Origin of the sequence: Pseudoalteromonas sp. NZS127 (assembly GCF_015864805.1) — a bacterium.
Lineage (GTDB): Bacteria > Pseudomonadota > Gammaproteobacteria > Enterobacterales > Alteromonadaceae > Pseudoalteromonas > Pseudoalteromonas nigrifaciens.
Map to the genome: position 1 here is coordinate 1 of NZ_JADYWN010000011.1, position 57,671 is coordinate 57,671.

A 57,671-nucleotide genomic window follows, 5' to 3' on the forward strand; every position below is an offset into this window, starting at 1 on the left:
CTAAACAGCAAGGTTTGCTAGTTAGTTATCAGAGCGGGGCATTAGCTCAGTTGGTAGAGCAGTTGACTTTTAATCAATTGGTCGATGGTTCAAATCCATCATGCCCCACCATTCTTTATATACTTAAGAATGGCTGGAATCGGCGGATTTACGTAAGCTTAATTAAATTAAGTGCATAGAGCGGGGCATTAGCTCAGTTGGTAGAGCAGTTGACTTTTAATCAATTGGTCGATGGTTCAAATCCATCATGCCCCACCNTAGCTCAGTTGGTAGAGCAGTTGACTTTTAATCAATTGGTCGATGGTTCAAATCCATCATGCCCCACCATTCTATGAGCAGTGAAAGTAAAGTATTAGTCGGCGGATTTACGCAATCAACTAACTAGCAGCCTTGCTAATTAGTTATCAAAGGGGGGCATTAGCTCAGTTGGTAGAGCAGTTGACTTTTAATCAATTGGTCGATGGTTCAAATCCATCATGCCCCACCATTTTTAGACAATCCCTTCTTAATAGCGTCTTTTTAAAACTTCAACTTTTTATTTATAAACACCTTGAGCAGATAGCTGTTATTTAGCTTTATATTCTCGTATAATTCATCGTAATTAATGCAATATAGATGAAGTGGTCGAGAACATGAGTCTAGCTCAAACTATTATGCCTGAAGGCTATATTTTCCCTCCTAAGCCAGCACCGTTAACACAAAACGAACAAGGCGAATACAAAGCACGTATAAAGCAACTACTGCAAGAAAAAAATGCCGTATTAGTTGCCCATTACTATACTGATCCTGAAATACAAGCACTAGCCGAAGAAACCGGCGGCTGCGTTGCCGACTCGCTAGAAATGGCGCGTTTTGGTACACGCCACGATGCCGACATGATCATTGTAGCGGGTGTGCGTTTTATGGGTGAAACCGCAAAAATATTAACGCCTAACAAAACCGTGGTTATGCCAACGCTCGAAGCAACTTGTTCGTTAGACATAGGTTGCCCGGTAGATGAATTCTCAGCGTTTTGCGATCAGCACCCCGACCGCACAGTAGTAGTGTATGCAAATACTTCTACCGCAGTAAAAGCGCGTGCAGATTGGATTGTAACCTCATCGTGTGCACTGGAAATTGTTGAGCACTTAGACGAACTAGGTGAAAAAATAATTTGGGGCCCAGACAAGCACCTAGGTAGCTATATTCAAAAGAATACCGGCGCTGATATGATCATGTGGAATGGTGCATGTATCGTTCATGACGAGTTTAAAACTAAAGCTCTAAAAGACATGAAAGCGCTGCACCCAGATGCGGGCGTACTCGTACACCCAGAGTCGCCAGAGGAAATTGTTGCCCTTGCTGATGCAGTTGGTTCAACCAGCCAGTTAATAAAAGCAGCGCAAACAATGAGCAACAAAAAGTTTATTGTAGCAACTGACCGCGGTATTTTTTATAAAATGCAGCAACTATGCCCAGACAAAGAATTCTTCGCTGCTCCAACAGCCGGTGAAGGCGCTTCATGTAAAACATGTGCGCATTGCCCTTGGATGGCAATGAACGGCTTAAAAGCGATTGAAGAAGCTCTGATAGACCCCAAAGGTAAAGAAGTGTTTGTTGACATGGACTTACGCGAAGGCGCACTTAAATCACTTAACCGCATGCTTGATTTTACCGCCACAATGGCAAAGTAAAATTAACGAATATAAAAACGCACGTTAAGTTAACGCTTAAAAAACGGTTATGCCACCCGCATAGCCGTTTTTTGTGCACAGCATAAAAAATATGAATGATAAGTGAGCAGTTAAAAGCTCAAAACTAAAAATGCCTTGCACCTATGGCGGCTATTTCATACTATAGCGCGCCTGTTGCACTACCTAGTATGTAGCAACGCCGTGGAGGGATGGCTGAGTGGCTGAAGGCGCACGCCTGGAAAGTGTGTTTAGGTTAATCCCTAACGAGGGTTCGAATCCCTCTCCCTCCACCATTATTCAATATCAGGACGTCTCATGACGTCCTTTTTTGTGCCTGCAACAAAGTAAAATCAATGACTTAGTGTTTCACTTCGTCCCATGCTGTTTCACCCAAGCTAAGGTTTTTAGTATACCTGATAGTATACCCAGAGAAATGATCCACGCTCAGGTATACCAAAAAAAGAATTAATACAGCACACAGGCTTGGCTTAGAGTTGCAATAATAATTTATTTTGATACTTTGTAAGTAGGAATCTTCAGCTAAGGAAAAGCATGAGCCTGCAACTAAGCTACGACGTCGTTCAACGTTTTTATTTCATAGAACTTATTATTTTTTGGGAAGGGCGGCTGACCACTAATCACCTGCAACAGCATTTTAATATTAGTCGTTCAAGTGCATCTAAATATATTCAAGATTACCTTCAATGTTACCCTCATTCATTAGTTTATAACGCTTCCAAAAAAGGGTATGAGCAAACCGCGAAGTTTACACCCACTCAGGGGTTAAGTGACTTAGGCAGCTATTTAAATATCACAGCACAAAGTATGCAAAGCCACGCATTAAACCATTTTACCAGCATGGCATCGCCACTCGTGCCAGTGCAGCCCAGCAAAGTAATGGGAATTTTACAGGCGCTAAAGTATAAACAACGCATTGATGTAGGGTATGTGTCGTTATCGAGCCCCGAGTTTGAGTCGCGCATAATTAGCCCGCATAACCTTGTTTTTGACGGCAGCCGCTGGCATGTGCGCGCCTATTGTGAAAAAAATCGCGACTTTCGCGATTTTGTATTAACCCGTTTTAATGGCGATTGTGAGATTGAAGGCGATGCATTATTTGCTCAACATCACGACACATTATGGCAAACAGTACTCAATGTGAGTATAGAGCCCGACCCACGGTTAACTCCAAATAAAGCGCATATTATTGCTCTCGATCACCAAATGACTTTACAACCTAATGGACTCTATAAACGTACCTTGCAAGTACGTGCCGCCTTATTACTTTATCTTTTAAAACAACTACGTGTAGATAGTTATCAAGCAAACCCAGCTGCGCAACAAATAATATTAAGTCCAGATTGCTTAGCCGAATTAAACCCATATATGCCATAACTTTAAAGGACAAACTAACGGTTTAAGTTATTAAAAAACCTGCCTAAAAATACGACAGGTGATAAACGTACAGTGTTGCTCAAAAACTTAGCAAGCAGTAGGGTAAACAAAAATAAATAACAAAGAAGGGAAACATGGACGACTTTAGCCCCAGCGATTTAAAAGCCATCTTGCACTCTAAACGTGCCAATATGTTTTACCTAGAGTATTGCCGCGTGATGCAAAAAGATGGTCGAGTTTTGTATCTTACAGAGGCGATCTCTAATAAAAGCAAAGAAAACCAATACTTTAATATCCCTATTGCTAATACAACAGTTCTAATGTTGGGTAATGGCACATCTATAACCCAAGCCGCCATGCGTATGCTTGCTCAAGCGGGAGTGTTAGTCGGTTTTTGTGGTGGTGGAGCTACACCGCTATATATGGCCTGTGAAGTAGAATGGTTAACCCCACAAAGTGAATACCGACCAACCGAATATTTACATGGCTGGCTACAATTTTGGTTTGTAGACAAAAATCGTTTACTAGCAGCAAAAACAATACAACAAGCACGTATTAGCTACTTACAAAAAGTGTGGAGTAAAGATCGCGACTTAAAAAATGAAGGCTTTGATTTTAATAGCGAGCAAATACAAAAAGCATTAACTACCTTTGAAGCTCGAACAGCCGCGGCCACTAAACAATCAGAGCTACTACTTACCGAAGCTCAATTAACCAAATTACTTTATAAATACGCCTCAAATAACACTGGGGCAACAGCATTTAAACGCCAACATCAAAGTACTGATAAAGCCAACGACTTTTTGAATCACGGTAATTACTTAGCCTACGGACTAGCCGCTAGTTGTTTATGGGTGTTGGGTATTCCGCACGGTTTTGCTGTAATGCACGGGAAAACGCGTCGCGGGGCTTTAGTGTTCGACGTAGCCGACTTAATAAAAGATGCGCTGGTATTGCCTTGGGCATTTATATGCGCCAAAGAAAACGCCACCGAGCAAGAATTTCGGCAACAAGTATTACAAGCTTTTACCGATCATAAAGCTCTAGATTTCATGTTTGAGACTGTAAAACAGGTCGCGTTACAAGATTACAGCGCAGAACAAATAGCAGAGCAGCAACTATGATGGTCACATTTGTTTCGCAATGCGAAAAGAATGCCTTAAAGAAGACGCGCCGAGTACTCGACGCTTTCGCTAACCGTATAGGCGACAACACCTGGCAAACCTTGATCACCGAAGATGGCTTGCTCACGGTTAAAAAAATGCTACGTAAAACTGCCAGCCGAAGCACCGCAGTCAGTTGTCATTGGATCAGAAGCCGCTCACGCAGCCAACTATTGTGGGTAGTTGGAAGTAGAGCCAAATTTAATGAACAGGGCGTCGTGCCTGTGAATACTACAGAAAAAGAGGTTTTTATGGACGTCATTACCGACAAACCAAAAACAGGTGTACTCTACGCTAATACAAAATTACAGCCCTTATCAGAACACTTATTTGCAGTTGGATACTTTGCTGAGCAATTACATAAAAAGTTATTTCCAGAAGGTACACAATTTTCAATCGTAAATTTTATCGCTGGTTGTCTACATGATTTAGGCAAAATAGACCCTGCATTTCAAAAGTGGGTCACTAACCCCAAAAAGAAAAACTTTATTGTAGAGGATGGACAACACATCGATGATGCAAAATTTAGTTTTGAAAAGCACCCCAGGCATAATGAAGTATCGCTATTGCTTTATCACTTTTTAGATAGCGCAGAATTGAAAACAATCAACCCAAGTAATAAAGAATCTATAAAACATGCTATCTATTGGCATCATGCTAAACCATACCGCAAAGATAAAAACAGTTTTACGACCTATAAAGACATTGGTAAAAAGCTAATAGCTAACCAAAAAGGTGTTTTACTGCATGATATTTTAGGCCAAGCATATGTCTTACTAAACCAAGTGGTGGGGATTGACAAAAAGTATCGCTCAGCAACAAGCTCATTTTTGAGCAAAACTGTTAATAATGAAGCTGTTGCAGAACAAGAATTTATCATTTCAAGTTCATTACATACACCAAGTTATAAAGAATATGAGCTAGAAGAGTCTGTTTCAGCAAATTGCAGTAACGTAAAAATAAACGCGTTAAATAATATTGTACGAGCATGCGTTATCACTGCCGACAGAATCATTTCAGCCTTGAGCGCGGGAGAATTGCATGAAGCTATAGTGAAGCGTACCCTTGATAAAAAAGTGAGTGAGCTACTAGAAGTTGAATCTACTCTTACTTCAAACATTGAAGCTTGCCTTAGTGCGTTTTATCCCAACAGTGAGCGCAGTATTAAACAAAGCGATATTGCTAAGCGGCTAACCAACGCTGTGGATGTCGCAGTATTAGCAGGTGCCGCAGGTTGTGGTAAGACCAAAATAGCGTTGGAGTGGGCAAAGCTACAAGGCGCAAAACGCATTATTTGGGTCTGCCCACGAGTACAAGTCTGCCAAGGCTTGTTTTATGAATTAACCTCACAACAATATCTACCTAATAGTACGATTGAAATAAACACCGGCGAGTTTAAATTTCACAACCAATGGGATAATCAGATTCCAGAAGGTGAAAACTTTTCTGGTGATGTTGTGATTACCACGATAGATCAAATTTTGGGTTCCGTGATCAGCCACACAAATGCCAATACACTCATCGATTTTTTAAATAATCATGTTGTTTTTGATGAATTCCATGAGTATGTAAACATGCCAGCGTTTAACTTGCTTTTTGCGGAGTTGATCGCGGCTAAAAAAATCAAAGAACAGCAAGCTAATACTCTGTTGGTGTCAGCAACCCCACATTATGTATGTGTTGAAGAGTTACTTGGGATTCATCCCGATGACATCATAGAAATGCCATCGTTTAACCAAAGTCAGTACCAACTCGATTTTAAAATTTTTGATGATACCAAGCTTGATAATACTAACCCATTATTTACCCCGCAAAGTGACAGCACTTTTGTTATTAGCAACATGGCACTCACCGCACAGAATGGTTTTATCACCAATCAACATAATGAAAATGCGGTATTACTGCATTCTAAATTTATCAAAAGTGACAAGCAAAGATGGTTCGCTGAAGTCTTTGAATCATATAAGCGAGGCGGCACACGCAAATTTGAAGTGCTACGAAGCGGCCCTATTGTCCAAGCATCACTGAATATCAGTTGTGATTATATGGTCGCAGAAATAACCAATGCTGAAGATTGTCTTCAACGTTTAGGGCGACTAGATCGATTTGGCGAAAACGAAAAGATCAATATTTACACCTTAGCAGTGCCAGAATCCATCGCAGCACCAAAAGGCAATAGTCCAGCATCACGTTTTTTATCTAAATTATACGTCCTTAAATCTGTGCGTGAATGGTATCAGTTTTTATTAAACTCATTAGAGGGGAAGCCTTTCAATTTACCTGAAATTTATGCGCTTTATAAAGACTTTCACCATTTAGAAAATACAAAACAATATATCAAAAGTGATTTAGTGGCTGCACTCAAAGCAAGTGTTACAAAAATCAATGCAAAGGTGATTGACCCTATTGTTGTGCCACCTAAAAAGAGCAAAGAGAAGAAACGCAGTAAAATCAGCAAAGGATCATTACGCGGAGATAACCGTTTCGTGCAAATGGCAGTAGTTGACCTCAGCCAATCAGAGTATCAATACCTTGAACAATATGCTTACACAATACCGCTCGATGATGTCAGCGATATTGATAACTTGACCTATTCCACTAATGCAATTCGAGGCTTTGAGCAAAGCGATAAAGACTTGCTTTCGCACATGTTCAAAAAACACCACAACATTATGGGGGGCACCAAGTCATATAACGATAATGCGTTATTAAATGAAGCCCGTGATCCAGAATCACCCATTTATTTAAGTTATACCACCAACGATTTGCTAACGGTTGGTGGTGAAAGTGCACGTCATCCACATGCTATTTATTATGCCGTCTGTGATAAACAACCTATAGGCGCAATGTCAATTAAACAAATTAATCAAACAACAGAAGATGAGGAATAAATCATGGAAAAAGTAACAGGTATTAAAAGCGTTGATTTCAAAATTAAAGCGCTAGGCCATGGAGTTGTTAATTGGAATGGACCAACTACATTAACAGGCGATAGTGGAAAAACCGTTGATAATCATACAATGCCAAAATTAAGAGGTTATTCAAATTTAACTGGTAAAATAAAAGACGAAACTGGTTATAAATATAAAAAAGAGGCGACCGATATCGATTTTAAAAAAACGCCTTTATATATTAGCCAAAATTGTATTCGTCATCATTTGTTCAAAGAACAATCATTCGATCTGCATTTTGCCGGAGAGAGAAACTTAGAAAAAGTACTTGCTTCTATTACAGGATTGATTCGAGGTTATGTTGTACCTTCAAGCCAATGTAAGAGAACCAGCCCATTATTAATCGAAGACTTCGTAGACCAGCTAGGAAATGGTAATTTTGAGCAGTTTGGGCAGGCAGGTGAACGCGATAGTTCATCATTTTTTTCTAAAACCACTTTTGGCGATACTGAATATTTGTCATATGGCTCAATCAGTGTGGAGCAATTACAGTTTATTTCGCTAGATAAAAAGTTTGATCGCGCTAGTATGATAATAAAAGAGGGTCAAGGCGAAGAAGTTGCAGCGACCGTGCGATGTTTTATCAAAGAATTAAACCCATCATTGAATCCTATCGCGACTTTTCATAGTAATTACGTCCGTAAAGGTACTATTTTCGAAGAAGGTGAGTGCGGAATTTTACTAAACGACGATGCGATACAGGCAATTATTGAATATACATTATCCCGCATTACTGATTTAAGTATTCGCCAAGCCAAAGGGTATATGTATGTTGATGAAATCACAGTCGATTATAACGATAGCCATAAAATGATGCGTATTAAGCGTGATGAATCCGAAATTGTTACCGAGCCACAATCGCAATATGCCCAATATTTTTACGCAAAATAGGTGGTAATATGAAAATAACAATTGATTATGATTCTTGCTGGCGTAACTCTTTTTTAGGTGGCTCTAATAATGAGCCACTGCCTAAAAAAGGGAGAGAGTTTTTAGGCTCGATGACTAACCTTAAAAAACAGGGAAACTTTAAAGTTTGTGAAAATACATTAGATACCGTAATGGGTTTATTAAATCGATTAATTGGCGATCAACGAAAACTGTATCAAGCACGCAGCAAGGCGTATGAAGGTTCTTATTATTTTGAAGATATAGAAAGTAAAATCTCTTTTGTAGATAGGCCTCAATTCACAAATGAAATGACGTTTATCCGCAATATGAACGGCAGTACAGATCAAAATTCATTTACTGGAATGATTAAGGTGACAGATCCAGTTTTTACGTCTGAGTATTCTTCTCTATTTTGGAGTGTACTAGGTGTAGACCTTTCAACACTATGCAGCTTTATAGTTGATGACGTTAAAGTTGAAGAAAACATACAACTTGATCCGCTTAGTATTATTAGTCGCCTAGAATTCTTGAATAAGGAGAAACCTCAGGAAAATGTAGGTGGGGTTGAAAAGACTGTTGATTTTCTTAGAACGGTTTTTCCTGACACAGAGTACTTTACTAAAAAAGGGCAAGTAATGACGCTCAGTCTCTATTGTTCTGCGCTGTATTTACAATTAGCGCGATTAGAAGAGAAATATGATATGTCTTCTGCAAAAACTAAAGCGGGTGGGATTAGTGGTATCTCAAAACGAGGTTTTACTAAAAAAGACTTCATGGATCGTTATACAACAGGGCCAAAAAAAACCATTTGGGGCAATCCTTTTATTAAAAAGGAAAAAATAAAAGGGCAGGGGGAGGTAACCTCCATGATGACTAAAGCCAGTGGCCAACTTGAAATTATTATTGACGTTGATCGCGAGAAAGGACTCGAAATTAAAAAACTTATTGAAAGTGCCGGGGTATCGAGTTTTTACTTAGGTAAAAAGGGCCTTGCCTATGTTTCAAATATTCGAGTTTAGGAGGGAGTATGGATTCTTACATTGAACTACGTCTAAAACCTGATGCTGAAATGAGTGAAGCGGAACTTAGCAGTAAGGTTTTCACCAAATTTCATAAAGCGTTAGTAAAGCTAAACACGAATCAAATTGGTGTTAGTTTTCCGCAAGTGCATTTAAAACTTGGCAGGGTATTTCGTATTCACGGTGAAGTAAGTTTGCTTAATGACTTTCAAGGTTTAAATTGGCTAGGGCCATTAAGTGGTTATTGTCAACAAAGTGATATTTTACCTGTGCCAGAAAATACTCAATACCGTGTTGTTGCAGAAAGAAGAAGTAATTTGAGTAAGGCAAAACTAAGGCGCTTAATTGCCAGGGGTAATATCGATAAAGAAGGTGAAAAGCGATACAAGGTGAAAATGTTAAGTCAAGGTTTTGATAATCCTTACTTAGATTTGTTTAGTAGCTCAACAGAGCAAGTGCATCGCAAATTCTTTGAGTTTAGTGATGACAAAGCTGAACCTATTGATGGTACGTTTGATTCTTATGGGTTAAGTAAAACAGCTACCGTACCTTGGTTTTAACCCTTTACTTTTGCTCTTTAAAAATATGATATAAAAACAGCAGGTTACAGCAGGTTGTTATTTAGATGGTTAAACTATCATTTTTAATTTAACTACCTGTTGTAACTTATTTTTATGTTGATATTCTATTGTTCACTGCCGCACAGGCAGCTTAGAAAGCAAAGATAGTGAGCGAATCGCTGTGGTGGTAGTTCACTGCCGCACAGGCAGCTTAGAAAACTTGGTCGAGTCGCCCACGCAGTTCATAAGCGTTCACTGCCGCACAGGCAGCTTAGAAATGCATACAGCGCTTTGCTTTAGCTTCAAACTGGTTCACTGCCGCACAGGCAGCTTAGAAATAATACATCTTGCTGCATTGGCACAACTTCATGTTCACTGCCGCACAGGCAGCTTAGAAATAACCGGCCTAGCTGTTACCGACTACCCAGCAGTTCACTGCCGCACAGGCAGCTTAGAAATTACAGTATTGATGAGTATGTGAGCACGCTAAGTTCACTGCCGCACAGGCAGCTTAGAAATGCAATTGCCTTGGCGATTGGTAGCGTTGCTGGTTCACTGCCGCACAGGCAGCTTAGAAATGTGAACTTCGAGAACTTGATTTATTCATTTAGTTCACTGCCGCACAGGCAGCTTAGAAAGTACTCGTTAACACCGTCCGAAATTTTTGCAAGTTCACTGCCGCACAGGCAGCTTAGAAATTCTGTTTCGCTATCAATTCGCAAACGCATATGTTCACTGCCGCACAGGCAGCTTAGAAATCCCACATGCGCCACATCAATCATTTTAGTAAGTTCACTGCCGCACAGGCAGCTTAGAAAAAACGCCATAATCACCTGCTTTTGAGGAAACCGTTCACTGCCGCACAGGCAGCTTAGAAAGTTAACCATTACAGAGTTGCAGCGCGCAAAGCGTTCACTGCCGCACAGGCAGCTTAGAAATTGAATAGTCATGAACTGTGCTAACATAGATCGTTCACTGCCGCACAGGCAGCTTAGAAACTGGGCTAAACCGCTTAACAGCACTGGCTATCGTTCACTGCCGCACAGGTAGCTTAGAAATCGCGCCCTTTAACTCGCTGGCCGTCAAACGCGTTCACTGCCGCACAGGCAGCTTAGAAACAGCATTTATGGCCGCGCAACAAGTGCACATAGTTCACTGCCGCACAGGCAGCTTAGAAATTTTGCTGCTGAGCACGTAAGAAGTCTGACTTGTTCACTGCCGCACAGGCAGCTTAGAAATGTTTTGTCATTGCCCGGAAGTTATTCGGGGTGTTCACTGCCGCACAGGCAGCTTAGAAAATGTTAAAAACCGATGGGGGCGCGGGCGCATTGTTCACTGCCGCACAGGCAGCTTAGAAATATCAAACAACTTTGTATGAGATTGGAGAGCTGTTCACTGCCGCACAGGCAGCTTAGAAATCGCTGCTTTTTGTAGCTGCCTTTTACGGTAGGTTCACTGCCGCACAGGCAGCTTAGAAAAGAATCAGACGAACGCGACTTTTTAATGTTGTGTTCACTGCCGCACAGGCAGCTTAGAAAGCTTATGTGATATTGAACGCGAAACGTTTTAGGTTCACTGCCGCACAGGCAGCTTAGAAATTTGTTATTTGGCGACGAGCTAGGCGCAGTAAGTTCACTGCCGCACAGGCAGCTTAGAAAACATACGAAAACGCTGAGCCTATGGCGTTAACGTTCACTGCCGCACAGGCAGCTTAGAAAAAATTAAGAAAGCTGCTAGATAAAAATCAAACGTTCACTGCCGCACAGGCAGCTTAGAAAGTTATCACCCTGCATAACTGAGCCGATATTTTGTTCACTGCCGCACAGGCAGCTTAGAAAGCAATTAAGCGGCTGTGTTTTAACTACCTGTCGTTCACTGCCGCACAGGCAGCTTAGAAAACTATCAAGGCGATAGACAAACCCATCTTCACGTTCACTGCCGCACAGGCAGCTTAGAAATTACCGAGCATTTCCCACTCTTGATCGTTAAAGTTCACTGCCGCACAGGCAGCTTAGAAATCTCATACATGGAATACAATTGCCCGTTGTTAGTTCACTGCCGCACAGGCAGCTTAGAAATGACTAACTACTACAGAACAGTGGTGTCAGGTGTTCACTGCCGCACAGGCAGCTTAGAAAGCTTGTAACTTCACGACCATAATAAATATTTTGTTCACTGCCGCACAGGCAGCTTAGAAAACCGTCTAACAAGTGGTGTGCTTCGTCTAGCAGTTCACTGCCGCACAGGCAGCTTAGAAATTCTAGCGCTTTGAGCTGCATTTTGATAAGACGTTCACTGCCGCACAGGCAGCTTAGAAATGATAAAAAGATGTAATCCCCAGCGACAAATTGTTCACTGCCGCACAGGCAGCTTAGAAATTTATCTTCAATGATATAAGTGTATCTATACCGTTCACTGCCGCACAGGCAGCTTAGAAATTGAAGTTGATTATGTGCAAATTACCGAGCCGGTTCACTGCCGCACAGGCAGCTTAGAAATAAGCGCCAATATATCATCTAGCGCCTGATTCGTTCACTGCCGCACAGGCAGCTTAGAAAATTTGATTGGCGCACAATCGGGCGACTAGTCAGTTCACTGCCGCACAGGCAGCTTAGATGATAAGTGACTGAAACGAAGTTTCGCAGCACGAAGAAGTGAGGTCATGGATGACCGATGTAACCCAGCTCCAGGGATGGATTAAAGACTCAGAAGTTAGTGTAACCACAAGTTCACTGCCGCACAGGCAGCTTAGATGATAAGTGACTGAAACGAAGTTTCGCAGCACGAAGAAGTGAGGTCATGGATGACCGATGTAACCCAGCTCCAGGGATGGATTAAAGACTCAGAAGTTAGTGTAACCACAAGTTCACTGCCGCACAGGCAGTTTAGGTGATAAGTGACCGAAATGACTTTCGTTTATGAATATGCAGCGCGAAGAAGTGAGGTCATGGCTGAACGCTGTAACCCAGGTTATAAGTCAACTAAATACCCAGCAGCTAGTTGTAAGTCAAATTTTTTGGCAATATTAAAAAGCCAGTGGGTTAATCCAACTGGCTTTTTGGTTTTATTATCTAACCGTGGTTAATACTATTAACGGCGTACGTCTTTTGGTGCGCCGCCTTCAGGCCAGTCGTTTGCTTTAGCGGCAAATGCTGGGCGTGCTAGGTGGCTAAAGTAAAATGCAATATCAACGGCTTCTTGGTCAGTTAAAATACCTTCTTGGCCAAGTGGCATGTTGCCTTTTATAAATGCAGCGGCGGTATAAGTACGTGCCATACCTGCGCCGTCGTTAAATGAGTTACCGCCTGCTACTGCCGGGAACATGTAAGTGCCGTTAGGGTATAAGCCTTTGGCGTCCATTTGATGGCAGCTTGCACAGTGCTGCGCATACAGTGTTTTACCATTTTCTGCGTTTGGCTCTAGGTCTTTGTTAATTGCTATAAAACCATTATTACTTTTTAAGTCATCTTTTGTTTTTATGTCTTGCGATAAAAAGTTCATATAGCTGACCATAGCTTGCATTTGTGTAGAGTCGGTTATTAATGGTTGGCCGTTCATTGAGCGTTGAAAACAGCCATTAATACGATCTTCAATAGTGTTTATTTTAGCATTACGGCTACGAAACTTAGGATAAACCACGTTCATACCTACATAAGGGGCTGCGTTAGCTACGCGGCCTTCGTTTAGGTGGCAAGAACTACAGTTTAGTTTGTTATTAACGTTTTCGGGTAATTGGCGGTAGGTATCGATAACTAATAAACGCCCGTAACGAATTAAATCAGATTCAGGGCTATTATCTAAATCGTTAATGTTTGGCGTTGATAAGGTGTTTGGGTGGCTTGCTGATAGGTTAGTAATTACTGGCGCATTGCTTAGCGCTTTTTGTATATCTGATTGTGGTTCGGCCGTTGCTTTTGTAGTAATGCTAGTTGCATTTTGGCTGGTTGCTTTTTCAACAGCAGTGGTTTTAGCGGTTGTTTGTTTAGCTGGTTCAGGTACTGGCTCAGAGCAAGCAAATAGCGCTAAGATAGCGCTTAAAATAGTAATGTGACGGAGTGTAAACATAATTTGACCCTAGGGTATAAAAGTGTGTGGATTATACGCCTGAAAAACCATTTTCCTATTGCTTTAAATCGGTTTGCCGACGTTATTTGGCTAAAAGTTAGCGATTAAAAAAACCATAATTTATTGTATTTAAAAATATAGTTAATAATTATTTAAAATGTATATTTTATTTTAATATTTAGGGCGTGTTGGTCATTAATAGTTACAATATTATGCTATTTAGCGGGCGATTTAATTGGACGGAAATTTATAGCTTAGTAATATAAAGCGAGGATTTAATAAGGGCCGCAATTGTAAAGGGGCTGTATAAAACAGTAAAACCATTATTTGAGCATGGCTTTACTGTTTTGAGGGAAAGTGCTTAATACTTTTTCTTTGGCATTTTTAATTGTGTATCAAACTCATCCGGAAACAGTATAGTGCCGTCGTCGTCTTCGGTTGGAAAAACGGCAATAAGTAAGTCGTCGTCTTCTAAGCCGGGTGTCCAGCGGTTTATCCAATCTTGTGTGGGAATAGCTTTAGACGTACAACCTTCCCATTCGCCAGTGGCCCATGCTTGTGCAAACTCGCGAGTTGGCCATACGGGTACGCAGTCGTCATCTTCGTTGGTGAGCATAACGCAGCCATCGTCATCGTTTAAAATCCATACTTGTTTAAATTGCTGTGTGGTTTCAAACATAAAAGCGAGTCGTTTTTTGGCACCAAGGCCTAAAATTACGTCGTGTTGTTCTGTGTTATTTGCTGTTGTCATAATTTGCTTACTCTAAGTTTATGGCTTGGTATTAAGTGTAAGTATATCGAGTTATATGACAGTGTGGTGAAAAGTTATTATTTAATTTACCCTATATAGATCTAATTTACGGCTCTGTAAGTATAAGTTTTATTATTAATTTGAGCGTTCATTCAAAAATACCCTTGAATGTTTACCAAATGGCCGCATTTACACACCATACTTGCTATATAGGTTGAGCATTTAGTGCTTAGCCATTCCCACACAAAGGATCCACAATGTCGATTGATTTACTTGCCCCGTATAAATTAAACAGCACAATTGAGCTTAAAAACCGCGTATTAATGGCGCCGTTAACGCGCAGTATGGCTGATGATAACCTAGTGCCAACTCAAGCTATGGTTGACTACTACGCACGTCGTGCAGATACAGGGTTAATTATTAGCGAAGCGACAATTATTCGCCCAGACGCGCAAGGCTATCCTAATACGCCGGGTTTATTTACTAGTGAGCAAATTCAGGGCTGGAAAAAAGTAACCGACGCAGTACATACCAATGGGGGCAAAATATTTGCCCAGCTTTGGCATGTTGGCCGTGTTGCTCACCCACACTTTTTTGATGGCGATGTACTTGCGCCATCAGCAATTGGTGTAGAAGGGACAGTTCCGCGCATGCGTGAGCTTACTTACATTACGCCAAAAGCGGCAACCACAGATGATATTAAAAGCTTAGTAGCCGATTACGCAAAAGCAGCTGAAAACGCAATAGAAGCAGGCTTCGACGGCATAGAAATTCACGGTGCTAACGGTTATTTAATTGATCAGTTTTTACATTATGCAGCAAATGAGCGCAATGATGAATACGGCCAAACGCCTGAGAACATGGCGCGTTTTGCGCTTGAAGTAACCGACGCAGTTATTGCTGTCGTTGGAAACGAACGTACCGCTATTCGTGTAACGCCGGGTGCTTATTTTAATATGACCGAGGATAGCCGCGACAAAGCCGTATTTGATTATTTGTTAGCTGAATTAGACACAAAAGATCTTGCTTACTTACATGGTGGAATTTTTGACGACAGCATGCGTTTTGACTCGCTTGAAGGCAAAAACACCTCTGAGTTTTTACGCGCAGGCTACAAAGGTACGTTAGTAGGTGTGGGTAGCTATAGTTTTGAGACAGCAAAAGAGGCGATTAACGACGCTAAGTTTGACTTAATTGCCATTGGTCGCCCACTTATTGCAAACCCAGACTACATAAGCAAAATTAGTAATAATCAACCGCTGGTAGAATACAATGCCGATATGCTTAGCGAGCTGGTGTAACTATTAGTTTTATAATTATTTAAAACGATTTTTAAGACAACCCATAAGCTTACTTTTGGGTTGTCTTTTTTTGTACATATTCCTGCCATAAATTTCCCATATTTGTTTAATTTTTATGTAAATAAAGTTCATCCCCGTTGTCATATTTAAAACTCATACTGCTCCCGTTTTCATAATAATTAATTTTTAATAATTAAAACTAAACGGGACAACAATGTACGCTTTAAAAAACAAATCGCTTTTGAGCATGGCTATAGCCATGGCTGTATCAACATCTGTTTATGCAAACGACAAAACTATAGAAGAAATAACCGTAGTCGCTAAGCCTACCAGCTACGCTAACAACGTTATTGAGCCTGCAATGCTTGAGCAACAAAGTTCGGTAGCAAGTATATTGTCGGTGATTGATAATTTACCGGGTATTAGCATAAACGAAGGTGATGCATTTGGTGGTGACGACTGGTCTACCACAATTACAATGCGTGGTTTTAGTATTGACGGTAACCAACAGCAATTAGGGATGACAGTAGATGGCATACCCAATGGTGGCTCTAATTACGGTGGCGGCGCTAAAGCAAACCGTTACCTAGACAGCGAAAACCTGGCTACAGTTGAAGTCGGCCAAGGTACGTCTGATATTAAATCGGCATCGCTGGAAGCGCTAGGCGGTACATTTAATTTTGTAAGTAAAGACCCCAGCCTCGAAAAGGGCACTACGTTTGCCTATACATCGGGCAGCCACGACGCCTCGCGTTATTATATTAAGCACGAAACAGGCACTGTTTTTGATAATACCCAAGCATACGTAAGCTACTCGCAAACCGACACCAGCCGTTGGATTGGCTCGGGAAGTAATGGCGGTAAAGACAATCAACATGCTGAGCTTAAGTTTGTATCTAATTTTAACGATTTAACCCTAACCGGACGTTTATCTTACGACGATGTAAGCGAAACTAACTACAACAGCGTGAGTATTGAACAATTTGAGCAAACACCTAATTGGGATCAATTAACGTGGAACTGGACAGGGGTTCCGCATTTTGATCAAATGTTTGCCGAAGGTTGGGGGACGCTACGTGAAAATACCTTAGGTTATTTAAAGTTTGAATATGCAATTTCGCCCACATCACTATTAACGATCAGCCCTTATTATCATAAAAACTCGGGGCGTGGTGACTGGATCCCACCATATTTAACAACCCCAGTTGATGAAAACGGCGAGCCAACAACACAAGGCGGTACTAATGCTGGCTCTTATGGCTTTGCTGATAGCGAGGGTAACCCGCTTGCACCTAACTCAGGTTGTACAGCAAGCTTAAGTTGGCCGTGGGAGTCGGGGCCTGGTTTAAATCCGGCGTGTTACGACGATACAGCAACGCCCGTTATGTCTTATCGTCATACCCATTACAAAAAAGATCGTTTAGGCGTAACTGCTAACTACCAAGCAACGTTTGGTGATCACGATATTGAGGCTGGTTTTTGGTATGAGCAAAGCGAGCGAGAAGAGTCGCGTGATTGGCACAAAGTAATTGATGCGCGTATTTTTCATCATTTTGAAAACACCCCTTACTGGACTCAGTACAAAAATACCTTTGATACAGATACGTTCAAATGGTACATCCAAGACTCTATTAACTTAGGTGATTTAACCTTAAATATTGGCGCTAAACAGTATTTAGTTGAGTTACAAAAGTACGACCACTTTGCTAACGAAAGCTCAGATAAAGTAGACAGCGACTCTGATGTTTTATTTAGTGGTGGTGCGCTGTACCAGTTAAATAACGATACCGAACTATTTGCAAGTTACAGCGAAAACTTTGCTGCAATTAAAGACGGGGTGCTAGAGCGCGACAGTTCAACACTGACTGAAATAGAGCCAGAAACAGCAAAAAACATTGATTTTGGTGTACGCTACCAAGCCGATAGATTAACGCTAAGCGCAACGGCCTACAGCGTTAAGTTTGATAACCGTATTACCTTTATTGCACCTGGCAGTGATTCAGGCGGAATTGACTACACTATTGGCACTAATGGTTCATACATAAATGTAGGGGGCATCGATTCTAAGGGGTTAGAGCTCTCTGCAAGCTATATGCTCACACCAAGCTGGAGTGTTTATTCGTCGTATACCAATAGCAGCTCTGAATATTCGTCTGATGATCCAAATGCATATGACTCACAAGGCGTATTACTACAAGATAAAGATGGCAACACTGCAGCGCCAAGCTTTAAAAAAGGCGATAGCTTAATAGATACATCGGAAGATTTATTGGTTGTATCTACCGATTACTTTAGTGACGGCTTTCGTGTTGGTTTGTCGGCTAAATACACAGGTGAGCGTTTAGGTGCATGGCAAGACGAAGGCACGCGAGCACGCAATAAAGTAGACGGCTACACGGTACTCGACTTTAATGCCGGTTACTCAACCGATGTAGACGCAGGGCCATTTAAAGCCATTGATCTCTCGTTTGTTGTTTATAACATAACCGATAAAAGCTACTTAGCAGGTGGCACAGGTAATGGGACTACTTACTTTATTGGTGCGCCTCGTACTGCTGCGGTTACCTTTACTGCAGATTTTTAAGTCGTAATATAAATTATTTTAAGCCCATTACTAATGGGCTTTTTGTTATAAAAATAGGCCGATAACAATATGAAAACGATTTTAAAAGTAAGTGCATTTAGTTTAATTGCCCTAGCAAGCGACTTTGCAGCGGCAGTACAAAATACGACACAAAATGTCGTGTTGGTAACGCTTGACGGTGTGCGCTGGCAAGAGGTGTTTAGTGGTGCAGATAAAAACCTTATTAATAATTCCGATTTTGTTAAAAAACCAGAGCAGCTAAATACAGAGTTTTGGCATAACAGCCCTGCAAAACGCCAACAACTGCTGATGCCGTTTATTACCCAGATTGTGGCTAAGCAAGGGATAATAATGGGTAATAGAGAGCAAGGCTCTAATATGTCGGTAAGTAACCCGTGGTATTTTTCGTATCCCGGTTATAACGAAATACTTAGCGGTGAGGTAGATGAAGGTATTAATAGTAACAATAAAATTCCTAACCCAAATCACACTATATTAGAGCGTTTGGAGCGCCAACCCGCATTTAAAAATAACACCGCTTTATTTGGTAGCTGGGATGTATTTCCTTCAATACTTAATACAGAGCGCAGTAAGGTATATGTTAACGCCGGATTTATGCCAATTGAGGAGGATTTATTTGAAAATGCGCCACTTTTAAATGCCATGCAAAATGAAATTCCGAGCCCTTGGAGTAATGTACGATTAGACAGTTTTACCTATCGGTTTGCTAAGGCGTATATGTTAGCTAAAAAGCCAAAATTATTAGTAATAAGTTTAGGGGAGACCGATGACTTTGCCCACGATGGTGACTATCACGCGTATTTAAAATCGGCAAAACAAAGTGATGCCTTTATAGCTGATTTATGGAATACCATTCAAGCAACACCTGGGTATAAAAATAACACCACCCTAATCATTACCACAGATCATGGCCGTGGTAGTAACGCAAGCGACTGGCAACATCACAGTTCAAAACGCGCCTTAGCAGCACTGCATTTAGGCGAAAATAAGTTTCCCGAGGGAATTGTAGGCTCCGAACATATTTGGCTTGCCGCTATTGGCCCTGCCATAAAAGGCCAAGGCTTAGTTAAAACAGCTACTGAGCTTAAACAAACGCAAATTGCCGCAACAGTGTTAAAGGCGCTTGGGCAAAACCCAAAGCAAATAAATGCCAATATGGCACCGGCTATTAATGAGATTTTAAAATGAAAATAATAGCCGCGGTAGTATTAACCAACTTACTTGTTAGCTTTAGTGCTTTGAGTGCTCCCTCTAAAATATTATTTGGCTCGTGCGGGCATCAAGATAAAAGCATTCCTATATTCGATGCCATAAACAAAGAGCAGAGCGATTTATTTATATTTTTAGGCGACAATATTTATGGCGATACCAATAATATGAGCGTACTTGCCGATAAATATCAGCGCTTAGGGGCAAAGCCCGGTTTTAAAACACTAAAAGCGCAAACGCCTATTATAGCTATGTGGGATGACCACGATTATGGCCAAAACGATGCCGGTAAAGAGTATCCGCATAAAGAAGAGTCGCGGCAAATTATGCTCGATTTTTGGCAAGAACCTGCAAACTCACCACGACGCACTCGCCCCGATGGTATTTATACCTCGTATACGTATGGTGAAGGTGAGCAAACTGTGCAGGTGATTATGCCAGATTTGCGCTGGAACCGAGATGCGTTAAACGCAGTAAGTAAGTTGGAGTACGACACTAAGCGCAAACTAAATAATCAAGGCCCGTATAGCCCAAGTCATGTTAAAGGCGCGTCAATGCTTGGTGAGGCGCAGTGGCAATGGCTTGAACAAGAGCTTAAAAAGCCCGCGGCTATAAAGCTAATTGCCTCAAGCTTACAGCTACTTCCCGATTTTACAGGGTGGGAGTCGTGGGCTAATTTCCCCGACGATCGAAAGCGTTTATTTACACTGATCAAAAAGCATAAAGTAAACGGCGTAGTTATTATTAGCGGCGATACCCACTGGGGCGAAATTTCACAGTATAAGCACAACCTTGACTACCCACTAATAGAAATGACCAGTTCTGGCCTAACCGAAAAATGGAAAAATGTAAGCCCTAACACACACCGAATAGGGGACTTTACCCACCAGGTTAATTACGGCGATTTAAGCATAGACTGGCAACAAGCCGACCCGTCAATTTTATTACAGCTCAAAGATATTGATGGTAAAGCAATAATGCAAAGTCAGTTTAAACTCTCAAGCATTAGCCCTTATTAATAATTGCCCTTATAAAACGCACAGTAGATAGCATCACTACTGTGCGTATAAAATTTAACTAACCCGCTGATTTATTTAAGCCAATTTGCGCTAATCGCTACCCCTGTAATTGAAAATATCTTACACTCGTTTTATCTCAAGCAAGGACAGGTAAGTATGCTCAATATTATTCAATCAAACCGTATGGAAGCACTGCAAGCGCAGTTTCATCAGTTATTAAAAACCAACCCATTAGCAAGCCCATTCGACAAAGAAGTGGTACTGGTGCAGTCTCCGGGTATGTCGCAGTGGTTAAAAATTGGTTTGAGCGAAAACTTAGGTGTAGCGGCGCAGGTGGATTTTCCGCTGCCTTCGAGCTTTATTTGGCAGTTGTATCAGCAACTTTTACCAAATGTACCTAAAGAGTCGGCGTTTAATAAACCCAACCTTGCATGGAAACTGTTTGCTATTTTACCAAGCTGTATTGATGAGCCACTGTATTTACCGCTAAAAACCTATTTAGAGGGCGATATTGACGGCCAAAAAACCTTTGCCTTGTGTGAAAAAATAGCCGACGTGTACGACCAATATTTAATGTACCGCCCGCATTGGATTGCCACATGGGATAGCGGTACAGATGAACTTGATGATGTTGATGTAACCATAGCCCCGTGGCAACCTGATTTATGGCGACGCATTGTACAGTTAAGCCTAGAGCTTGGGCAAAGTCAGTTTCATCGCGCGAATATGCAAGGACAACTGCTGGCAGCGCTTGAGACAATGGACAACAGCTTATTACCACAACGCATTAGTTTATTTGGTATATCGGCCATTGCCAGCTCGCAGCTTGAAGTATTTACAGCGCTGAGTGAAAAAACCGAGGTGTTTTTATTCTTTTTTAATCCCAGTGAGCATTATTGGGGCGATATTATTGATGAAAAAACCGCCGCTAAAATAAGTGCAAAATACGCCAAAATGCCGCTGGTGGAAGCGCAGCAAAAAAAGCAAACTAATCCCGATGAAGAATACTACTTTATAGGCAACCCTCTGTTATCCTCGTGGGGTAAATTAGGTCGCGACTACTTTGAGCAGCTAGTACAGCTAGATGCCCGTTGGGTTGATGGCTTTATTGATGTGTTTGATGACACCTTACTTGGGCAAATACAAAGTGAAATTTATCAGTTGGCGTTTAAAGGTGAGTCACTGACCGATAACAAAGAGTGGTTTATAAACGACGAAGGTAAATTGCCTATAAGTGCAACCGACACCAGCATTACGCTAAGCGATTGCCATACACCGCTTCGAGAAGTTGAGCGTCTGCACGACTACTTACTTAATTTATTTAATCAAAACCCTGCGCTTACTCCCAAAGACATAATAGTAATGATGCCCGATGTAGGCACTTACAGCCCGTACATTGAAGCCGTTTTTGGTGGTGCACAAGGTAGCCGCTTTATTCCTTACGCATTGGCCGATTTAGCCATAGAGCAAGAAAAACCCGTACTTAGCTCGTTTGCGAGTTTAGCTAATTTACCGTTTTCGCGCTTTGGCGTGTCGGATATTCTCGATTTATTACAAGTGACGCAAATAGCCGAAAAATTTGGCCTTGAGGCACACGAGTACGAGCAAATTCAATATTGGCTGGAACGTGTTGGCGTAAAATGGGGCATAAATGCCGAGCATAAAAGCAGCTTTGATTTACCCGCTATCGATTTAAACACCTGGCAACACGGGCTTAACCGTTTATTACTAGGTATTGCCATGCGCGACGAGCAATGCCCGTTTAACGGCATTTATAGCGCCGATGAAGTAGAAGGCATGGCGCTTGATACGCTTAATAAGCTAGTGCACTTTATTGATGTGCTACAAAGCTTTAAAGAGCAATTAACGCCCGACGATACGCTTACCAACAAAGCGCATGTTTTAAGCGAGTTGCTTAGTGCAATTTACGAGAGCGAAAGCGACGACAGCTGGGATTTATTGGTGCTGCAAAACGTGCTCGAAGAGTTACAAAAGCATCATAATAATGGTGATTACAGCAAAGCGGTGTCGCAGCGTATTGTTAGTTACTTAATTAAACAAGGCATTCAAGAAAAAGGCGTAGGGCAGCGCTTTTTAGTGGGGCAAGTTAACTTTTGTACCCTAATGCCAATGCGCGCCGTGCCATTTAAAGTGGTGTGTATGCTGGGTTTGAATGATGCCGACTACCCGCGTAACGTACAGCCGATTGGTTTTGACTTAGTGCCTTATTCTAAAAAACAAAAAGGTGACCGATCACGTAAATTAGATGATCGTTACTTATTTTTAGAAGCGCTACTCAGTGCCCGCGATAACTTATACATGAGTTACATTGGTCGCTCGTGTTTTGACAACCAACCGCGCATGCCATCAACCCTTGTGAGCGAGTTGCTAGAATATATTGGGCGTAGCTTTGCATTAAGCGACGACAGCGAAAAAACACTGCCAGAGTGTTTAATTAGCCAGCAGCATTTACAGCCCTTTAATAGCCATTATTATTTAGCCAATGAGCAAGCAAACACTGTGCTGAGCAACCACAGCTATAATCCAATTTGGCTGCCAAGTGAGTCAATAACCCCACAAGTCGTGAGCGCGCTTAATGCAACACCGCCTGAGCAGTTAGAGCTCGATGTGTTTATTCGCAGTGTTTGCAACGCCCAAGAAAGCTTTTATCAACAAAGTTTAGGATTGCGATTACCGCAATTTAACGAAGTAGTAAAAGACGAAGAGCCCTTTAGCCTAGACGCATTGCGCCGCTATTTTTACCTTGATGAAATACTCGAAGCCAACATTAACGAGCTGCCACTTAGTACAGAACAAATATTGCAACGCGGCGAACTACCACAAGCCAACGTAGGTAGCTTAATATTTGAGAGCATGCAGCACCGAGTAGACGCATTGGCAGGGCAAGTGAAAGAGCAAATTAAAGGGGGCAAAAGCGACCCTATAGAGGTAGCCCTCGAACTAGAAAACACTAAAATAGAAGGCTGGTTAAACCATATTTATTTGCAAAAACAAGTGTTTTATCGCAGCGCTAGTATAAAAGCGAAAGATTTAATTAAAGGCTTTATTTATCACCTAGTAGCGCAAAGTATGGAGCAACAAGTAGAAACGCTAATACTTGGGCTTGATAAACAAGCTACCTTTGCGCCAATAAGTAAAACCGATGCCGATGCATTGTTACTTGATTGGTTTGAGTTATACAAAGCACTGCGCAACGAGCCCGTGGCGTTTTTTCCGGTAAGTGGCTACGAGTACGTAAAAAGCGGCGGCGATATAGCAAAAGCCATGAGTAAATTTAGCCCGCAATACATAGGGCGAGGCGAGGGCGAAAACCCCTATATTCGCTTAACGGTACAATCGCTTAACGATTGCCAAGACGAGTTTATACAGTGGAGCGATAAATTACTCGCCCCGTTATTTGCACACGCTAAGGAGAGTGACCATGCAAGCGCTTAATCCACTTACTATGCCACTAACAGGGCAAAGCTTAATTGAAGCCAGTGCCGGTACGGGTAAAACGTATACAATTACTGGCCTATATTTACGTTACTTATTGGGAATGCAAATAGCCGATGATGCAAACTCGCTATTAAATAAGCCGCTAAGCGTTGAGCAAATACTGGTGGTAACTTTTACCGATGCTGCCACGCAAGAAATTAAAGACCGCGTGCGTAATCGTATCATCACCGCGCGCGATGCACTTCTTGGGCAAGACCCAAAAGATGAGCTTATAGCAGGAGTTATAGCTGCCGTTGATGATAAACACCGCGCCTTTGATTTACTCGATGCAGCGGCTAAATCGATGGACGAAGCGGCTATTTTTACCATTCATGGCTTTTGTCAGCGCATGTTAAAACAACACGCGTTTGAGTCGGGTGTGGCGTTTAACTTAGAGTTTATTTTGGATGAGCGCGACATATTGCTCGAAACCATTAAAGATTTTTGGCGCGCCTTTGTATATCCACTCAATAAAGAAAAAACCGATGCTATTTTAGGCGTGTTTGCCGCGCCAGAAGCTTTATTTGGCAAAGTGTCGAGTATTTTAAATAAAGCGAATGCGCAAATAACCCCGCAAGTAAACTTAGATGATGTATGGCAAGCGCGTGACGAGTACATAATCCGTGTACCTGCATTTAAAAAAGCGGTATTAGAGCAAGAGTTTATAGCTGCGATTAAAGGCTCGGGCTTAAGTGGTTCTAAAACGCCAGGGCGCAAAGGCAGCCTTGCAGCACTTGAAGCCTTTTGTTTAGGCGGCGATTTGTTTTTTGAATTTGGTACTAGCAAGTATTCGTTTGAGGTATGGAGCAGTGAAAACTTAAGCGATATAAGTAACTATAAAAAAAATCAGCCGCTATTTACACATCCGCTATTAACTGAATTTGACCAACTGGCAGCACTTAATAACACCATAAACCAAGGGCTAGCAATTGCTGTAGTGCAGCATGCGGCAAAGTGGGTAAAAGCAGCCGTAATAAAGCGCAAGCAAGAGCAAAGCGTGATCACCCCAGATGATTTACTTAGCAATTTACACAGTGCATTAAATAACGAGCAAGGCAATGTACTGGCGCAAAAAATTGCTCAGTTGTTTCCGGTGGCTATGATAGATGAGTTTCAAGATACCGATCCGATTCAGTATGGTATTTTTAGTAAAATTTACCAGCAAGAGCACACTACACTGGCGATGATTGGCGATCCTAAACAAGCTATTTATGGTTTTAGGGGCGCAGACATTTTTACCTATATTGGTGCCAAGGAAGCGGTGCAAAAACAGCAGCAATTTACGCTAGGCACTAACTTTCGATCTAGCAGCGATGTAGTAAGCAGCGTAAACAGCTTATTTGGTAAGCACGCTAACAGTTTTATTTATAACGATGCCATACCGTTTAATGCAGTAGCAGCTAAAGGTAAAAAAGCTGACGAGTCGTTTTTGATTGACGGACAAGCAGCCACTGCGTTTGAATTTTGTGTATTTAGCGACACCGCCGCAGATGAAAAAAACAAGCCGACAGGCAAAGCCATTGGGCAGCAGCACTTAGCCACCTTTTTTGCCAATAAAATAGTCACTTTACTAACGCAGGCCGAGCAAGGGCGAGCCTGTATTGGTGAACAGCCAGTAAGCGCTGCAGATATTTGTATATTAGTGCGTGACCGTGTTGAGGCGCAAATAATGAAAAAGGCCTTAAGCAACGCTAAAATTGCCAGCGTGTATTTATCGCGCGAGAGTGTGTTTAGCCAAGAGCTTAGCCATCACTTACTTAATTTTTTAACTGCGTTGCATGGCCAGTATGATGAGTCGCTATTACGTGGGGTGTTAGCAGGGCCGTTATTTTGTTTAAGCTATAACGAAATATATGCACTGGCAGATGACGAGGCACAATGGCAAGAGCACTTAAACTTTTTTGCGCAACTTAACCATATTTGGAACAAGCAAGGCGCTATGGCAATGCTTGAGCGCTTAATGAGCCACAATCAACTTAGTGCTAAATGGCAAGGCTTAGGCTACAACGTTGAGCGCTGGCTTACCGACTTTAGGCACCTTGGCGAAATACTACAGCAAAAACAAATTGAGCTTGAGGGCACACTGCGTTTACTGCGCTGGTTTGCACAAAAGGTAAGCCAGCAAGATGGCGAAACAGTGCAAGTACGCCTAGAGAGTGACGCTAATTTAGTTAAAATAGTGACTATGCACGCCTCAAAAGGGCTTGAGTATCCGCTGGTATTTATGCCCTTTGCTAGTGGCTATCGTGAAACAAAAGAAGCGCTGTATCATAATAATGGCACACTAATTTACGATTTAAGTAAAGGGGATGACGCACTGCAAAAAGCAGAGCAAGAGCGCCTTGCCGAAGATTTACGCTTACTGTATGTAGCACTCACTCGCGCGGTACACTTTTGTGCTATTGGCATGTATAACATTGGCCAGGGGCAAAGTAGCCGTTTGGCAATACAAAGCAGCGCCCTGGGGCATGTGTTATTTGCAGGGCTTGAAATTACGAGCAGTCAAATTTGGCGTAACCATTTAGCCGATTTTTGCAGCGAGCATACAGGTATGGATTATCAGCAATTCACCTCAGAGGATTTATTAGCTCAAGGTACTTTAAGCTTTAATAATAACGTTGATGCTCAGCAAACATTGAGTATAAATAATGTAACAGCCAATATTGAGCGTAATTGGCGAGCAACTAGCTTTAGTGCGCTGAGCTTTAAAAAGCATATCGACCACCTAGCGCCTGGGCGCAGTGATGAGGATCATGAAAAAGATGAATTTGCCGTACAAGAAGACGAAGCACCTTCTGCGTATAGCTTTCCTAAAGGGGCAAAACCGGGGAGTTGTTTACACGAAATTTTTGAGCAAATAGATTTTACTAGCCCAATAGAGCACCCAGTTAATAAAGAGCACAATTTAGCAGACGTTATTAAACGCAGCCTAGAGAAGTACCATATTAGTGAACACTGGCAAGATGTTACTCAGCAGTGGATATTAGACGTTCTTGCTTGCCCGCTTAATGGCGATAGCAATGTTAATGCTGATGCCTCAGGTAATAGTACCTCAGGTAATAATATCTCAGGTAACAGCTCTTTAGTTAATAGTAATGGCCTGAGCTTAAGCCAACTAGCGCCAAGCGATTGCCTAGTAGAAATGGAGTTTAACTTACCGCTTAAAAGTTTAAGTGCGCCGCAGCTTAATGAAATTCTTATAAAACATTTTGGTTTTGAGCACAGTAAGCTCGAATTTAGCCACGTAAAAGGGCTGTTAAAAGGTTTTATCGATTTAATATTTTGCCACCAAGGTAAATATTATATTTTAGATTATAAATCTAATTACTTAGGTAGTAACGCTGCTGATTACGAGCACGATATGCTTGAGCAAGCCATGAGTAGCCACCAGTACCATTTACAGTATTTAATTTACACCGTAGCGCTGCATCGTTTGCTAAAACAGCGTATAGCTGATTACTCAGTTGAAACTCATTTAGGCGGCGTGTATTACACCTTTTTACGTGGCATGCCAGCTGGGCAAGGTGTGTACTTTAAAAAGCTTACCACTGAGCAAGTGACTATTTTAGATGGCTTGTTTAGCCAAGGAGCCATGTTATGAGTGAACTAAATAATCAACCGGGCCTTTTTGATCAAGAGTTTGATCAAGAGTTTGATCAAGGGTTAGAGCAGGAGCTTGAGCTAAATGAGCAAAACCCTACTTTAAGCACAGCAGTACCTTTACTTACTTATTTACTTAGCGAAAACCGCATTCGCATTGTGGATGTAAAGTTAGCTGAAATGCTCAGTAAAAGTAACAGCGATAGCGAAAACATGCACAATGAAATGTTTTACCTGGTGCTATTACTGTGTTTATCGCAGCAAAGCCAGCATAGTTGTTTAACCTTAAACGAGGTTGATTGGAGTAACCCTTTTAATTTACGCCGCAGCGACTTTAGTAAAGCACAAGGGAGCGTGCCAGATAAGCTAAGCCCGTTTAGTGAAGGGTTTAATTATGAGCAGGTGCTTAGCTATTTACAAAACCATACAAGCGTTGGAGACAACAAACCACTGCAACTGTTTAATCAACGCCTTTATTTTGCGCGCCTTGCCGGATACGAGCAAACATTAGCGAGCCGTTTACTAACAATGAGCGAGCGTAAACTTAATATAAATAATGAGTTATTAGCTGCGCTACTTAATGAATATTTTACACCCGATGCAAACATTACCACCGATTGGCAAAAAGTAGCCTGTGCTATTGCAGCCACCAAAGGTTTTAGCGTTATTACTGGCGGCCCAGGTACTGGTAAAACGACCACAGTGACTAAGTTGCTCGCCATTTTACAGTCGCTTTACAAAACCGCACCGCTGAGTATTAAGCTGGTGGCACCCACAGGTAAAGCCGCAGCGCGCTTAAGCGGATCAATTTTAGGCGCTAAAGATAAGCTCACTAATATACCCGCTGATATTAAAACGTTAATCCCCGAAAGTGCGCAAACTATTCACCGGTTATTAGGGGTAAAACCCTTTACCAATAAGTTTAGGCACAACAAAGCGAATCCACTGCATTTAGATGTGTTGATTATAGATGAAGCCTCAATGGTCGACTTATCGCTGATGGCAAAACTAATTGAGGCATTACCTGCACATGCACGGTTAATACTCTTAGGTGATAAAGATCAGCTGGCCTCGGTAGACACCGGCAGCGTAATGAGCGACTTATGCCAAGGGTTAGCACTGGGGCAAACACCTGGTTATTCACCTGCACGATGCGATGAGCTAAATAATTTATGCTTTAACGGCGAGGCTAAGTTAATAGCGCAAAGTAATAGCGCGTTTAAACTTGCCGATTGCATTGCATTTTTACAACACAGCTACCGCTTTGATGCACAAAGTGGTATTGGTCAACTTGCGTTAGCGGTAAATACCAATAACACAGGTGTTTTAAATTACGTTGAGCAAGAAAGTGTTGAGGGGCGTTTTAAGGATGTGATTTTAGATTACGACTTTATAGCTAAACCTATCGAAAAATTGGTTAAAAGCGCTGCAAGTAAATACACACATTACCTTAGTTTAATTGCTCAAGGTGCAAGCGTTGCAGAGGTGCATAAAGCCTTTGCAAGTTATCAGTTACTGGCCGCGGTGCGTGAAGGTGATTACGGAGTTAATAGTTTAAATCAGCGTATTGAGCGCGTTTTGCAACAACAAGGACTTATTACCCTAAGCCCGAATCAGCGCCATTATACCGGTATGCCAATAATGGTAAGCCAAAACGATTATCAGCTTAAGTTGTTTAATGGCGACATTGGTATTTTAATGCCCGATGAAAGCGGCCAGCTTAAAGCACTATTTATAGACGAGCAGGGGAATCAACGGGCGTTTTCGGCAGCACGCTTACCTGCGCACGACAAAGTATATGTAATGACTATACATAAATCACAAGGATCAGAGTTTAGCTACACCGCCATGGTATTGCCGCCGCTAAAACAAGCCCGCATGGGGATAAATAGGCAGTTAGTGTATACCGGCATAACGCGTGCTAAAAATACCTTTGAGCTGGTGGCAGATAAAAAAGTATTGTTACTGGCAATGAATAAAAGTGTGTCTAGGGCATCTGGTTTATATGAGCGTTTAAAGCTTGAATGATTAAGCTTTTAGGTGGGGGTAATAAAAAGGGGTTGCCATGGCAAACCCTTTTTATATATAACCTTTAAGTTAGCTCAGATTAATAGTAACCACTTCTGTGCTGGCATCTTCATCTTGTAAGCTATTAATTGGCACTTTTGGAATATCTGGTTTGTCTAGGGCAATATCGCCACCATCAATTACTTCGCCAGTTTGCAAATTAGTAAAATCAAATAACTGGTTATCTGCTAAATGCGACGGTACAACGTTCTGTATAGCGGTAAAAATACTTTCTATACGACCTGGGTGCTCAGCGTCCCACTTAGCTAACATATCTTTTGTGTGTTTACGCTGTAGGTTTTCTTGCGAGCCACATAAGTTACACGGAATAATAGGGTAGCCCTGTACAAACGCATATTGGCTAATATCGCTTTCTTTACAGTATGCAAGTGGGCGAATAACCATATGTTCACCGTTATCGCTCATTAGCTTAGCTGGCATACTTTTAAGTTTGCCGCCGTAAAACATATTTAAAAATAGGGTTTCTATCATGTCATCGCGATGATGGCCAAGCGCAATTTTAGTTGCACCTAACTCTTTAGCAGTACGGTATAAAATACCCCGGCGCAGGCGCGAACAAAGTGAACAAGTCGTTTTACCTTCAGGAATAATATCGGTCACTATGCTGTAGGTGTCTTCTTCTACAATTTTGTATTCAACATTTAGTTTATCTAGATACTGGGGTAAAACGTGCTCAGGAAAGCCAGGTTGCTTTTGATCTAAGTTAACAACAAATAGCTCAAACTTAATCGGTGCTACACGTTTTAAGTGTTGCAGCATGTCGAGCATAGTGTAGCTATCTTTGCCACCAGATAAGCACACCATAATGCGGTCGCCTTCTTCAATCATGTTAAAGTCCATGACGGCTTGACCTGTTTGGCGGCGTAAACGCTTTTGAAGCTTGGTTAAGTTAAATTGAGCTTTAGCTTGATCTGAATGAGACAATTACGCCCCCTTATTAAACAATACGGCAAAGTTATTTGCTAAAAATAAAGGGGCGCATTATATACTTAAAATGCCCGGTAACAAAATTTAATCTTTTGCGAGTGGGCTTATATAACCATCGGGTTTGAGTGCCAATACATCGCAATCTAGGCTATCAATTACATGCTCTGCAGTATTGCCTACTAAGGCCGCGCTTAAACCAGTACGCCCTACAGTGCCAATAACCACCAACTCGCTGTTTAAACGTTTTGCTACATCGGGAATAACGTCCTCAGGCAAACCCTCTTCAATAAAGCACTGCTCAGGGGGTAAATTAAACTCATCAGCCAGTGCATTAGTAGATTGATGATGATGTTTTTTAACCGACTCGTTATAAATGCCAGGGTTAAATTCAGGTATTTCTATGGCAATATTAATTGGTGTAGCAGGATAGGCGTTCACCAAGTTTAGTTGGGCGTTGGCCAGTTCTGCTAAAAATTGTGCGTCTTTAATAATACGTTTATTAAGCGCTAAGTGTTGCTCGTTTTCGCTCACTGCATTAACAGCCGCTAAAATGTTGCCATTTGCAGGCCATGCCATTTGTTTTACAAATAAAACCGGAGATGGACATTTTCGTACTAAATGCCAGTCGGTTGGGGTGAAAATAACGGCTTTAAGTGTACTGTGTTGATGAGTGCCTTTAATAACAAGGTCAAATTTTTGCTCAATAACGGTATTAATAATGGCTTCGTAAGGGCGATTGTGCCAAACAACTTGTGTATCAATATTAACATTTTGATAAGGCGATACTAAATCTTTTAACCAAAGCTCGCGGTCGTTTAACACGGCTTTGCGCATAGCTTCGCGCTCTTCGCCAGAGAGCATTGTAGTCATTTCATAAGAAAAGTCGTAAACCGTCATAAAGGCGGTAATACTCGCACCAGATTTTTTAGCTAAATCAATCGAACGAGCTAAACCGTGCTGGTCGTCTTTGGTGGGGTCAATAACCGCAAGAATGCGTTTAATCGTGTTCATGTGCAAGCTCCATTCACTTTACGGGTGTACCTTGAGTGTAACGTAAATAGAGCACAGTGAAAGGGATAGCACAAATATTATTGTTCTAGATCAAACCATTTAATCGAATGGATTAAATGGTTTGAATATTACAACGTAAGTAGGCTAATTAGCGGGGCTTTACTATTGCAGCTGCTTTGGCCAGTGCATCGTTATCTAAAATAGTAATAAATTTGCCTTCAACTTTTATTAAATCGGCTTTTTGAAAGCGACTCAATAAACGGCTAATTGTTTCAACGGTTAAACCCAAGTAATTGCCTATTTCGCCGCGGGTCATGGTAAAGCGAAATTCTTTACGAGAAAAACCACGCTCACCAAAGCGTTCAGATAAGTTAAAAATAAAGCTGGCTAAGCGTTGCTCGGCAGATTTTTTGTTAAGCAGTAACAGCATTTCTTGGTCATAGGTAATTTCGCTACTCATTAAGCGCATTATTTGTTGGCGTAACTTAGGGAGTCTGCCTGCTAACTCGTCAAGGGTATCAAACGGAATTTCGCATACCATAGATGTTTCTAACGCTTGTGAAAAGCTTTGGTGCATCATTTTACTTATTGCATCAAAACCAACTAAGTCACCGGCTAAATGAAAACCTGTAATTTGCTCATCGCCTTGCTCAGATAAAGTATAAGATTTAAACGAACCCGAACGAACAGCATAAATAGCGTTTAATGGCGCGCCCGACTCAAACAAAAAGTCGCCTTTGTGTAATGGTTTTTTGCGCTCGATTATTTCGTCAAGCTTATCCATTTCTTGACCATTAAGAGAGAAGGGTAGGCATAACTGGCTGATACTGCAGTTATTACAGCTAATAGCACAATTACTTTTAGCACGACCTTGAGAAAAATCCATAAATTCAATCCGTTAAAATTCAAGCCACAATATGATCAATGTTAATGCACAAGCTTATCTGTTGCAATGATCAGTAAATAAATACCATACCAAATTATTACGCTGCCTAATATTATTCGCGTCCAAGGGTGATTAAATAGGGTGCTCAGTTTTTTTGCACTAACGCCTATTGTGATCATCGCGGGAAATGTACCTAGTGCAAAACACAGCATTACTAATGCACCATCAAGCGCATTTGCGCTGGTCATGGCCCAAGTAAGTGCTGAATAAACTAAACCACAGGGTAACCAGCCCCATAAAGCGCCGTATCCAAGTGCTTTAAATGGCGAGTTAATCGGCATTAAATATTTATTAAATTTAACTAGGTGTTGCCAAACTAAGGTTTTACCTACTTTTTCGAGCCATTGTAAGGTAGCTGCTAAGCGCATTATATATACCCCTACCAACAACATAAAAATGCCTGCTATAAAAGACAGTGATAATGCAAAAACAGAGTTTTGCGTGGCAAATTTACTGCTAATGCCTGCCACTAATGCGCCTGCAAGCATGTAACTCAGCGCTCGGCCTATATTATAAGCAAAAGAGTAAATGAGAGTTTGGCGTTTATTACTGGCTAATTGCAATGAGCTGGCTATGCCACCACACATTGCAATGCAATGGCCGCTGCCAATTAGGCCCATAAAAAAAGCACTGACAAAAATAGGGTCAATCATTACTTTTGTTATGCTGCTCTTTGTCATCTTCAAACAAGATACTATGGCCTTGTTTATTTAAATCAGAAAATTGCTCGCCTTTTACTGCCCAAAAAAATACTCCTATAGCTATTAGTACAAATAAAATAGCGATAGGAACTAAAATGTAAATTATGCTCATAACTTTAACAGCCTTAATGAGTTGCATATCACAATAATTGAGCTGGTCGACATACCAATAACAGCCATCCAAGGCGCTACCAGCCCCATTGCAGCTAACGGTAATATTGAGCCATTATACAATAAAGACAAAGTTAAGTTTTGTTTAATAATACGCCTAGTTTTTTTGGCAACTATTAATAGGTGCTCGATTGAGGCTAAATCGCTATTGAGCAAAACCACATCGGCGCTATTTTTTGAAATATCGGCCCCAGTTTCCATGGCGATTGATAAGTGCGCGCTGGCAAATACTGGGCTGTCGTTTACCCCATCACCTACCATGGCAACCACTTCACCTTGTGTTGACCATTGCTCAACCGCTGTTTGTTTGTCTTTAGGGCTACAGCCCGATTGCACGCTGTGTAATTTAAGCTTTTTAGCTATACGTTGCCCCGCATCAGACGCATCGCCAGTAAGCATATGACACGTTAACTTATGTGTGTGTAGAGCGTTAATTAACGTACTCGCATCATCTTTTATTTTATCGACAAAGTAAAAACGGGCAATAGGTTGCTGATTAATATACAAAGTTGCTTGCGCGTTAGTTTTTTTGCTATTAAACCAGCCACTTTTACCAATAGCATAATGAGTGTCGTTGTACTGTGCGCTGATCCCTTTGCCTGGATGTAATTGAATGTCGTTAAGTTTATGCCCTGGTACTTTATATTGGCTAAACGCACGGGCAATTGGGTGCTCTGAATAGCTCTCTAGTTGGGCTGCAATCTCAAGCACTTGATTTTTAGTGTACTCTTCGCTGAGTATATCGACCGCATCTAAGCTAAAGCGTCCTTGGGTTAGCGTGCCGGTTTTATCAAATGCGAATAAAGTGATTTTAGATAGAGTTTCGAGCACATGCGCTTGTTTTATTAAAATACCTTTACGAGTAAGGTTGGCTACCGAACAGGTTAATGCGGTTGGAATAGCTAAACTTAGCGCGCAAGGACACGTAGCCACGAGTACAGAAATAGTGATCCAAAATGCTTGATCAGGGGCAATTTGATACCAGCCAAATGCGGTTACCGATGCAAATATAAGTAACACAGCCACAAACCACTGAGCAACTTTATCTGTAATTTCTACTAGTTTAGGGCGTTTGGTAAGTGCATTGTGTTGTAGACGAATTATTTGATTTAGCAGCGTGCTTTGGCCTATTTTATTGATTTTTATTTCAATAATGCCGTCATGATTGACTGTGCCGGCGTAAACACTGTGATTAATAAACTTATTAACCGGTAGGTGCTCTCCGGTCATCATTGATTCATCAACGCTGGTTTTACCTTTAATTAAAATACCATCGGCAGGAATAGTTTCGCCGGCTTTAATTAGAATAATATCGTTTAATTTAAGCTTTTTAGCGGCAATAATATGTTCTTGCCCATTTGCATCGAGAGTACGGGCGGTTAGTGGCAATAACTTTTGTAAGTTAGCGGTAAATTCACTGGCTTTTAAACGTGCTCTAAATTCTAGGTATTTACCTAATAACAATAAAAAGGTAAACATACATACCGATTCAAAGTACACCTCACCCACTTGCATAAATGTAGCGTAACAACTAGCACCAAATGCACCAAAAATAGCCAGCGAGACAGGTAAATCCATATTGAGTTGTTTTGCTTTTAAGCCATTTATAGCATTAGTTAAAAAGGGCAGTGCGCTATATAAAATAACCGGAGAGGCAAGTACTAAGCTGATCCACCTAAAATACTGCTCAAAATTACTGTCCATACCGGAGAACATGCCAAAGTACATAGCAAATGCAAACATCATTACTTGCATGGTCATTAAACCGGCTACACCTAAGCGGCGAATATAGGCTTTTGCGGTTTGCTGTTTTTGCTGTGCTTCTAAGTCTGACTGAAACGGATAGGCTTTATAGCCAATTTTAGCAAGGCTAGTAATAATTTCGCTCAATGGGGTGGCGGTTTTATCCCATTGCACCATAGCGCGGTTAGTTGAGGTATTAACATCAACACGCTTTACTGTTTTTAAACTGAGTAATTGCTTTTCTATAAGCCATGCACAAGCTGCGCAGGTTATACCTTCTACGCTGAGCAATACTTCTGAGAAGTTGTCATTGGTAGTTATAAATTCGTCTTGAATATCTTCGTTGTCGTAGCTTTTAATAAAGGCGAGTTGCTCTGGTACTAACTGCTCTACTTTACCAGCTTGAACGGTACGATATTTATAATAGTCGGTCATGCCTTGATCAATAATATTTTGCGCAACGGCTTGGCAGCCAATGCAACACATTGGCTGAGATTTATTATCAATTACTACGTGTGCGCTAAACCCGTTAGGTACACTTTCAAGGCAATGAAAGCAATTTATAGACATACTAAATACTACTTATAATTAGGCGTAACTAAAACAGCAAGGGTGGTTGGTAAGGTAATGTTTTCTTTTAGCTTCCAGCTACCATCAATAGGCTCAATAAATACCGAATAAGCACCGTCGGTAAACCCGTCAAGTAATGCGGTAAATTCTTGATTAGCATTAGGCGTTAGCGTGGCTTCAAAGTCATGCGCTTTAATTGTACGATGATAAAACGACAGTTTTAATGCATGTATGTTGCTCGTATCGCCTTTGGTAAATTTAAAACCAACGCGCTCACTGGTAACATTCAGCTCGCCATGTAAGTATAAAGCTTTTGCCTTATCAAACTTAGTAAGCTCTAAGTTAATTGCTTTGCCTTTTTTATAGTAGTCATCTACCACCATATCAGGGCCATTGCCTATGGCGGTAAAGAATAAGCTAATGCAGCCAATAATTGCAGCAGAGGGAAAAAAGATTAAAAACCAAGGCCAAAAATTTTTATACCACGGAGTAGGTTGCATAGTTACTCTAAAATAAAATGAAGATGCGGCTATACTATAATAAATATTTGTAAAAGACTAAAAAAAAGCCTCCGAGTGGAGGCTTTTTTGATCTGGATTAATCTATTGAATTTAAAAGATTAAATATTCGTTAACGGTGTAACTATTTAGCTTGAGATAAGCTGTAAACGTAAGCCGTTAGTAGGTGTATTTTATCTTCACCTAAAATATCTTTCCACGCTGGCATTACACCGGCACGACCATGGTTAAGTGTTTCTTCAACAGCACGTTGAGAACCACCATATAACCAAACGTTGTCGGTTAGGTTAGGTGCACCAAAGGGTAAGTTGTGTGCAACAGAGCCTTTACCGTCAGCACCATGACATGCAGCACACATAGCCCACTTAGCTTCGCCGGCAGCAGCGTCTTTTTGGTTTACAGTACGACCTGAAAGGCTAAGTACATGAGCGGTCATTTCTTTAACGCCTTGCTCACCTAATGCAGCACCCCAAGGTGGCATTGCAGCTATACGTCCGTAAAGTAATGTTTCTTTAATTTTATCGGGTGTGCCGCCATATAACCAATCATTATCAGTTAGGTTAGGAAAGCCAGTACCACCACGTGCGTCAGAACCATGACACTGAGAACAGTTTTGTGCAAAAAGACGTTGGCCAATCTCAATTGCTAGCTGACCTTGTGTTTCGGCATGTTTTTCACCATTTTCAAGTGCAACTTGCTGTGCTGCGTCACCTTCAAACTTAGACTCAACCAATTTTATTACAGGTATTTGTGCCAACTCATTAAAAATAGGGCCAAAACGTGCATCTGCAACGCGGTACTCAGCGTCCAGTTTTACAAAGCGACCTTCTTCTTTAGCAAGTTTTACTGCTTCTTTAGATTCAGCTAAAGAAGTAATACCTTGGTTAGAACTAGTCCACTTACCTAATCCTTCCCAGTTACCTAAACCTGGGTAAGCTGCTAAGTAATAAACAGACCAAATAAATGTTGCAAAGAACATGTAAGTCCACCACTTTGGTAGTGGGTTATTTAGCTCTTCAATTCCATCATATTCATGTCCACAGCTTTCACCTTCAGGTACACCAGTGTAGTTTTTTAAATTCCACACGAGTAAACCAAATAAAATGAACAAACATGATAGGGTTAATACAATAACCCAAATACTCCAAAAGCTAGTCATTTCTCAGACCCCTTTTCCTCGTTAGAGAGCGTATTGTTGTGTTTTATTTCATCTTCGAAAATAACATTAGCAGCGTCTTTAAAACGTGTTTTACTACGCTTGCTATATGCCCAAGCAACAATCACAATAAATAGTACTAAAATTACCAGAGTTAAAATGCCTCTGTATGTCCCATAATCCATAATTAGTTACTTCAAGTGGGTGCCAAGTTGTTGCAAATAAGCGATAAGGGCTTGCATTTCTGTTGCACCTTTACCGTCATTCATTGCATCAACTTTAGCAACATCGGCGATTAATTCTTCATCACTACCGTAACCTAAACCATCGTAACGGTCAGTACGGCTATCGATTCCAAATGTATCACGGAAAATTTTAAGTTTATTCAGAGTCAGGCTTGTATCAAGCGTATTCTCTGCTAACCAAGGAAAGCCTGGCATGTTCGACTCAGGAACCACAGCACGTGGGTCAACTAAGTGAGCATAATGCCAGTCATCAGAATAACGCTTGCCTACACGCGCTAGGTCAGGGCCAGTACGCTTAGATCCCCAAAGGAAAGGGTGATCCCAAACAGATTCACCGGCAACCGAATAGTGGCCATAACGCTCAACTTCGTCACGAAAAGGGCGGATCATTTGTGAGTGACAGTTTGAACAACCCTCACGTACATATAGATCTCTGCCTTCCATTTCAAGTGCCGTTAACGGACGTAGTCCGTCAACTGGCTTAGTTGTATCGTCTTGAAACATTAGCGGAGTAATTTCAACTAATGCACCAAAGCTAATTGCGAAAACGGTCAAGATAGCCATAAGGCCAATGTTTTTTTCGACTATTTCGTGTTTGTTTTGTGAATTTTTATTGCTCATTATCTCACTCCGTTATGCTAATTGTGCTTGTTCGTCTAATTGCAGCGAATCGTTCTTCGCTGCCACTGTACGATAAACGTTATAAGCCATAACTAGCATACCTACTACGATGAACACACCACCAATAAAGCGTATAACATAGAAAGGATGAGACGCCTCTAAAGACTGTACAAAGCTATACATTAATGTGCCATCAGAGTTAACTGCACGCCACATTAGACCTTGCATTACACCTGAGATCCACATTGCTACTATGTATAAAACAACACCAACAGTGTGTAACCAAAAATGTGTGTTAATTAATTTAACGCTGTACATACGACCTTGCGAGAATAGCGCAGGGATTAAGTGGTAAATAGCGCCGATAGATATCATTGCAACCCAACCTAATGCACCTGAGTGAACGTGTCCTACAGTCCAGTCGGTGTAATGAGAAAGCGCGTTTACAGATTTAATTGCCATCATTGGGCCTTCAAACGTAGACATACCGTAAAAAGATAATGAAACAACTAAGAAACGTAAAATAGGGTCAGTACGAAGCTTATGCCATGCACCAGACAACGTCATAATACCGTTAATCATGCCACCCCAAGATGGAACGAATAGGATAATAGACATAACCATACCTAAACTTTGCGTCCAATCAGGAAGCGCAGTGTAGTGAAGGTGATGAGGGCCTGCCCAAATATAAAGCGAAATAAGCGCCCAAAAGTGAACCACTGATAAGCGGTAAGAGTAAACCGGACGGCCTGCTTGTTTTGGTACAAAGTAATACATCATACCTAAAAAGCCAGCTGTTAATAAAAAGCCAACGGCATTGTGTCCGTACCACCACTGTACCATTGCATCAACTGCACCAGCATAAATGGAATACGATTTAGTTAACGACACAGGTACAGCCATACTGTTTACAATATGAAGTACAGCAACCGTAATGATAAAGCCAGCATAGAACCAGTTAGCTACATATATATGAGACACTTTACGCTTTGCGATTGTGCCCATAAATACTACGGCATAAGTTACCCATACAACGGCTATTAAAATATCAATTGGCCACTCAAGTTCTGCATATTCTTTAGAACTTGTAATACCCAAAGGTAGTGTAATAACAGCAAGCACAATAACAAGCTGCCAACCCCAAAAGGTAAAAGCTGCTAATTTATCTGAAAGAAGGCGCGTTTGACAGGTACGTTGAACGACGTAATAAGACGTCGCAAAAAGTGCACTTGTACCAAATGCGAAAATAACTGCGTTCGTGTGTAACGGACGAAGTCGAGAGTATGTTAACCATGGTGTATCAAAGTTAAGTGCTGGCCAAGCTAGTTGGGCAGCAATCAGAACCCCAATACTCATGCCAACGATGCCCCAAATCACTGTCATAATAGCGAATTGGCGTACAACTTTATAGTTGTACTCAGTGTGTGATGCTACTGTCTGGCTCATTTTCTGGCTTCCGCTGCAATAAATGCGTTTAGAAATGAATTACCCACCTAAAAAAAGTGGGGCCTACTATTACTTCACAAGCTTGCCATCTAAAACATTAAAAATACGATTATTTTAGAAAACAGACTCGAGAAACCCTTATTTTTTTGCGGTTGAAATGATAAAATTTTTGGCTTAAAAAAGATAGGTCAATTACATAATATTATGACATCAATCAAACTTTACTAGCTTGCTGTTTACTTTTTGAGGTGAATTGTACGTTATTTGTAATAAAAGTGTGATTTGACCTTGTGACTATTAAATTAGTGCCAGCCATTATTTTTTGGATTGTGAGTACCTGCCACATGTATATATATAGAGTATGTTTGTTTTTTTTACTAATTTTTTTAGTTGCGTGTGATTATTCAAAAACCAGCGATACACAACAATTAAAAAACCTTGCTTGCGAAGCCGGTTTAGCCTGTACTTTTCCAAATGGCGTTAAAGTGTGGCTTAGCGATGGTGATTTATCCCCTGAAACACCATTCTCCATATTTGCCGAGTTACCTAAAGGGCATGTTATTACGAATGCAAAACTTGAAGGCGTAACTATGTATATGGGGTATATTCCTCAGCAATTTAAGCGCCATGGCAACACTTGGCAAAGTGAAACTATGGTAGGTATTTGCGCTGAAAAAAATATGCTGTGGAAATTAATCCTTAACGTAACCGATGAGGTAACACAGCAAAGCAACTCGGTATATTATTATTTTTACGTTACTTACTAAACATGCCATTGCTTATATTGCTTATTAAGTAGCTCGCTTAATTTGCAGCAGGGAGATAAGCATTCTGGTTGAGATCAGTTTAGTTGTGCTTACTCTCTTTAAGTTAAGCGTTACTTTTTATTTCTTGGCGCAGAAAAGCTAAATCCGCAGAGGGTTAGCTTTAGCGCAAGAAGATTAAGCCTACAATAAGAGTACTTCGTACACTCACATCATTTTAGCTAGCACTTAGCACTCCTGCCTTTTGTAATTTTTACTTTCTCTTTTTAATTTCGAAAAATGCATCAATGGTGTTTGGTTAATTAAGTGTACTACTAGGTTTGAGGCAATCATTGCTTCATTAAATTGGTGAATAATTTACTTGTTTAATCTTGGCTGAATAAAAAATCTCTCCTTTAAAAGCTATATATGCGTTAAATCAGACTAATTAATTACTCAAAGCGCATAAATATAGTTATCAATTAACATCTAGTTTTACGGTTTTAATAACCTACTGTGATTAACTTGTTAAATTACCGGTTAAAGGTACATTGTTGAGTTAATTACATTTAATTACAAAGTCCATTAGTTTGATTTCACCTGTGCTTTTAATGTAGCGCAATGCATTTAGTGTATTGATTTTGAAGTGTATTTATTAATTAACAAGGAAACATAGTGTAACGTTTGTACCTTTTTTGGGTGCTGTGTTTTTCGGTTGGTTTTTAATTGGCCTTTCGTTAAGTTTTTGTTCAGTTAATCACGCCTAAGTTGCTGTTTTCTGACTCACAATTCTTATAAAAGTGAGCATTACCATTTAGGTAAATTTTCAACAAGTAGGGTTCATCCATGAAAAAATCAACTCTTGGCTTAGCGGTTATCGCTGCTATTCCAATGTTCTCAAGTGTGCAAGTTTTAGCGGCTGACGAAGCGGCAAAGTCAATTGAAAAAATTCAAGTAACAGGCTCTCGTATTAACCGTACAGATATGGAAACGGCTAGCCCTATTACAGTTATAGGCGATGACTTTATTGCAAAAAGTGGTTACACATCAGTTGCAGACGTGCTTTCTAATCAACCATCAGCGGCAGGGATGAGCTTAGGTGGTTCGAGTAATAATGGTTCAGGTGGTACTGCTACTGTAAACCTACGTGGTATGGGCTCTCAGCGTACTCTAGTATTATTAAATGGTCGTCGTATGGTTTCATCTGGAACCGGTGCAGATTCTTCTGTTGATTTAAATACGATTCCAGTTGCAATGATAAAGTCTATTGAAATTTTAAAAGACGGTGCTTCTGCAGTATACGGTTCAGATGCTATCGCTGGTGTTGTTAATATAATAACCAAAAAAGATTTTGAAGGTTCAGAAGTTAATGTAGAAGGTAGCCGCACTACAAAAGGTGATGGCAATAACTACGGTGTAAGTTTATTACACGGAATGCAAATTGCTGAAGGTAATTTAGTTGTAGGTGCGCAGTATTCAAGCCGCGGCGAAATAATCCAATCAGACAGAAGCTTTGTAGAGCCAGGTCAATCATCATTTATTCCAGAGGGAACACTTGGTGGTAAAATGCCAGATGGAAATGGTGGTTTTATAGACCGTAATAAAGGCTATGATTATACGACTTCTAGCTATGCACAAACACCAAACGACTTGTACAGTATTTTTACTAGCTTTGATAAAGAGTTAGACTCAGATACAACATTTAATGTTGATTTGATGTATACGCGTCGTGATTCGACTCAACAGCTTGCACCACAACCAGCAAATATTGATTTAAAAACAGCTAATTTAGATGCTGCTTATACAAGTGCTTTTGTAGATGGTAAGGGTGCTCTTGCAGATACCTTAGAGTATCGTCGCAGAATGGTTGATGCAGGTCCTCGTATTTATGAGCAAAAAACCGATACCTACAGAGCGTCTGTTGCATTAGCGGGTACGTTAGATAACGACGCTAGCTGGGATGTAAGTGCTACTTATGGCCGTAATGATTCTAAAGATAAAGTTCAAAACTCTATCCATGCAAGCAATGTTGAGCAAAGCATTTATGCTAATCAAGCGCTTTGGTTTGCTGGCGATGCATTAAATCGCGATATGTTAGTGTCAGATGGTGCAATTTACACTGAGTCAAATGAAGGTGGTAACGAGCAGTTTATTCTAGCTGCAGGTTACAGTGCACTAACAGATAACGATATTGGTTATGCAATTGGTGTTGAAAACAGATTTGAAAGTGGTTATTACACTCCAGATATGATCACTCAACGCGGTGAAAGTACAGCGGCACAACAAGATCCAACTGAAGGTGATTACTCAGTACAGTCTGTGTATTTTGAAGCGTCTATGCCAGTGCTTGAGTCAGTAACAATTGAAGGTGCTGCACGTTACGATAACTACTCAACGTTTGGTGGTGCAACAACGTGGAAGCTTGGTGCAACTTGGAACGTAACAGATGAGTTTATGGTTCGCTCTGTATTAGCGACTGGTTTTAGAGCACCTAATGTTGCTGAGCTTTTTGGTGGTAACTCAGGCTCTTTCGATTACCTAGAAGATCCATGGGGTAATGAGCAAGACCCTCAAATCGAAGTAAATTACACCAGTGACAAAAACCTTAAAGCAGAAGAAAGTAAGTCATTTACTTTTGGTATGGTATGGGAAATTACTGATGGCTTATCAAGCACCATGGATTACTGGAAGTTTGATATAACTGATGCAATTACGCGTCTAGACGTTCAGAACGAAATGAGAAATTGTTTTGCTGGTACGCTTGAGTCATGTTCATCAATCAATATTACATCAACAGGTGATTTATCAAATATGAGTTCAGCATTAACAAATGTTGGCTCGCAAAAAACATCTGGTGTTGATTGGAATATCTCATACAAAGCAGATAACTATGCTATCAACCTTGATACAACATACTTAATCGAATTTGAACAAGATGATATTGATTACACAGGCACTATCGATGGCAATATCGGTGGCTATGCTAAAATCAAATCAAATCTATCTGTAAATTACGATGTAAGCGAAGCTTTAAGCTTTCTTTATAATGCAAGATTCGTTAAAGGAATGGATGGCGAGTATTACGGTGACTTCTTTAGCACTGACAATACTGTTTATCATGATATTTCTATGAGCTACAGCGTAAGTGATGATTTACGCATTACTGGTGGTATGAATAATATCTTTGATAAAGAGCCTGAGTCTGTATTAGGTGGTAATGATATGGGAACAGTTCCTGAGATATACGATGTAATTGGTTCGCGTATTTTTGCGAGTGTTAATTTTAAATTTTAATTAGCAGAATAAATATTTTAAGGCCTAGTTTTTACTAGGCCTTTTTTATTGAACAAAATACTTCAGGCAAGTACACTAAGGAGCTATATTACAAGGAGATTTAATTGTTAAAGCAAGATGAAAATTTATCTTTTATTATTGAACCGCAGCTGGGCCAACGCTCAGAGCAACGCCTTGATTTATACTTTTCTATTCCCAACGAAATGGGCGTGAATGCACAAACCCTTAGTGAAGAATCCTATTTTAATAATCAATTTAAATCTTATTTAGCTTATAACGCCAATAATATTCACTTACCGCTAGTGCGAAGCCGTTTTGTAAGTAAAAACAAAGGTGAGCAGCGAGATTACCGACAAAACCTCAATTTGTATTGTTATCAGGTGCGCTTGGCTATTGATGCAGATATTAAAGAAACCCTCAAAATAGAAGACCCTGATGAATTTTATCAACGGGCGGGTGAGCTGTGCGAGCAAAGCCAAAGCTTATTAAGAAAACTAAGACGTTATACCCCTGAAGATGAAAAGCTAATTTCATTTTACACCAATGCCGATAACTACCTTAGTTGGCAAATAGAGCAGTCGTTTTTAAAACTGCTCGATGAAGGACCACGCAGTAGTGACTATGCAAAAGAGCGCAACGACTTAGTTAACTTTTGTAAGTCAGAAAACAGTTATCGCGAAGAGCAACAATATAATTCAGAATCAACCCTTAAAGATGCAAACCGCATTACTAATAAAATGCGGTTATTGCAGCGTTTAATTGAACATGGTGTAATTTTAAACCGCCAAACTCGCTACCTTAATAGTTATTTAAAACGTTTAGTTAAGGGCTCGGTAACCGCTGTAATTATGGCGTTAGTGATGATAGTTATACTCAACGCACGCGCAACTTTTACAGAAGTTACAGCAACATTAATCTTAATATTGGGGCTTATTTATGGCCTTCGCGAAATATTTAAAGAAGATATAACCCGAATTATTTGGCGCGCTATTGTACGTGGGCGGCCTAAGTGGCGGTTTGTTTTTAAAAATAGCGTGACCAAAGACAAAGTTGCGAGCCAGCTTATTTGGTTAGAATATACGCGCTTTAAAAATATTCCAAAAGAAGTCCGTGCTATTTTCTCCAAACGCCGGCAACAAAATAAGCTCGCTGCACAGTGGTTACACTTTGCAAGCGAAACACGTGTAAATGCCCGAGAGTTTTTACCAGGTTACGATAGTTTGCATCAAACACTGCAGTTTAGCCTTGCGCCGTTTTCTCGCTATCTTAAAAAAGGTGAGGGTAAGTTATATCATCTTGAGAGTAATAAGATTTCTAAGCAGGCTGTAGAGCGGCGTTATCAATTAAATATGGTATTAGTATTAACTGAGCGAGATAAAAAGCTGTATCAGCGTTATAAAATAACCATGAACCGCAGTAAAATAGTTAATATTGAACTTATTTACTCTGATGACGGTACTAAGCAGGAATAACAAAGGCTGTAACCGGTTACATCCCATGTTATTCCTCTAAAGGGTTAGCGTTAGTTGTTCGCTAACCCTGTTTTGGTAAATAAAGTTACCTTGTTTGATACGAGTATAATTTCGATATTTTTAGCATCGTCACCCCAAACGCAGTTGGTATGCAGTGTTTTTTCTACGCAGTTATCAGCGCTTCCTAAAAAAACTTCGACTTCTGATTTATCCATACCAATTTTTATTTTTTCGTAGTTCTCAACATTTACTTTAGAACACGCTGCTAGGCTTAGCGTTGCTGCAATAATCAGGAGTTTTTTCATTGTTATTTCCTATGTGTTAAATAACATCATATTAATGTTTGAATTTTCTAATTTGGACGATCATCCCCATTCTAGGGTGATCAAAATAGTGTATTTCTTCACTTATTACTCGTCTAAATTGTGAAAAACGAGCGGCTTCTATTTCACCACTATCGTGCTTTTGGCTAATATCGAAATTAGCGGTTATGTATAAATAATGGCGTAAATGTATTTTAAATAAACCGTCGAGTTCCCACTTCATAGTGGGTTCTTTAGGTGCATTAAAAAAGGAATCTTGCGAGTTAACCAAACTAATAAAGTCTGGGTTTGCATAACTTGGGGCGCTAGGCTCTGCACTTTTAATATGCTCACCAGCGATTAAATGCATGCTAGGTGCACGCGACTTACTTGCCCCTTCAAAACGCCAGCCAGTATGTAATAGTGGCGTTAACCCTTTGCGCTCTAGGGCTTGGCGTTGGCTGTTAAATTGCAGTTGTGTTGGTGCTAAAAGGTATGTTTGCTGCATTGTATCTTGTGCAGCTACAAGCGGTGTTACCGGTAGGTGTTCATAACTTTTTAAATAATCAATACTGTTATCACACACCCCAGATTGCTGTTTTGAGTTAACTAAAGAATCTGTAAAAGAGCGTTTTTCAAAGCGTGTATCGCCATCAATACACGCTTGCATAGCTTGCTCAGTGTAAAGTGGGGTGAGTAAATCAAGTGTGTTTTTATCTTCAATAGCTGGTTTTTTAAGGCTAAAGTCTTCTTGTAAGTACGGAGCAGGGCGTTGTTTAAATACCAGCACTTCTACTTCAAACCAGCGCTCAGCAATTGCGGTGCTGCTAAATAAGCAGCATAAAATAATAAGCGATTTTTTTAGCAACATTAATGGCTAACCTTTTTTTCGAAATCTGCAAGCATTGCAGTGACCATTTTCAAGCGTTCGCGGGCATTTGCCTCGCTAATAACAAAGCGCAGTTTATTTGCGCCATCCATTTTGTACACGCGCGGTGCACTTTGTATCAAGCCTATGATGAAGCTAGGATTAACCTTAGTGTTTTGGCTAAATTCAAAGTAACCACCTTTCGGGTTTGCCTCAATTTTTGTTATACCTAAATCACTTGCTCGCATTTTTAATTGCTGCAGGCTAAAGAGGTTTTTAGCCGCGTCGGGTAATAAGCCAAAGCGGTCGATTAATTCTACCTGCAATTCGTCCATATCGGCAACATTAGCACAACTAGCAACGCGCTTGTACATACCTAAACGTGCGTTCACATCGTAAATATAATCATCGGGTAATAAAGCCGGTAGCTTTAAGTCTACCTCAGTTTGTTTTTGCAAGAGGTTTTCAAGGGTGGGCTCTTTGCCTTCTCGCAATGCTTTTACTGCTTGTTCAAGCATTTCCATGTATAAGCTAAAGCCAATGGTTTGCATTTGTCCTGATTGATCATCACCTAAAAGCTCACCCGCACCACGAATTTCTAAATCGTGGGTTGCTAGTGCAAAACCTGCGCCTAAGTCTTCTAATGACTCTATTGCTTGTAAGCGTTTGCTTGCATCTTTAGAAAGAGCTTTAGGATCGCCTGTTAATAAGTAGGCATAAGCTTGGTGATGGCTGCGACCAACACGTCCACGTAATTGATGTAACTGCGCTAAACCTAGTTTGTCGGCTCTATCCATAATTATGGTGTTAGCAGTTGGTATGTCAATACCGGTTTCTATTATAGTGGTACACACTAATACGTTGTATTTTTGGTGGTAAAAGTCAGCCATTATTTGCTCAAGCTCTTGCTCGCGCATTTGCCCATGTGCACTGGTTACGCTTGCCTCGGGCACCCATTCACTTATTTCTTGTGCTACACGCTCAATTGTCTCTACGTTATTATGTAAAAAGTAAACTTGGCCACCGCGTTTAATTTCTCTAAGTACCGCTTCACGTATTAATTCTACATCGCGTTGGCGCACAAAGGTTTTTACTGCTAAACGCTTTGCAGGTGGAGTGGCAATAATAGATAAGTCGCGCATACCGCTCATGGCCATATTTAAGGTACGCGGGATAGGCGTTGCAGTTAAAGTGAGTATGTCGACATCGGCGCGTAGCGCTTTAATCTTCTCCTTTTGGCGCACCCCAAAGCGATGTTCTTCATCAACAATTAATAAGCCTAAATCGTTAAATATAATATCAGCCTGGATCAGCTTATGAGTACCAATGACAATATCGAGCTTGCCGTTGGCCATTTTTTCAAGCGTGTCTTTTTGCTCTTTAGGTGAGTTAAAACGCGACAATACACCTACCTCAATAGGAAAGTCGGCAAAACGGTCTTTAAAGTTTTCAAAGTGTTGTTGGGCAAGTAATGTTGTAGGCACCAAAATAGCTACTTGTTTGTTATCGTTAACAGCTACAAATGCGGCGCGCATGGCGACTTCGGTTTTACCAAAGCCTACATCGCCACACACTAAACGGTCCATGGCTTGTTTTGATTGCATATCGCCTAATACGGCTTCAATGGCATTGCGTTGATCGTCGGTTTCTTCAAACGGGAAGCTGTCGCTAAATTGGCGATAAGCTGGGGCATCGAGGGTAAATTTATTCCCTGGTTTTGCTTGGCGCTGAGCGTAAATATCAAGTAACTCAGCGGCTACATCGCGCACTTTTTCAGCAGCACGTTTTTTAGCTTTGTCCCATGCATCTGAGCCAAGTTTATGCAGTGGTGCACTAGCTTCTTCGCCGCCCGAATAACGACTTAGCATATGCAGCGCCGAAACCGGTACATACAATTTTGCTTCACTGGCGTAAGTAATGGTAACAAATTCAGTGATAATGCCTGCGGCATCTATGGTTTGCAAACCTTGATAGCGACCAACGCCGTGATCAAGATGTACAATAGGTTGGCCTTCTTTAAGTTCGGCTAAGTTACGAATTAGTGCATCTTGGCTGGCTTGGTATTTATGCTTACGGCGACGGCGCTGCGATACTTTTATGCCAAGCAGTTCTTGTTCGGTGATAATAGATAAACTAGGTTTAGTACCTAATACAACACTTTGCTCCAGTGGGCTAACAATTAGGCCAACATCGCTTTGGCTTTTTGTAAACTGCTCAAAACTAGTAAATTCTTTAAACTTTAAGCCGCTAGGTTTTAATACTCCCAGTAATGACTCGCGCCGGCCATCCGACTCTACGCTTAGTAAAATACGGCCTTTGTGCTTTTTTTGCGCCGCTACATAGTTTATAAACGCACCGTAAGGTTCGCTTTGTTTATGGTCAATGCGAATAACAGGTAATTCACTAACAGTTAAATTTTTATTGCCTGCTTTTGTACCTAGTTTTGCTTGAGATAAGCGAATACGCGCATAATTCCCTAAATTAGCAAACAATTCATTAATGGGTTGATACAGCGCGCTTGGCTCTAATAATGGACGCAGTGGGTCTACGCGGCGGTTTTCATAGCGCACGTTTACGTCATGCCAAAAATTATCGGCGGCATGTTCTAAATCACCGAGCTGCATTACCGTTGTGGTTTCAGGTAGGTAATCAAAAATAGTGGCTAGTTGCTCGAAAAACAGTGGCATATAATATTCTATACCGGCAGGCCAATTACCTTTACTCACTTGCATGTAAACAGAGTCTTGCTGCGCGCTGGCACCAAACTTCTCACGGTACGCTATTCTAAAGCGTTCAATGTCGGCTTCGTTAGTGGGAAATTCGTGTGCCGGGAGCAGTTCAATTTTATCTACTTTTTCATCTGAGCGCTGGGTTTCAACATCAAATAAACGAATGCTGTCGAGCTCGTCGTCAAAAAAGTCGAGTCTAAAAGGATGCGGGCTGCCCATAGGATATAAGTCGACAATAGAGCCGCGAATGGCGTACTCGCCGTGCTCCATTACTTGCTGTACGTTTAAATAACCCGCTTGTTCTAAATTATTTCTGAAATTATGAGTATCGAGCTTATCACCCACCTTAAAGTTAATTGTGGACCCATAAATAAACGAAGCCGGGGCGGTGCGCAGCATTAAGGTAGAAACAGGGACAATTAAAACACTTTGTTGCTCGTTTTTGAGCGTATTTAAAGTGGCTAAACGGGCAGAAATAATATCTTGATGAGGAGAAAAATGGTCGTAAGGTAGGGTTTCCCAGTCAGGAAATATCATTACCGGGTTGTCGGGCAATAAATATTCTAGCTCGGTTTCAAGGCGCAGGGCGCTTGGCGTGTCTGGGGTTACAATTAATACTAAATTGTCTTGTTGTTTTACACCCTCAGCAATAGCAATGCTTAAACCGCTGCCGCTAAGTTGCCCCCATTGAATTTTATCTTTTTGAGATTTCACCCAAGGCAAGGCTGCCCATTGCTCAAACGCCATTTATTACTCCATTTATAAATTGGCCCTAATTTATTATGTAATAAGGGCCAAGTAATTTTATTTAATCGCGGTAAATTTTTGTTAAGTCTTGGTAGTGATCAATTCTGCGGTCGCGTAAATACGGCCAAATACGTCTTACGTTTTCGCTGCGCTGTTGATCAAGCTCAATTACTAAAATTTGCTCGTCAGTATTATTAGCCTCAGCAAGTAATTCACCTTGTGGCCCTGCAATAAAAGAGTTCCCCCAAAATTGAATCCCTTCGCTTTGCTCACTTGGGTCTTGCTCGACTCCAACGCGGTTACAACTAATTACCGGTACACCATTGGCAATCGCATGGGCGCGCTGGCTAATAACCCACGCATCTTTTTGGCGGGTTTGTTCATCGCTATCATCACGCGGATCCCAGCCTATTGCAGTTGGATAAATAAGTAGCTCAGCACCGGCCATTGCCATTAAGCGTGCAGCTTCAGGAAACCACTGATCCCAACATACTAATACGCCCAATTTACCTACTGAGGTTTGAATTGGCTCAAAGCCTAAATCGCCTGGAGTAAAGTAAAATTTTTCGTAAAAACCAGGGTCATCGGGAATATGCATTTTACGGTATTTACCGGCAATACTGCCGTCATTTTCAAGTACTACAGCGGTATTGTGATAAAGGCCGGTAGCACGTTTTTCAAATAACGACGCCACAATTACAATGCTTAACTCTTTTGCCAGCTCACCTAAAGTATGCGTGCTTGGGCCTGGAATGGTTTCGGCTAAATCAAACACGTCTACATCTTCGGTTTGGCAAAAGTACAGGCTACGGTGTAGCTCTTGCAGCACAACTAATTTAGCGCCTTTGTTGGCTGCTTCACGAATTGCGGCAATCGACTTTGCCATATTTTGCTCAGCATTATCGCTATTGCTTTGTTGTACGAGTGCAACGGTTAATTTTGCAGGGCTGGTCATTGAGCTGCTCCAGTTAAAAATCTACGTGGGAGTTGCATTGTTATACAGTGCAAACTGCCAAATTGTTCAATAATAGGTAGGCAATTAATGCCCACAATTGTGTGCTCTGGGTACGCTTGTTGAATTTGCGTTAAGGCGAGCTTATCGCTTACATCATCGTACGTTGGTACTAATACCGTATTATTAATAATTAAGTAGTTAGCATAGGTGGCAGGCAAACGTGTTTGCTCATCGTCATACACTGCTTTGGGCCAAGGTAAGGCAATTAAATTATATGGGGTGTTATCGGTAGTTTTAAAGCCTTGAAGCTGTTTTTCCATCGCATGCAGCGCGTTGTAATGCTCATCGGTTTTATCGTCGCACTGTACATAAACAAGAGTATTGTTTGGTGCAAAGCGAACTAGCGTGTCTATATGGCTGTCGGTGTCGTCGCCCGCTAAATAACCATGGTCAACCCATAAAAAGTCAGTTGCTCCTAAGTGCTGTTTTAACAGTGTTGCAATGTCACTTGGGGTTAAATTTGGGTTGCGGTTTTTATTGAGCAAACATTCACTGGTAGTAAGTAATACGCCGTGTTCGTTTATTTCAATGCCACCGCCTTCAAGCACCATATCTACTGCTTGGTAGTCATTATCTGTATCGCTAAGCTCATTGACTAAAACACGGTTTATTTGATTATCTAAATTACTTGCAAATTTATTGCCCCAACCGTTAAAGGTAAAATCATACACTTTAAGCTGATTAGGGTTATTTATAGCGGCGCAAGTAAGGGGGCCGTGATCGCGTGCCCATGTATCATTTGTTGGTGTAACTACAAAGTGAACACAGTTTGAGGGGACATTGGCGGCGTGCAATAGCGCAATAACATGCTCTTTTACAGGCTCACTGTGCGCTACAATAACTAACTGTTGAACTGCGGTAATATGTTTTGCAAGCGCTACATACACAGGCTCAACGCGTGCTAAGTTTTCAGCCCAATCGGTGTTTTTATGCGGCCAAGTTAGCATAACAGCGTCTTGCTCGGCCCATTCTGGTAAAAGTCTAAAATTCATGAGTAATTGATACAAATTAAGGTAGCGCTAGTTTAGCAGTTTGAGTGTACATGTCAGCTATTTATCATCTGCTTGCATGTTTTGTGATTGCTCTAATTGCTGGCGTTTTTTTAGTTGTCGGGTTTGCGCATGCAAACTGGCTCTAACGACCAGTTCTTGGTCGCTGTCTCTTATGGCTATAAAGAGTAAAGTGTATTGGTAATGCTCGGTATCGATTTTTTTAATTGCGACGACTTCGGTATAGCAATAAACAGCAGACGCTTCATGGTGTAAAAAAAGTTTAGTTCGAAATTTTTGCCCTAAAGAATAAACATCCTCTGTTGTAAATTTTACGCCACCGCCGCCATAACTATCGCAATAAATAGCGTTATCTTCGCTTTGCTCTGAGGCGAGAACATGGCTCATTATTAAGTCTATTTTACGTGATTGCGCTTGTAAAAAAACCGCTAGCTCTTGGGCAACATCACCTAAATTACGCAGTGGTCCAAGCGCGCTTTGCTCTAAGCTACTTACTTCATTAGCGAGTTTAAATAAAGGGGGAATGTCTGCGTCTAACTGGGTAAGGTTTTTTGGAACGGCGTTATCATCAACTATGTATAGGTTTACACGGTTACTTTCATCAATTTGAAAATATTGTTCAAACTCACTTAATCTTTGACTGTTCATAGCACTCTCCGCAACACATTTAAGTAATAATAGCGCCCTTAGTGCTAAATTACTAGAATATATGTTTTTTGAATAACTGTTTGAATACTTTATTTATATTCATTTTATAAATATAAAAAAACGGCCAACGTTATCCTAACATTGGCCGCTGGGGTATTGATTAATTTTTACCACTTTAATCATGGCACATAGATGCCGTATGGGGAGGAGACCATTACATCAGGTTATTTAAGCAGCTCGGTTAACTCATGTAAGTTTTTTACAACATGATCTGGTTTTTTAGCCAGTGGGTAAAGTGCTTTACCTGGGCGTGCAATAAAAGTGGTTTGTAAACCGGCTGCTTTTGCGCCGGCTACGTCCCAACCATGTGCTGCAACCATCATGGCTTCATTTGGTTTTACATTAAGTTTTTTAAGTACCCATTGGTACGCACGTAATTCAGGCTTGTACACTTTAATATCTTCAATGCTGTAGCGCTCGTCAAAATAATGGGTTAAACCAGCGCTTTCAAATTGTGCTTGTACGCCTTTATTTGAAGAGTTTGTTAGGCTAACCAGCTTATAACCTTGTGCTCTTAATGCAGCTAAACCTGCTTTTACGTCTGCGTGTGGGGGCAATGTTAATAATGGTGTAACAATCGCGGTTTTTGCTTGCTCGCTGGTAATATTAATATTGTTGTTTTGTGCCACCATTAATAATGACGCTACGCCAATTTGGCCAAAGTCTTGGTAATCGCCAATTACAGTTGATACCAACGAGTGGTGTAGCATAGTAGAAAACCACAATGGTAATAAATCCTCTCGCCCACCAAGTGCTTCGCCTATAGAAGCGCGCATTGAATCTAGATCAAGGAGTGTTTCGTTAACGTCAAAAATTAACACTTTAGGTTTATTTGAGGTTTGTTCGGCCATAGTATCTCCAGATAATAGGCTTGCGCCTAAAATTAATGAAAGGGTTAGGGTTTTTAGGGATGTTAATACAGACATTATTTACTCTCAGATTTTAAAGCGTTTAATACATCAAAAGGTTCAGCGCGTAGGGTGTAGTCTTCAGTTACAAATGCGTAAGTGATCACACCTTGTTGATTAATAACATAAGTGGCCGGTAGTGGTAGTTGAAAGCTTTTATCGCCGTAGTAGTGCTCAAAATCAATACCAAATTCGGTATATAACGCTTGAATACGCTCATCGAGTGTAAACAATAAACCGAACTGCTTGGCTATTTTATTACTTACATCTGAAAGTACATCAAATTCAAGGTCATTTTTTTGCGCCGTTGACAGTGTTTCATCAGGAAGTTGTGGTGAAATGGCAATTAACTGTGCATTTTGCGCTTTAAATTGTGGTAAGTAATCATTTAGGGCTTTTAACTCTAAATTGCAATAAGGGCACCAGCCACCACGGTAAAAGCTAATAATTACTGGGCCTTGTTTTAATAATGTCGCAAGTTCAACCGTGTTCCCTTGATGATTAGCCAAGCTAAAATTGGTAACTTTTTGCCCTACCTGTAATGCATTATCTTTAATGTGCTGGGCAATAAGCTCTGCGTTTGTCGTATTCATTAGTGCTAAAACATCTGCAGGGAGCTTTGCTTCTTTTTGCACGTTATAGGCGTCAATTTGCGCTTTTAAACTCATATATAACCTCAATAATTAAGTTACGTTAGATTATATAGTTTTAGTTATTTAAATACAGATTGCAAAAGCGAAAGCTTCATTCGAAAATATTAAACATTGAAAACCCAAAGTAGCTTTTTATGTATAACATAAGTGATTTAGAAACTTTTATAGCCGTAGTAGAGAATAAAGGTGTACTTGCAGCTGCGCGCGAGCAAGGTTTATCGCCAGCAACAGTGAGCCATCGCCTTAGTAAATTAGAGCGAGAGTTGTCTACTGTTTTAGTCTTTAGGGATAGTCGACGAGTACGTTTATCGCCTGCAGGAGAGGTGTTTTACACGCGTGTGGGCGCTATTATTGAGGCACTGCACGATGCAGAGCATAGTATAGGTGCTCGCAGCTCAACTGTGAGTGGGTTGCTAAGGGTAACTATGCCACCGTGGATTTTTTCTAAGTATGTTATGCCTAAGCTCAGCGAGTTTGAAAGTGAATATCCTCAATTAAAACTCGACTTTTTAATTACGGACCACTTTATTAATGTGGTTGATGATGCTCAAGATGTGGCCATAAGAGTAGGGCAGTTAAACGACTCTGGCATGTTGTCGCGTAAAATAGTCAATAATAGCCGTGTGTTATGTGCAGCGCCTAGCTATATAAATAAACAGGGTATGCCAAGTAATTTAACCGAGCTTGCGGTGCATTATTGGGTATGTTTGCCGTGGCAAAAGCAATTAAAATTATTTGACGAGCAAGGCAAAATCCACAGTTTTAATGCTAAAACCCGCTTTACTATTTCAAACTCAGATAACATGACCCAAGCTGCCATTGCTGGGCATGGCATTGCAATTAAATCAAAAATAGCAATTGGTGAAGAGCTTGCAAATGGCACCTTAGTTGAAGTTATGCCCGGTGTAATGGCGCAAAGCGACGCACCAGTATGGTTTTTACGGCCACAAAACAGCTTAACCACACGTAAAACTGAGGTGTTTTTTAACTTTATAAAGTCATTATTTGTTGCATGCTAACTATATAAGCGGTTGCATGACGCTTTTATTATGAGCAGCGCATGCGTTAGATCAACCTTTGTTCTTATACTCATTTGAGAATATTTTATTGTTGTTATTATCTCCCTCAGGCTTATTGGCCGTTTTATTTCTTTGAGGGATTAAATTTAACAATGAAAAAAGTGACGTACATTGTGTTAGTAGGTATTGCACTCTTGGTGTTTGCCTTTGTGGGCGCTAAGCTCATTCCTATTACTTTAGCACCACCTTTAGCTGCAACACATAAAGTAGATATTAACGATCAAACGCTCATTGCTCAGGGCGAATACTACGCACGAGTTGCTGACTGTATTGCGTGCCATACGGCACCCGGCGGAAAACCTTTTGCGGGTGGCTTAGGCATGCAAACACCTATGGGGGCTATTTATTCTACTAATATTACTCCCGACATCGAAACAGGCATTGGTAGTTATAGCTACGCCGATTTTGAACGTGCAGTTAGAAAAGGCATTCGCCAAGATAACCAACCGCTTTATCCTGCTATGCCTTTTGTGTCATATAAAATAGTAAATGATGCTGAAATAGAGGCAATGTACGCGTATTTTATGTCAAGCGTTAGCGCAGTAAAGCAACAAAATCAACAAACAACCATTCCATGGCCTGCAAGTATGCGTTGGCCATTAGCATGGTGGCATGCATTATTTTCACCAGCGCGTAGCTTTACAGCTAACCCCAATTTAACGACTGAGCAAAATCAGGGGGCCTATTTAGTTGAGGGATTAGCTCACTGCGGTGCGTGCCATACGCCACGTGGTATTGCTTTTCAAGAAAAGGCGCTATCAGATGATGTATCGGGTCAGTTTGTATCAGGCTCAGTACTGGAGGGCTGGTATGCTAAAAGTTTACGTAATGAAGGGTTAGGCTTAGCAACCTGGAAACAAGCCGATATTGTTGAATTTTTAAAAACAGGACGTACCGACAAAACTGCCGCATTTGGCAGCATGGCCGATGTAGTGGCGCATAGTACGCGGTACTTTACTGATAAAGATTTAAACGCTATTGCTAGCTATTTGCATCAGTTAGCACCGCGCCCTGGGTATGAAAAAAATTGGCAGTCAAAAGCAGATACCACCACAAGTGCATTGCGGGCAGGTGACTTTTCGGCCTCTGGTGCTTTGTTGTATATGGAGCAGTGCGCCGCGTGTCATCGTTTAGATGGAAAAGGCGCACCACGTATTTTTCCAGCATTGGCTGGTAACTCTATTGTGTTTGCAGAAGATCCCAGTTCGTTAATTCAAGTCACTTTAGCAGGGGGTGAAATGGCAACAACCGCGCACGATGTAATGACATTTACTATGCCTGAGTTTTATCATTTAAAAAACCAAGAGTTAGCCGATGTTTTAAACTTTATTCGCAACAGTTGGGGCAATCATGGCAGCCATATTTCAACTCGAGATGTTGCGACTATGCGCCGTGTAGTTGACCATGCTCCGGTGCATTATGTACCCGCAAAGGAGATAGAAAATGAATAAGTTACTAGGGATAAGCGTGCTTGTAGTTGTAATTTCGGTTGCTGCTTACATGGGTTATGAAAGCCGTTTTTATGATGCGCCTGATGCAAAAACTTACGATGTAATTGATGCCGAAGGTAAGGTGATTGATCAATTTACCATTCCAAAAATTACCGATGTAGTAGGCCACAAAGATGAAGAGGCTATTTTATATGGTATGCGCTTACTTAACGAAACGGCGCGCTTATTGCCCGATAATGTAGGTAACGGGCTCAATTGCAATAGTTGCCATATGGGGCAAGGTAAACGAGAGTTGGGGGCACCCTATATAAATACTTATAATCGCTATCCGCGCTTTAATCCGCGTGCGCAACGCGTACTTGATTTAAACGAGCGTATTAACGGCTGTTTTCAACGTTCGATGAATGGTAAACCAATCCCAATAGATTCGCCAGAAATGCAAGGTATGCATGCTTATATGAAATGGTTGGGTGGTGATGTGGCACCGGGCAATACCGTTAAGCTAACTAGCCTAGAGTATTTTAAAGTAGGCAAATATACAGCAAACGCAAATAACGGTGCACAGGTTTATGCAGCGCAATGCGGTACTTGTCATGGCAGTGATGGCGAGGGGATAAAAGATCAATTTGGTGATTATATTTTCCCACCATTATGGGGCGATGACTCATTTAACATTGGGGCAGGTATGGCACGAGCCTCTCGAGCAGGTGCATTTGTTATTCATAACATGCCATTGAGTGTGAGTCGTGAAGCGCCGCTTGGGCAGATCACTTTATCAGAGCAAGAGGTTGTTGATGTTGTGGAATACTTTACTAAAAAGCCACGTCCAGACTTTGCAGGTAAAGAAAA

General features: G+C 41.0%; 42 protein-coding genes, 4 tRNA genes and 1 CRISPR repeat array (1 of these 47 running past the window's edge). Of the genes, 25 read left to right on the forward strand and 21 right to left on the reverse strand.

What is annotated here, in order from left to right:
- Nucleotides 1-35: 35 nt before the first annotated feature.
- The 12 genes from I6E78_RS11060 (at nt 36) to I6E78_RS11115 (ending at nt 12,737) form a co-directional block, all read left to right on the forward strand.
- Nucleotides 36-111: transfer RNA gene (locus I6E78_RS11060), tRNA-Lys, on the forward strand.
- A gap of 71 nt (nt 112-182) precedes the next feature.
- Nucleotides 183-255: transfer RNA gene (locus I6E78_RS11065), tRNA-Lys, on the forward strand.
- A 156-nt stretch (nt 256-411) separates the two neighbouring features.
- Nucleotides 412-487: transfer RNA gene (locus tag I6E78_RS11070), tRNA-Lys, on the forward strand.
- Nucleotides 488-632: 145 nt separating this feature from the next.
- The gene (gene nadA / locus I6E78_RS11075; protein ID WP_058373665.1) at nt 633-1,673 is read left to right on the forward strand and encodes a quinolinate synthase NadA; all 1,041 of its coding nucleotides are present in this window, start codon (nt 633-635) and stop codon (nt 1,671-1,673) included.
- A gap of 203 nt (nt 1,674-1,876) precedes the next feature.
- Nucleotides 1,877-1,966, forward strand: a tRNA-Ser gene (locus tag I6E78_RS11080).
- Nucleotides 1,967-2,225: 259 nt separating this feature from the next.
- Nucleotides 2,226-3,068 carry a WYL domain-containing protein gene (locus I6E78_RS11085; protein WP_197182504.1) on the forward strand — a complete coding sequence of 281 codons (843 nt, stop codon included), beginning with the start codon at nt 2,226-2,228 and terminating at the stop codon, nt 3,066-3,068.
- Between the two features lie 134 nt (nt 3,069-3,202).
- Entirely contained in the window at nt 3,203-4,192 is a 990-nt protein-coding gene (gene cas1f, locus I6E78_RS11090) for a type I-F CRISPR-associated endonuclease Cas1f (RefSeq protein ID WP_197182505.1), read from the forward strand.
- Nucleotides 4,189-7,122 (forward strand): CRISPR-associated endonuclease Cas3'', encoded by a 2,934-nt coding sequence (locus I6E78_RS11095; protein ID WP_197182506.1) that lies wholly within the window; start codon nt 4,189-4,191, stop codon nt 7,120-7,122. Before cas1f ends, I6E78_RS11095 begins: the two co-directional genes overlap by 4 nt.
- 3 nt (nt 7,123-7,125) lie before the next feature.
- Nucleotides 7,126-8,073 carry a type I-Fv CRISPR-associated protein Cas7fv gene (gene cas7fv, locus I6E78_RS11100; protein WP_197182507.1) on the forward strand — a complete coding sequence of 316 codons (948 nt, stop codon included), beginning with the start codon at nt 7,126-7,128 and terminating at the stop codon, nt 8,071-8,073.
- 8 nt (nt 8,074-8,081) lie between these two features.
- Nucleotides 8,082-9,092 carry a type I-Fv CRISPR-associated protein Cas5fv gene (cas5fv, locus tag I6E78_RS11105; RefSeq protein ID WP_197182508.1) on the forward strand — a complete coding sequence of 337 codons (1,011 nt, stop codon included), beginning with the start codon at nt 8,082-8,084 and terminating at the stop codon, nt 9,090-9,092.
- An 8-nt stretch (nt 9,093-9,100) separates the two neighbouring features.
- Nucleotides 9,101-9,652 (forward strand): type I-F CRISPR-associated endoribonuclease Cas6/Csy4, encoded by a 552-nt coding sequence (gene cas6f / locus I6E78_RS11110; RefSeq protein WP_197182509.1) that lies wholly within the window; start codon nt 9,101-9,103, stop codon nt 9,650-9,652.
- A 130-nt stretch (nt 9,653-9,782) separates the two neighbouring features.
- A CRISPR array of direct repeats spans nt 9,783-12,270; the repeat unit is 28 nt; unit sequence GTTCACTGCCGCACAGGCAGCTTAGAAA.
- Nucleotides 12,271-12,548: 278 nt separating this feature from the next.
- Complete coding sequence (locus tag I6E78_RS11115) at nt 12,549-12,737, forward strand: hypothetical protein (protein ID WP_197182510.1); 189 nt, start codon at nt 12,549-12,551, stop codon at nt 12,735-12,737.
- A 5-nt stretch (nt 12,738-12,742) separates the two neighbouring features.
- Here I6E78_RS11115 and I6E78_RS11120 read toward each other — a convergent pair whose 3' ends face one another.
- Both I6E78_RS11120 and I6E78_RS11125 read right to left on the reverse strand, forming a co-directional pair.
- A complete protein-coding gene (locus I6E78_RS11120) occupies nt 12,743-13,717 on the reverse strand; it encodes a c-type cytochrome (RefSeq protein WP_231617987.1) in 975 nt (324 codons plus the stop codon).
- Between the two features lie 361 nt (nt 13,718-14,078).
- A complete protein-coding gene (locus I6E78_RS11125; protein WP_197182511.1) occupies nt 14,079-14,468 on the reverse strand; it encodes a DUF2750 domain-containing protein in 390 nt (129 codons plus the stop codon).
- A gap of 257 nt (nt 14,469-14,725) precedes the next feature.
- Between I6E78_RS11125 and I6E78_RS11130 the strand changes: the two genes are divergently transcribed.
- From I6E78_RS11130 to recD, 7 genes are all read left to right on the forward strand, one after another.
- Nucleotides 14,726-15,769 (forward strand): alkene reductase, encoded by a 1,044-nt coding sequence (locus I6E78_RS11130; RefSeq protein WP_011328537.1) that lies wholly within the window; start codon nt 14,726-14,728, stop codon nt 15,767-15,769.
- A gap of 214 nt (nt 15,770-15,983) precedes the next feature.
- A complete protein-coding gene (locus I6E78_RS11135) occupies nt 15,984-18,353 on the forward strand; it encodes a TonB-dependent receptor domain-containing protein (protein WP_197182512.1) in 2,370 nt (789 codons plus the stop codon).
- 69 nt (nt 18,354-18,422) lie between these two features.
- A complete protein-coding gene (locus tag I6E78_RS11140; protein ID WP_197182513.1) occupies nt 18,423-19,562 on the forward strand; it encodes an alkaline phosphatase family protein in 1,140 nt (379 codons plus the stop codon).
- Nucleotides 19,559-20,602: an alkaline phosphatase D family protein gene (locus tag I6E78_RS11145; RefSeq protein ID WP_197182514.1), complete on the forward strand. Its 1,044-nt coding sequence runs from the start codon at nt 19,559-19,561 to the stop codon at nt 20,600-20,602. Before I6E78_RS11140 ends, I6E78_RS11145 begins: the two co-directional genes overlap by 4 nt.
- 156 nt (nt 20,603-20,758) lie before the next feature.
- Nucleotides 20,759-24,058 carry an exodeoxyribonuclease V subunit gamma gene (recC, locus tag I6E78_RS11150; RefSeq protein ID WP_197182515.1) on the forward strand — a complete coding sequence of 1,100 codons (3,300 nt, stop codon included), beginning with the start codon at nt 20,759-20,761 and terminating at the stop codon, nt 24,056-24,058.
- The gene (gene recB / locus I6E78_RS11155) at nt 24,045-27,701 is read left to right on the forward strand and encodes an exodeoxyribonuclease V subunit beta (protein ID WP_197182516.1); all 3,657 of its coding nucleotides are present in this window, start codon (nt 24,045-24,047) and stop codon (nt 27,699-27,701) included. Before recC ends, recB begins: the two co-directional genes overlap by 14 nt.
- A complete protein-coding gene (gene recD / locus I6E78_RS11160; protein WP_197182517.1) occupies nt 27,698-29,728 on the forward strand; it encodes an exodeoxyribonuclease V subunit alpha in 2,031 nt (676 codons plus the stop codon). Before recB ends, recD begins: the two co-directional genes overlap by 4 nt.
- A gap of 69 nt (nt 29,729-29,797) precedes the next feature.
- Here the strand turns inward: recD and ttcA are convergent, their stop codons facing one another.
- The 11 genes from ttcA to ccoN form a co-directional block, all read right to left on the reverse strand.
- Nucleotides 29,798-30,712 (reverse strand): tRNA 2-thiocytidine(32) synthetase TtcA, encoded by a 915-nt coding sequence (gene ttcA / locus I6E78_RS11165; RefSeq protein WP_089368461.1) that lies wholly within the window; start codon nt 30,710-30,712, stop codon nt 29,798-29,800.
- Nucleotides 30,713-30,799: 87 nt separating this feature from the next.
- On the reverse strand, nt 30,800-31,726 hold the full coding sequence (gene uspE, locus I6E78_RS11170) for a universal stress protein UspE (protein ID WP_011328525.1): 927 nt from the start codon (nt 31,724-31,726) through the stop codon (nt 30,800-30,802).
- Between the two features lie 148 nt (nt 31,727-31,874).
- Complete coding sequence (locus tag I6E78_RS11175) at nt 31,875-32,612, reverse strand: FNR family transcription factor (protein WP_058373651.1); 738 nt, start codon at nt 32,610-32,612, stop codon at nt 31,875-31,877.
- A 41-nt stretch (nt 32,613-32,653) separates the two neighbouring features.
- Nucleotides 32,654-33,325 (reverse strand): sulfite exporter TauE/SafE family protein, encoded by a 672-nt coding sequence (locus tag I6E78_RS11180; protein ID WP_041454477.1) that lies wholly within the window; start codon nt 33,323-33,325, stop codon nt 32,654-32,656.
- Nucleotides 33,318-33,485, reverse strand: coding sequence for a cbb3-type cytochrome oxidase assembly protein CcoS (gene ccoS, locus I6E78_RS11185; RefSeq protein WP_008109812.1), 168 nt, complete (start codon nt 33,483-33,485; stop codon nt 33,318-33,320). The genes I6E78_RS11180 and ccoS overlap by 8 nt, the downstream gene beginning before the upstream one ends.
- A complete protein-coding gene (locus I6E78_RS11190; RefSeq protein ID WP_197182518.1) occupies nt 33,482-35,857 on the reverse strand; it encodes a heavy metal translocating P-type ATPase in 2,376 nt (791 codons plus the stop codon). The genes ccoS and I6E78_RS11190 overlap by 4 nt, the downstream gene beginning before the upstream one ends.
- 8 nt (nt 35,858-35,865) lie before the next feature.
- A complete protein-coding gene (locus I6E78_RS11195) occupies nt 35,866-36,357 on the reverse strand; it encodes a FixH family protein (RefSeq protein WP_011328521.1) in 492 nt (163 codons plus the stop codon).
- A gap of 142 nt (nt 36,358-36,499) precedes the next feature.
- The gene (locus I6E78_RS11200; RefSeq protein ID WP_197182519.1) at nt 36,500-37,534 is read right to left on the reverse strand and encodes a c-type cytochrome; all 1,035 of its coding nucleotides are present in this window, start codon (nt 37,532-37,534) and stop codon (nt 36,500-36,502) included.
- On the reverse strand, nt 37,531-37,716 hold the full coding sequence (locus I6E78_RS11205) for a cbb3-type cytochrome oxidase subunit 3 (RefSeq protein WP_089368456.1): 186 nt from the start codon (nt 37,714-37,716) through the stop codon (nt 37,531-37,533). Before I6E78_RS11205 ends, I6E78_RS11200 begins: the two co-directional genes overlap by 4 nt.
- Nucleotides 37,717-37,722: 6 nt before the next feature.
- Nucleotides 37,723-38,397, reverse strand: a complete 675-nt coding sequence (ccoO, locus tag I6E78_RS11210; RefSeq protein ID WP_011328518.1) for a cytochrome-c oxidase, cbb3-type subunit II — start codon at nt 38,395-38,397, stop codon at nt 37,723-37,725.
- 12 nt (nt 38,398-38,409) lie between these two features.
- Nucleotides 38,410-39,843, reverse strand: coding sequence for a cytochrome-c oxidase, cbb3-type subunit I (ccoN, locus tag I6E78_RS11215; RefSeq protein ID WP_197182520.1), 1,434 nt, complete (start codon nt 39,841-39,843; stop codon nt 38,410-38,412).
- A 344-nt stretch (nt 39,844-40,187) separates the two neighbouring features.
- On the opposite strand from ccoN, the gene I6E78_RS11220 reads away from it, so the two are divergent.
- The 3 genes from I6E78_RS11220 (at nt 40,188) to I6E78_RS11230 (ending at nt 45,352) form a co-directional block, all read left to right on the forward strand.
- On the forward strand, nt 40,188-40,610 hold the full coding sequence (locus I6E78_RS11220) for a hypothetical protein (RefSeq protein WP_182683372.1): 423 nt from the start codon (nt 40,188-40,190) through the stop codon (nt 40,608-40,610).
- Nucleotides 40,611-41,432: 822 nt separating this feature from the next.
- On the forward strand, nt 41,433-43,880 hold the full coding sequence (locus tag I6E78_RS11225) for a TonB-dependent receptor (protein ID WP_011328515.1): 2,448 nt from the start codon (nt 41,433-41,435) through the stop codon (nt 43,878-43,880).
- Between the two features lie 104 nt (nt 43,881-43,984).
- Nucleotides 43,985-45,352, forward strand: coding sequence for a hypothetical protein (locus I6E78_RS11230; protein WP_197182521.1), 1,368 nt, complete (start codon nt 43,985-43,987; stop codon nt 45,350-45,352).
- Between the two features lie 50 nt (nt 45,353-45,402).
- Here I6E78_RS11230 and I6E78_RS11235 read toward each other — a convergent pair whose 3' ends face one another.
- The 8 genes from I6E78_RS11235 to I6E78_RS11270 form a co-directional block, all read right to left on the reverse strand.
- Entirely contained in the window at nt 45,403-45,657 is a 255-nt protein-coding gene (locus I6E78_RS11235) for a DUF3862 domain-containing protein (RefSeq protein WP_197182522.1), read from the reverse strand.
- A gap of 31 nt (nt 45,658-45,688) precedes the next feature.
- Nucleotides 45,689-46,525 (reverse strand): peptidoglycan binding protein CsiV, encoded by an 837-nt coding sequence (locus I6E78_RS11240; RefSeq protein ID WP_197108122.1) that lies wholly within the window; start codon nt 46,523-46,525, stop codon nt 45,689-45,691.
- Nucleotides 46,525-49,998, reverse strand: coding sequence for a transcription-repair coupling factor (gene mfd / locus I6E78_RS11245; RefSeq protein WP_011328511.1), 3,474 nt, complete (start codon nt 49,996-49,998; stop codon nt 46,525-46,527). Before mfd ends, I6E78_RS11240 begins: the two co-directional genes overlap by 1 nt.
- A gap of 61 nt (nt 49,999-50,059) precedes the next feature.
- Complete coding sequence (locus I6E78_RS11250) at nt 50,060-50,953, reverse strand: carbon-nitrogen hydrolase (RefSeq protein ID WP_011328510.1); 894 nt, start codon at nt 50,951-50,953, stop codon at nt 50,060-50,062.
- Nucleotides 50,950-52,005, reverse strand: coding sequence for an agmatine deiminase family protein (locus tag I6E78_RS11255; protein WP_197182523.1), 1,056 nt, complete (start codon nt 52,003-52,005; stop codon nt 50,950-50,952). Before I6E78_RS11255 ends, I6E78_RS11250 begins: the two co-directional genes overlap by 4 nt.
- 57 nt (nt 52,006-52,062) lie before the next feature.
- Nucleotides 52,063-52,671: a PilZ domain-containing protein gene (locus I6E78_RS11260; RefSeq protein ID WP_011328508.1), complete on the reverse strand. Its 609-nt coding sequence runs from the start codon at nt 52,669-52,671 to the stop codon at nt 52,063-52,065.
- A 224-nt stretch (nt 52,672-52,895) separates the two neighbouring features.
- Nucleotides 52,896-53,657 (reverse strand): haloacid dehalogenase type II, encoded by a 762-nt coding sequence (locus I6E78_RS11265; RefSeq protein WP_197182524.1) that lies wholly within the window; start codon nt 53,655-53,657, stop codon nt 52,896-52,898.
- Nucleotides 53,657-54,307, reverse strand: a complete 651-nt coding sequence (locus I6E78_RS11270; RefSeq protein WP_179807298.1) for a peroxiredoxin-like family protein — start codon at nt 54,305-54,307, stop codon at nt 53,657-53,659. Before I6E78_RS11270 ends, I6E78_RS11265 begins: the two co-directional genes overlap by 1 nt.
- Nucleotides 54,308-54,426: 119 nt before the next feature.
- Between I6E78_RS11270 and I6E78_RS11275 the strand changes: the two genes are divergently transcribed.
- The 3 genes from I6E78_RS11275 to I6E78_RS11285 all read left to right on the forward strand — a co-directional run.
- The gene (locus I6E78_RS11275; RefSeq protein WP_197182525.1) at nt 54,427-55,311 is read left to right on the forward strand and encodes a LysR family transcriptional regulator; all 885 of its coding nucleotides are present in this window, start codon (nt 54,427-54,429) and stop codon (nt 55,309-55,311) included.
- 152 nt (nt 55,312-55,463) lie between these two features.
- Nucleotides 55,464-56,822 (forward strand): cytochrome c, encoded by a 1,359-nt coding sequence (locus I6E78_RS11280; RefSeq protein WP_197182526.1) that lies wholly within the window; start codon nt 55,464-55,466, stop codon nt 56,820-56,822.
- Nucleotides 56,815-57,671: the 5' portion of a c-type cytochrome gene (locus tag I6E78_RS11285; protein ID WP_197182527.1), read on the forward strand. The gene runs 43 nt beyond the window's last position; 857 of the gene's 900 nt are visible here — the first part of the coding sequence; it begins with the start codon at nt 56,815-56,817; its stop codon lies off the right edge, out of view. The genes I6E78_RS11280 and I6E78_RS11285 overlap by 8 nt, the downstream gene beginning before the upstream one ends.

Excerpts from the sequence above, each read along its gene's own strand:
- nadA (WP_058373665.1), top strand. The coding sequence starts at position 633 with ATGAGTCTAGCTCAAACTATTATGCCTGAAGGCTATATTTTCCCTCCT.
- I6E78_RS11085 (WP_197182504.1), top strand. The coding sequence starts at position 2,226 with ATGAGCCTGCAACTAAGCTACGACGTCGTTCAACGTTTTTATTTCATA.
- cas1f (WP_197182505.1), top strand. The coding sequence starts at position 3,203 with ATGGACGACTTTAGCCCCAGCGATTTAAAAGCCATCTTGCACTCTAAA.
- I6E78_RS11095 (WP_197182506.1), top strand. The coding sequence starts at position 4,189 with ATGATGGTCACATTTGTTTCGCAATGCGAAAAGAATGCCTTAAAGAAG.
- cas7fv (WP_197182507.1), top strand. The coding sequence starts at position 7,126 with ATGGAAAAAGTAACAGGTATTAAAAGCGTTGATTTCAAAATTAAAGCG.
- cas5fv (WP_197182508.1), top strand. The coding sequence starts at position 8,082 with ATGAAAATAACAATTGATTATGATTCTTGCTGGCGTAACTCTTTTTTA.
- cas6f (WP_197182509.1), top strand. The coding sequence starts at position 9,101 with ATGGATTCTTACATTGAACTACGTCTAAAACCTGATGCTGAAATGAGT.
- I6E78_RS11120 (WP_231617987.1), bottom strand. The coding sequence starts at position 13,717 with ATGTTTACACTCCGTCACATTACTATTTTAAGCGCTATCTTAGCGCTA.
- I6E78_RS11125 (WP_197182511.1), bottom strand. The coding sequence starts at position 14,468 with ATGACAACAGCAAATAACACAGAACAACACGACGTAATTTTAGGCCTT.
- I6E78_RS11130 (WP_011328537.1), top strand. The coding sequence starts at position 14,726 with ATGTCGATTGATTTACTTGCCCCGTATAAATTAAACAGCACAATTGAG.
- I6E78_RS11135 (WP_197182512.1), top strand. The coding sequence starts at position 15,984 with ATGTACGCTTTAAAAAACAAATCGCTTTTGAGCATGGCTATAGCCATG.
- I6E78_RS11140 (WP_197182513.1), top strand. The coding sequence starts at position 18,423 with ATGAAAACGATTTTAAAAGTAAGTGCATTTAGTTTAATTGCCCTAGCA.
- I6E78_RS11145 (WP_197182514.1), top strand. The coding sequence starts at position 19,559 with ATGAAAATAATAGCCGCGGTAGTATTAACCAACTTACTTGTTAGCTTT.
- recC (WP_197182515.1), top strand. The coding sequence starts at position 20,759 with ATGCTCAATATTATTCAATCAAACCGTATGGAAGCACTGCAAGCGCAG.
- recB (WP_197182516.1), top strand. The coding sequence starts at position 24,045 with ATGCAAGCGCTTAATCCACTTACTATGCCACTAACAGGGCAAAGCTTA.
- recD (WP_197182517.1), top strand. The coding sequence starts at position 27,698 with ATGAGTGAACTAAATAATCAACCGGGCCTTTTTGATCAAGAGTTTGAT.
- uspE (WP_011328525.1), bottom strand. The coding sequence starts at position 31,726 with ATGAACACGATTAAACGCATTCTTGCGGTTATTGACCCCACCAAAGAC.
- I6E78_RS11175 (WP_058373651.1), bottom strand. The coding sequence starts at position 32,612 with ATGGATTTTTCTCAAGGTCGTGCTAAAAGTAATTGTGCTATTAGCTGT.
- I6E78_RS11180 (WP_041454477.1), bottom strand. The coding sequence starts at position 33,325 with ATGATTGACCCTATTTTTGTCAGTGCTTTTTTTATGGGCCTAATTGGC.
- ccoS (WP_008109812.1), bottom strand. The coding sequence starts at position 33,485 with ATGAGCATAATTTACATTTTAGTTCCTATCGCTATTTTATTTGTACTA.
- I6E78_RS11190 (WP_197182518.1), bottom strand. The coding sequence starts at position 35,857 with ATGTCTATAAATTGCTTTCATTGCCTTGAAAGTGTACCTAACGGGTTT.
- I6E78_RS11195 (WP_011328521.1), bottom strand. The coding sequence starts at position 36,357 with ATGCAACCTACTCCGTGGTATAAAAATTTTTGGCCTTGGTTTTTAATC.
- I6E78_RS11200 (WP_197182519.1), bottom strand. The coding sequence starts at position 37,534 with ATGACTAGCTTTTGGAGTATTTGGGTTATTGTATTAACCCTATCATGT.
- I6E78_RS11205 (WP_089368456.1), bottom strand. The coding sequence starts at position 37,716 with ATGGATTATGGGACATACAGAGGCATTTTAACTCTGGTAATTTTAGTA.
- ccoO (WP_011328518.1), bottom strand. The coding sequence starts at position 38,397 with ATGAGCAATAAAAATTCACAAAACAAACACGAAATAGTCGAAAAAAAC.
- ccoN (WP_197182520.1), bottom strand. The coding sequence starts at position 39,843 with ATGAGCCAGACAGTAGCATCACACACTGAGTACAACTATAAAGTTGTA.
- I6E78_RS11220 (WP_182683372.1), top strand. The coding sequence starts at position 40,188 with ATGTATATATATAGAGTATGTTTGTTTTTTTTACTAATTTTTTTAGTT.
- I6E78_RS11225 (WP_011328515.1), top strand. The coding sequence starts at position 41,433 with ATGAAAAAATCAACTCTTGGCTTAGCGGTTATCGCTGCTATTCCAATG.
- I6E78_RS11235 (WP_197182522.1), bottom strand. The coding sequence starts at position 45,657 with ATGAAAAAACTCCTGATTATTGCAGCAACGCTAAGCCTAGCAGCGTGT.
- I6E78_RS11240 (WP_197108122.1), bottom strand. The coding sequence starts at position 46,525 with ATGTTGCTAAAAAAATCGCTTATTATTTTATGCTGCTTATTTAGCAGC.
- mfd (WP_011328511.1), bottom strand. The coding sequence starts at position 49,998 with ATGGCGTTTGAGCAATGGGCAGCCTTGCCTTGGGTGAAATCTCAAAAA.
- I6E78_RS11250 (WP_011328510.1), bottom strand. The coding sequence starts at position 50,953 with ATGACCAGCCCTGCAAAATTAACCGTTGCACTCGTACAACAAAGCAAT.
- I6E78_RS11255 (WP_197182523.1), bottom strand. The coding sequence starts at position 52,005 with ATGAATTTTAGACTTTTACCAGAATGGGCCGAGCAAGACGCTGTTATG.
- I6E78_RS11260 (WP_011328508.1), bottom strand. The coding sequence starts at position 52,671 with ATGAACAGTCAAAGATTAAGTGAGTTTGAACAATATTTTCAAATTGAT.
- I6E78_RS11265 (WP_197182524.1), bottom strand. The coding sequence starts at position 53,657 with ATGTCTGTATTAACATCCCTAAAAACCCTAACCCTTTCATTAATTTTA.
- I6E78_RS11270 (WP_179807298.1), bottom strand. The coding sequence starts at position 54,307 with ATGAGTTTAAAAGCGCAAATTGACGCCTATAACGTGCAAAAAGAAGCA.
- I6E78_RS11275 (WP_197182525.1), top strand. The coding sequence starts at position 54,427 with ATGTATAACATAAGTGATTTAGAAACTTTTATAGCCGTAGTAGAGAAT.
- I6E78_RS11280 (WP_197182526.1), top strand. The coding sequence starts at position 55,464 with ATGAAAAAAGTGACGTACATTGTGTTAGTAGGTATTGCACTCTTGGTG.